50 protein-coding genes and 2 tRNA genes (2 of these 52 running past the window's edge) are annotated in these 57,429 nt (G+C 70.5%); 21 read left to right on the top strand and 31 right to left on the bottom strand.

Annotation, left to right across the window (positions count from 1 at the left end; genetic code table 11):
* The 11 genes from AC1P0E_RS14990 to AC1P0E_RS15040 form a co-directional block, all read right to left on the bottom strand.
* Window positions 1-25 (bottom strand) — tRNA-Thr (locus tag AC1P0E_RS14990); it reaches 49 nt to the left of the window's first position.
* Window positions 26-123: 98 nt separating this feature from the next.
* Complete coding sequence (locus AC1P0E_RS14995; RefSeq protein ID WP_482742660.1) at window positions 124-1,659, bottom strand: alpha/beta hydrolase; 1,536 nt, start codon at window positions 1,657-1,659, stop codon at window positions 124-126.
* Window positions 1,660-1,864: 205 nt separating this feature from the next.
* On the bottom strand, window positions 1,865-3,079 hold the full coding sequence (locus AC1P0E_RS15000; protein ID WP_482742661.1) for a DNA polymerase III subunit delta': 1,215 nt from the start codon (window positions 3,077-3,079) through the stop codon (window positions 1,865-1,867).
* A 600-nt stretch (window positions 3,080-3,679) separates the two neighbouring features.
* Window positions 3,680-6,865: a dTMP kinase gene (gene tmk, locus AC1P0E_RS15005; protein ID WP_482742662.1), complete on the bottom strand. Its 3,186-nt coding sequence runs from the start codon at window positions 6,863-6,865 to the stop codon at window positions 3,680-3,682.
* 168 nt (window positions 6,866-7,033) lie between these two features.
* Window positions 7,034-9,910, bottom strand: a complete 2,877-nt coding sequence (gene topA, locus AC1P0E_RS15010) for a type I DNA topoisomerase (RefSeq protein ID WP_482742663.1) — start codon at window positions 9,908-9,910, stop codon at window positions 7,034-7,036.
* A gap of 212 nt (window positions 9,911-10,122) precedes the next feature.
* Window positions 10,123-10,320, bottom strand: coding sequence for a hypothetical protein (locus tag AC1P0E_RS15015; RefSeq protein ID WP_482742664.1), 198 nt, complete (start codon window positions 10,318-10,320; stop codon window positions 10,123-10,125).
* A 155-nt stretch (window positions 10,321-10,475) separates the two neighbouring features.
* The gene (locus AC1P0E_RS15020; protein WP_482742665.1) at window positions 10,476-11,996 is read right to left on the bottom strand and encodes a DUF7059 domain-containing protein; all 1,521 of its coding nucleotides are present in this window, start codon (window positions 11,994-11,996) and stop codon (window positions 10,476-10,478) included.
* Between the two features lie 181 nt (window positions 11,997-12,177).
* Window positions 12,178-12,759 (bottom strand): small secreted protein, encoded by a 582-nt coding sequence (locus AC1P0E_RS15025; RefSeq protein WP_482742666.1) that lies wholly within the window; start codon window positions 12,757-12,759, stop codon window positions 12,178-12,180.
* 214 nt (window positions 12,760-12,973) lie between these two features.
* A complete protein-coding gene (locus AC1P0E_RS15030) occupies window positions 12,974-15,388 on the bottom strand; it encodes a sodium-translocating pyrophosphatase (protein ID WP_482742667.1) in 2,415 nt (804 codons plus the stop codon).
* Between the two features lie 272 nt (window positions 15,389-15,660).
* Entirely contained in the window at window positions 15,661-16,146 is a 486-nt protein-coding gene (locus AC1P0E_RS15035; protein ID WP_482742668.1) for an ATP-binding protein, read from the bottom strand.
* A 93-nt stretch (window positions 16,147-16,239) separates the two neighbouring features.
* A complete protein-coding gene (locus tag AC1P0E_RS15040; RefSeq protein WP_028810414.1) occupies window positions 16,240-16,593 on the bottom strand; it encodes an STAS domain-containing protein in 354 nt (117 codons plus the stop codon).
* Window positions 16,594-16,674: 81 nt separating this feature from the next.
* On the opposite strand from AC1P0E_RS15040, the gene AC1P0E_RS15045 reads away from it, so the two are divergent.
* Window positions 16,675-19,200: a DEAD/DEAH box helicase gene (locus tag AC1P0E_RS15045; protein WP_482742669.1), complete on the top strand. Its 2,526-nt coding sequence runs from the start codon at window positions 16,675-16,677 to the stop codon at window positions 19,198-19,200.
* Here AC1P0E_RS15045 and AC1P0E_RS15050 read toward each other — a convergent pair.
* The 7 genes from AC1P0E_RS15050 to ssd are packed head-to-tail and all read right to left on the bottom strand — an operon-like array spanning window position 19,115 to window position 24,180.
* Window positions 19,115-19,696, bottom strand: a complete 582-nt coding sequence (locus AC1P0E_RS15050; protein WP_482745761.1) for an Rv3654c family TadE-like protein — start codon at window positions 19,694-19,696, stop codon at window positions 19,115-19,117. The two genes, AC1P0E_RS15045 and AC1P0E_RS15050, sit on opposite strands and share 86 nt — an antisense overlap.
* Window positions 19,696-20,067 (bottom strand): TadE family type IV pilus minor pilin, encoded by a 372-nt coding sequence (locus AC1P0E_RS15055; protein ID WP_482742670.1) that lies wholly within the window; start codon window positions 20,065-20,067, stop codon window positions 19,696-19,698. The genes AC1P0E_RS15050 and AC1P0E_RS15055 overlap by 1 nt, the downstream gene beginning before the upstream one ends.
* Complete coding sequence (locus AC1P0E_RS15060; RefSeq protein WP_482745762.1) at window positions 20,054-20,260, bottom strand: DUF4244 domain-containing protein; 207 nt, start codon at window positions 20,258-20,260, stop codon at window positions 20,054-20,056. The genes AC1P0E_RS15055 and AC1P0E_RS15060 overlap by 14 nt, the downstream gene beginning before the upstream one ends.
* A 14-nt stretch (window positions 20,261-20,274) precedes the next feature.
* The gene (locus AC1P0E_RS15065) at window positions 20,275-21,057 is read right to left on the bottom strand and encodes a type II secretion system F family protein (protein ID WP_482742671.1); all 783 of its coding nucleotides are present in this window, start codon (window positions 21,055-21,057) and stop codon (window positions 20,275-20,277) included.
* A complete protein-coding gene (locus AC1P0E_RS15070) occupies window positions 21,054-21,893 on the bottom strand; it encodes a type II secretion system F family protein (RefSeq protein WP_482745763.1) in 840 nt (279 codons plus the stop codon). The genes AC1P0E_RS15065 and AC1P0E_RS15070 overlap by 4 nt, the downstream gene beginning before the upstream one ends.
* A 20-nt stretch (window positions 21,894-21,913) precedes the next feature.
* Entirely contained in the window at window positions 21,914-23,062 is a 1,149-nt protein-coding gene (locus AC1P0E_RS15075) for a TadA family conjugal transfer-associated ATPase (protein WP_482742672.1), read from the bottom strand.
* Window positions 23,059-24,180, bottom strand: coding sequence for a septum site-determining protein Ssd (ssd, locus tag AC1P0E_RS15080; RefSeq protein ID WP_482742673.1), 1,122 nt, complete (start codon window positions 24,178-24,180; stop codon window positions 23,059-23,061). Before ssd ends, AC1P0E_RS15075 begins: the two co-directional genes overlap by 4 nt.
* Window positions 24,181-24,611: 431 nt before the next feature.
* On the opposite strand from ssd, the gene AC1P0E_RS15085 reads away from it, so the two are divergent.
* On the top strand, window positions 24,612-25,487 hold the full coding sequence (locus AC1P0E_RS15085; protein WP_482742674.1) for an HAD family hydrolase: 876 nt from the start codon (window positions 24,612-24,614) through the stop codon (window positions 25,485-25,487).
* Between the two features lie 354 nt (window positions 25,488-25,841).
* On the opposite strand, the gene AC1P0E_RS15090 is transcribed toward AC1P0E_RS15085, so the two are convergent.
* Window positions 25,842-26,666 carry a Fic family protein gene (locus tag AC1P0E_RS15090; RefSeq protein ID WP_482742675.1) on the bottom strand — a complete coding sequence of 275 codons (825 nt, stop codon included), beginning with the start codon at window positions 26,664-26,666 and terminating at the stop codon, window positions 25,842-25,844.
* 102 nt (window positions 26,667-26,768) lie between these two features.
* Between AC1P0E_RS15090 and AC1P0E_RS15095 the strand changes: the two genes are divergently transcribed.
* The gene (locus AC1P0E_RS15095; protein WP_482742676.1) at window positions 26,769-27,755 is read left to right on the top strand and encodes an ATP-binding protein; all 987 of its coding nucleotides are present in this window, start codon (window positions 26,769-26,771) and stop codon (window positions 27,753-27,755) included.
* 36 nt (window positions 27,756-27,791) lie between these two features.
* On the opposite strand, the gene AC1P0E_RS15100 is transcribed toward AC1P0E_RS15095, so the two are convergent.
* Window positions 27,792-29,141, bottom strand: coding sequence for a polysaccharide deacetylase family protein (locus AC1P0E_RS15100; protein ID WP_482742677.1), 1,350 nt, complete (start codon window positions 29,139-29,141; stop codon window positions 27,792-27,794).
* Window positions 29,142-29,418: 277 nt separating this feature from the next.
* Between AC1P0E_RS15100 and AC1P0E_RS15105 the strand changes: the two genes are divergently transcribed.
* From AC1P0E_RS15105 to AC1P0E_RS15130, 6 genes are all read left to right on the top strand, one after another.
* Window positions 29,419-31,914, top strand: coding sequence for a bifunctional SulP family inorganic anion transporter/carbonic anhydrase (locus AC1P0E_RS15105; protein WP_482742678.1), 2,496 nt, complete (start codon window positions 29,419-29,421; stop codon window positions 31,912-31,914).
* Between the two features lie 211 nt (window positions 31,915-32,125).
* The gene (gene acs / locus AC1P0E_RS15110) at window positions 32,126-34,081 is read left to right on the top strand and encodes an acetate--CoA ligase (protein ID WP_482742679.1); all 1,956 of its coding nucleotides are present in this window, start codon (window positions 32,126-32,128) and stop codon (window positions 34,079-34,081) included.
* Between the two features lie 214 nt (window positions 34,082-34,295).
* Window positions 34,296-35,735 (top strand): Na+/H+ antiporter NhaA, encoded by a 1,440-nt coding sequence (nhaA, locus tag AC1P0E_RS15115; RefSeq protein WP_482742680.1) that lies wholly within the window; start codon window positions 34,296-34,298, stop codon window positions 35,733-35,735.
* A 47-nt stretch (window positions 35,736-35,782) separates the two neighbouring features.
* Entirely contained in the window at window positions 35,783-36,247 is a 465-nt protein-coding gene (locus AC1P0E_RS15120) for a phage holin family protein (protein WP_482742681.1), read from the top strand.
* Window positions 36,244-37,200 carry an alpha/beta fold hydrolase gene (locus tag AC1P0E_RS15125; protein WP_482742682.1) on the top strand — a complete coding sequence of 319 codons (957 nt, stop codon included), beginning with the start codon at window positions 36,244-36,246 and terminating at the stop codon, window positions 37,198-37,200. Before AC1P0E_RS15120 ends, AC1P0E_RS15125 begins: the two co-directional genes overlap by 4 nt.
* Before the next feature lie 123 nt (window positions 37,201-37,323).
* Window positions 37,324-37,512 carry a hypothetical protein gene (locus tag AC1P0E_RS15130; protein WP_482742683.1) on the top strand — a complete coding sequence of 63 codons (189 nt, stop codon included), beginning with the start codon at window positions 37,324-37,326 and terminating at the stop codon, window positions 37,510-37,512.
* A 20-nt stretch (window positions 37,513-37,532) separates the two neighbouring features.
* Here the strand turns inward: AC1P0E_RS15130 and AC1P0E_RS15135 are convergent, their stop codons facing one another.
* The 4 genes from AC1P0E_RS15135 to nth form a co-directional block, all read right to left on the bottom strand.
* Entirely contained in the window at window positions 37,533-38,921 is a 1,389-nt protein-coding gene (locus AC1P0E_RS15135) for a 6-phospho-beta-glucosidase (RefSeq protein ID WP_482742684.1), read from the bottom strand.
* A 19-nt stretch (window positions 38,922-38,940) separates the two neighbouring features.
* Window positions 38,941-40,146, bottom strand: coding sequence for a MarP family serine protease (locus tag AC1P0E_RS15140; protein ID WP_482742685.1), 1,206 nt, complete (start codon window positions 40,144-40,146; stop codon window positions 38,941-38,943).
* A 12-nt stretch (window positions 40,147-40,158) separates the two neighbouring features.
* Window positions 40,159-40,908, bottom strand: a complete 750-nt coding sequence (locus AC1P0E_RS15145) for an NUDIX hydrolase (protein WP_482742686.1) — start codon at window positions 40,906-40,908, stop codon at window positions 40,159-40,161.
* Window positions 40,909-40,981: 73 nt separating this feature from the next.
* Window positions 40,982-41,731, bottom strand: a complete 750-nt coding sequence (gene nth / locus AC1P0E_RS15150; protein WP_482745764.1) for an endonuclease III — start codon at window positions 41,729-41,731, stop codon at window positions 40,982-40,984.
* Window positions 41,732-42,126: 395 nt separating this feature from the next.
* Between nth and AC1P0E_RS15155 the strand changes: the two genes are divergently transcribed.
* Window positions 42,127-42,801 (top strand): Crp/Fnr family transcriptional regulator, encoded by a 675-nt coding sequence (locus tag AC1P0E_RS15155; protein WP_123460131.1) that lies wholly within the window; start codon window positions 42,127-42,129, stop codon window positions 42,799-42,801.
* 141 nt (window positions 42,802-42,942) lie between these two features.
* Window positions 42,943-43,488 (top strand): Uma2 family endonuclease, encoded by a 546-nt coding sequence (locus tag AC1P0E_RS15160; protein WP_482742687.1) that lies wholly within the window; start codon window positions 42,943-42,945, stop codon window positions 43,486-43,488.
* A gap of 11 nt (window positions 43,489-43,499) precedes the next feature.
* On the opposite strand, the gene AC1P0E_RS15165 is transcribed toward AC1P0E_RS15160, so the two are convergent.
* From AC1P0E_RS15165 to sp36, 4 genes are all read right to left on the bottom strand, one after another.
* A complete protein-coding gene (locus AC1P0E_RS15165) occupies window positions 43,500-44,330 on the bottom strand; it encodes an MBL fold metallo-hydrolase (protein WP_482742688.1) in 831 nt (276 codons plus the stop codon).
* The gene (locus tag AC1P0E_RS15170) at window positions 44,323-45,201 is read right to left on the bottom strand and encodes an NUDIX hydrolase (RefSeq protein ID WP_482742689.1); all 879 of its coding nucleotides are present in this window, start codon (window positions 45,199-45,201) and stop codon (window positions 44,323-44,325) included. Before AC1P0E_RS15170 ends, AC1P0E_RS15165 begins: the two co-directional genes overlap by 8 nt.
* Before the next feature lie 65 nt (window positions 45,202-45,266).
* Entirely contained in the window at window positions 45,267-45,746 is a 480-nt protein-coding gene (locus AC1P0E_RS15175; RefSeq protein ID WP_482742690.1) for a RidA family protein, read from the bottom strand.
* Window positions 45,743-45,904, bottom strand: a complete 162-nt coding sequence (sp36, locus tag AC1P0E_RS15180) for a Sp36 family protein (protein WP_019355547.1) — start codon at window positions 45,902-45,904, stop codon at window positions 45,743-45,745. Before sp36 ends, AC1P0E_RS15175 begins: the two co-directional genes overlap by 4 nt.
* Window positions 45,905-45,974: 70 nt before the next feature.
* Between sp36 and bagA the strand changes: the two genes are divergently transcribed.
* Both bagA and bagB read left to right on the top strand, forming a co-directional pair.
* Window positions 45,975-46,964, top strand: a complete 990-nt coding sequence (bagA, locus tag AC1P0E_RS15185; RefSeq protein WP_482742691.1) for an ATPase BagA — start codon at window positions 45,975-45,977, stop codon at window positions 46,962-46,964.
* A 47-nt stretch (window positions 46,965-47,011) separates the two neighbouring features.
* A complete protein-coding gene (bagB, locus tag AC1P0E_RS15190; RefSeq protein WP_482745765.1) occupies window positions 47,012-48,340 on the top strand; it encodes an ATPase BagB in 1,329 nt (442 codons plus the stop codon).
* A gap of 56 nt (window positions 48,341-48,396) precedes the next feature.
* Here bagB and AC1P0E_RS15195 read toward each other — a convergent pair whose 3' ends face one another.
* Window positions 48,397-48,738, bottom strand: coding sequence for a WhiB family transcriptional regulator (locus AC1P0E_RS15195; protein ID WP_482742692.1), 342 nt, complete (start codon window positions 48,736-48,738; stop codon window positions 48,397-48,399).
* A 416-nt stretch (window positions 48,739-49,154) separates the two neighbouring features.
* On the opposite strand from AC1P0E_RS15195, the gene AC1P0E_RS15200 reads away from it, so the two are divergent.
* A complete protein-coding gene (locus AC1P0E_RS15200) occupies window positions 49,155-51,416 on the top strand; it encodes a transglycosylase domain-containing protein (protein ID WP_482742693.1) in 2,262 nt (753 codons plus the stop codon).
* Window positions 51,417-51,603: 187 nt separating this feature from the next.
* Here the strand turns inward: AC1P0E_RS15200 and AC1P0E_RS15205 are convergent, their stop codons facing one another.
* Window positions 51,604-52,068, bottom strand: a complete 465-nt coding sequence (locus AC1P0E_RS15205) for a GatB/YqeY domain-containing protein (protein ID WP_482742694.1) — start codon at window positions 52,066-52,068, stop codon at window positions 51,604-51,606.
* A 76-nt stretch (window positions 52,069-52,144) separates the two neighbouring features.
* Between AC1P0E_RS15205 and AC1P0E_RS15210 the strand changes: the two genes are divergently transcribed.
* From AC1P0E_RS15210 to AC1P0E_RS15240, 7 genes are all read left to right on the top strand, one after another.
* The gene (locus tag AC1P0E_RS15210; RefSeq protein ID WP_482742695.1) at window positions 52,145-53,092 is read left to right on the top strand and encodes a metallophosphoesterase; all 948 of its coding nucleotides are present in this window, start codon (window positions 52,145-52,147) and stop codon (window positions 53,090-53,092) included.
* A 32-nt stretch (window positions 53,093-53,124) separates the two neighbouring features.
* Window positions 53,125-53,874: a Pr6Pr family membrane protein gene (locus AC1P0E_RS15215; protein ID WP_482742696.1), complete on the top strand. Its 750-nt coding sequence runs from the start codon at window positions 53,125-53,127 to the stop codon at window positions 53,872-53,874.
* A 28-nt stretch (window positions 53,875-53,902) separates the two neighbouring features.
* A tRNA-Pro gene (locus AC1P0E_RS15220) sits at window positions 53,903-53,976 on the top strand.
* Window positions 53,977-54,181: 205 nt separating this feature from the next.
* Window positions 54,182-54,841, top strand: coding sequence for a response regulator (locus AC1P0E_RS15225; protein ID WP_482745766.1), 660 nt, complete (start codon window positions 54,182-54,184; stop codon window positions 54,839-54,841).
* Window positions 54,838-55,989, top strand: a complete 1,152-nt coding sequence (locus AC1P0E_RS15230; protein WP_482742697.1) for a sensor histidine kinase — start codon at window positions 54,838-54,840, stop codon at window positions 55,987-55,989. The genes AC1P0E_RS15225 and AC1P0E_RS15230 overlap by 4 nt, the downstream gene beginning before the upstream one ends.
* A 331-nt stretch (window positions 55,990-56,320) precedes the next feature.
* Window positions 56,321-56,845 (top strand): LuxR C-terminal-related transcriptional regulator, encoded by a 525-nt coding sequence (locus AC1P0E_RS15235; protein WP_482742698.1) that lies wholly within the window; start codon window positions 56,321-56,323, stop codon window positions 56,843-56,845.
* Between the two features lie 40 nt (window positions 56,846-56,885).
* Entirely contained in the window at window positions 56,886-57,071 is a 186-nt protein-coding gene (locus AC1P0E_RS15240) for a hypothetical protein (RefSeq protein ID WP_482742699.1), read from the top strand.
* Between the two features lie 41 nt (window positions 57,072-57,112).
* On the opposite strand, the gene AC1P0E_RS15245 is transcribed toward AC1P0E_RS15240, so the two are convergent.
* Window positions 57,113-57,429 carry the 3' portion of an ABC transporter permease gene (locus tag AC1P0E_RS15245; protein WP_482742700.1) on the bottom strand. 469 nt of this gene lie beyond the right edge of the window, so only the last 317 of its 786 coding nucleotides appear in the window; its start codon lies off the right edge, out of view; the stop codon is at window positions 57,113-57,115.

Consider the following 57,429-nt stretch of genomic DNA (forward strand, 5'->3'; position numbering starts at 1 on the left):
CTCTGGCCAACTGAGCTAAGGCGGCGCCGCTGCCGACACCATGGTGCGATCAGCAGCGGGCCCAAGTCTACACAGTTTCGCAGGGTGCTCCGCACAGCCCTTTGCGGTGGGCATCCGCGCAGGTCAGGAGCACTTCTTACCGGTCTTCGGAGGTGTGCCCTCCAGCAGGTAGGTGTTGATCGCCGTGTCGATGCAGTCGCTCCCGCGGCCGTACGCCGTGTGGCCGTCGCCGTCGTACGTCAGAAGGGTGCCGGAGGCCAGCTGCCCGGCCAGCGACCTGGCCCACTTGTACGGCGTCGCCGGGTCGCGGGTGGTGCCGACCACGACGATCGGCGCCGCGCCCTTCGCCTCGATGCGGTGCGGGGTGCCGGTGGCCTTCGTCGGCCAGTAGCCGCAGCTCAAGGAGGCCCAGGCGAGGCCCTCGCCGAAGACCGGGGACGCCTTCTCGAAGGTGGGCAGCTCGCTGCGGACCTCGTCGGGGCCGGTGAAGGCCGGGGGGAGATCCAGGCAGTTCACGGCGGCGTTGGCGTACATGAGGTTCTCGTAGCTGCCGTCCTCGGAGCGCTCGTAGTACGTGTCGGCCAGCGACAGCAGGGCCGCGCCGTCGCCGCCCATCGCGCGGGTGAGGCCGCTGCGCAGCTCCGTCCAGGCGGACTCGTCGTACATCGCGGCGATCACGCCCATGGTCGCGAGGGACTCGCCGAGCGGACGGCTCTTGCCGGTGGGTACGGGCTTGGCGTCGAGCTTGTCGAAGAAGCCCTTCATGCGCTTGCCCGCCTCGTTCGGCGTGCCGGTGCCCAGCGGGCAGTCCTTGCGCTTGACGCAGTCCGCGGCGAACGACTGGAAGGCGGTCTCGAAGCCGGCCGTCTGGTCGCGGCTCATGTCGCGAGCGGGGAGGGACGGGTCCATCGCGCCGTCGAGTACGAGACGGCCTGCGCGGGCGGGGAAGAGTTCGGCGTACGTCGCACCCAGGAAGGTGCCGTACGACGCCCCGACGTAGCTCAGCTTCTCGTCACCCAGGACCGCGCGCAGGATGTCCATGTCGCGGGCCGCCTCGACGGTGGAGACGTGCGGCAGGATCGTGGCCGAGCGCTTCTCGCAGCCGGCCGCGAAGTCCTTGAAGGATGTGACCAGGCCTCCGGTCTCTGCCTGGTCGTCCGGGGTCTGGTCCACCTGTGTGTACGCGTCCATCTCCTTGCCCGTCAGGCACTGGACGGGCTCGCTGCGGGCCACGCCGCGCGGGTCGACGGCCACCATGTCGTACCGCGCGCGGACCGGCGCGGGGTATCCGATCGCGGCGTACGCCTGGAGGTAGCCGATCGCGGAGCCGCCGGGCCCGCCCGGATTTACCAGCAGCGAGCCGAGGCGCTTGCCGGGGCCGGTGGCCTTCTTCCGGGAAACGGCCACCTTGATGTCGGCCCTCTCCGGCTTCTTGTAGTCGAGCGGGGCCTTCATCGTGGCGCACTGGAAGCCGGGGGCACCGCAGTCGCGCCAGCTCAGCTTCTGCGCGTAGTACGTCGCGAGGGCGGCCGGAACCCCTTGCTGCGGCGCGGACGCCGAGGCACTCGGCGACGAACCCCCCGACGAGCAGCCGGAGATGAGCAGCCCGGCTGTCGCGAGGGCGGTGGCAGAGATCCGGATCAGATGCCTGGTGTCCATCCTCGGAGCGTAGTGCGGCGGTGACGGATTGTGCGGAGAGAGGCTCGTACGAGTGATCCGGTCAACCGCGATGCGAGGCGGTTGAGCGGGCGGGCTCAGTGGCGCGGTGGGCTCGGTGAGCGGCATGGCGGCACGCTCGGTGGGCGGCATGGCGGCACGTCGCCAGTGCTGCAGGCTCGGCCGCGAGGCCGAGCCGGCCGTCGGGTCAGCCGGCGCGCAGTGCCACCGTCATGGCCTCCACCGCGAGCAGCGGCGCGACGTTGCGGTCCAGTGCCTGACGGCAGGCGATGATCGCCTCTATCCGGCGCAGGGTGCGCTCCGGGGTCGAACTCTGCGCGATGCGGTCGAGGGAGTCCCGCACGTCCTCGTTGGCGAGGGCGACCCGCGAACCCAGCTGCAGAGCCAGTACGTCGCGGTAGAAGCCGGTCAGGTCGGTCAGCGCCAGGTCGAGACTGTCCCGCTGCGTACGGGTCGAGCGTCGCTTCTGGCGGTCGGCCAGCTCCTTCATCGCGCCCGCCGTGCCGCGCGGCATGCGGCCGCCGGACGCCGCGCCGAGCGCCGCCTTGAGGTCGTCCGTCTCCTTGACGTCGATCTCCTCGGCGACCTGCTTGGCGTCCTCACCGGCCGCGTCGACCAGCTCCTGGGCCGCCTTCAGGCAACCGCCGATGTCGGCGACGCGCAGTGGAAGCTTGAGGACGACGGCGCGTCGAGCGCGTGCACGCTCGTCGGTGGCGAGCCGCCGGGCCCGGCCGATGTGCCCCTGCGTGGCACGAGCGGCGGTCGCGGCGGTGTCCGGATCGATTCCGTCACGCCGTACGAGCACATCGGCGACGGCCTCGACGGAAGGCGTGCTGAGGGTGAGGTGCCGGCAGCGGGACCGAATGGTCGGAAGGACATCCTCCAAGGACGGTGCGCACAGGAGCCAGACCGTACGGGGAGCGGGCTCTTCGATGGCCTTCAGCAATACGTTCCCGGCGCCTTCGGTGAGCCGGTCGGCGTCCTCTAGTGCGATGACCTGCCAGCGGCCGCCCGCCGGGGACAACTGGGCGCGCCGGACGAGTTCGCGGGTGTCCTTCACGCCGATGGAGAGCTGGTCGGTGCGCACGATCTCGACGTCGGCGTGCGTGCCGACCAGGGACGTATGGCACCCGTCGCAGAACCCGCAGCCCGGGGCGCCGCCCAGGGCCCGGTCAGGGCTGGTGCACTGCAGGGCGGCGGCGAACGCGCGGGCTGCGGTGGACCGCCCGGAGCCGGGCGGCCCGGTGAAGAGCCAGGCGTGCGTCATCTTGGACGCGGCGGGGGCGAGGGTGGCCCCGGACCGGTCGGCGACGGCGGTCACGAGCGCGTCGGCGTCCCGGGCGGCGGCGGCCAGCTGCGCCTGAACCCGCCCCTGCCCGACCAGGTCGTCCCATACGGCCATGGTGCTACCGCCTTCGCCGTGCGCTTGCGTTGCTTGCGTTCTTGCGTTCCTGAACCCCGACCGTCCCTATTGTGGTCGACCCCACTGACATCCATGGCCACAAGTCCCGACCGACCGCCGGGTGAGGTGCTCAGTGCGGGGCCAGTGCGGGGCTCTGCCGGGTGGCGGGCGTTGGTTTTCCTCCCCACCCCACCCCTTCCCGAAGTCCTCAATCGCCGGACGGACTCGGTTGTCCCCGGCAGGAAGGACCGGTACCGGAAAGCAGGCCGGACGTTTCAGTCGCCCGGGAAGGGAGCCTGATCACGAAGGCTCCGCCTGGCGGAAGGTCCCCGAGGTACCGGCCCCGCCCGGAAGGGCCAGTCCTGGCCGGAAAGCCGGCCCCGGGCCACCGGGAAGGAACCCGGGCCGGGGCCTCATGCCTGGCCGCCGCGCCCGAGCCTTCCGGCCGGGGCCCGAGGCTGTCAGCCCGGACCGGAAAAACTCAGCCCGTCCGGCGTTCGAGTACCGGGTCGGGCCGCGCGGACCGACCGGCTCGCGCCGGCACCGGGCCGCCAGGCCTCGGCCGCGCCGGGCCACACCGGGCGCCCGGCCCCCGCACGCCTAGCGGCGCCCGCCCCGTCCCCGACGATCGCCGTCGTCCTCGTCCTCGTCACGGCCGCCCAGCAGCTCGTCCGCGAGCGACGGCAGATCGTCGAGCGGCGTCTCCTCCGCCCAGTCGGATCGCCGGCGCGACGCACGCGCGTTCTGACCCGCGGTCGGATGCGCGGCTTCCGGATCCAGCCATGGCAGCTCGCGCGTACGGTCATTGCCGCCGTCACCCTCGTCGCCGGCCCCGGCCCGTTCGTCCCGGAAGAAGCCCGGCGGCACTCGGTCCGAAGGCTCGTCCCGTACGGGCGGCAACACGGCCGTCTCATCCGCCGGCGCCACATCCCGCACCGGTGGCAACACCGCCGTCTCATCCGCCGGCCCCGGCCCCGCATCCCGCACCGGCCGCAACACCGCCGTCTCATCCGCGGCGCGGGCCGGAGAAGCCGGCGGCGGCTCCTCCTTGTCCATGTCGACGCGCGGCCTCTCCACCGTCTGCGTCACCTCGTCCGGACGCACAACCGGCGTAGGCACGGTCAGCTCAGCATCGGAAGCGGAACTCGAAGCGGAAGCCGAAGGAGACGGGGGCGAGACCTCATCCGCCGCCACCGCCGCCGCGGAAGCCGCCGCCGCCGACTCCGCGAGCCGGCGCGCCTCCTCCGCCCGCAGCAGCGCTTCCTCCGCCCTGCGCTGCTTCTCGCGGCGGCGTTCCTCCGCCTCCGCCCGCAGCCTGGCCTCCTCCGCGGCCTGCCTGCGCAGCCGCTCCTGCTCGGCGGCCCGCGCCTTCTCCTCGGCCTCCCGGCGCTGCCGCTCCTCCTCGGCGAGCCGGCGCGCCTCCTCGGCCCGTCGACGGGCCTCCTCCGCCTGCCGTTCGGCCTCGCGCTGCCGCGCCTCTTCGATCTCGCGGCGCTTGCGCTCCTCCTCCTCGGCGCGGAGCTTCGCGAGCTGTTCCTGCCGCTCACGCTCCAGACGCTCCTCCTCCACCTTGCGCGCGGCCTCCTCCTCGGCCAGCCGACGCGCCTCTTCCTCAGCTGCCTTGCGCGCGTCCTCCTGCGCCTTCACCTCGGCGTCGGAGAGGGGCAGCATCCGGTCCAGACGGTGGCGTACGACCGTGGTGACCGATTCCGGGTCCTGGCCGGCGTCCACCACCAGGTATCGCCCGGGATCGGCGGCGGCCAGCGTCAGGAAACCGTGCCGCACGCGCGCGTGGAACTCCGGCGGCTCCGACTCCAGCCGGTCCGGCGCCTCCGTGAACCGCTCGCGCGCCGTCTCCGGCGAGACGTCGAGCAGAACCGTCAGATGCGGTACGAGCCCGTCCGTCGCCCAGCGCGAGATACGGGCGATCTCGGTCGGCGACAGATCGCGGCCCGCGCCCTGGTAGGCCACGGACGAGTCGACGTACCGGTCCGTGATGACGACAGCGCCGCGCTCCAGCGCCGGACGTACGACGGAATCGACGTGCTCCGCGCGGTCGGCGGCGTACAGCAGCGCCTCAGCGCGGTTCGACAGACCCGCGCTCGACACGTCCAGCAGGATCGAACGCAGCCGCTTGCCGATCGGCGTGGCGCCCGGCTCGCGCGTGACGACGACCTCGTGGCCCTTGTTGCGGATCCACTCGGCGAGCGCCTCGACCTGGGTGGACTTGCCCGCCCCGTCGCCGCCCTCCATCGCGATGAAGAACCCGGTCGCGGCGGGCGCCTGGTCGGGCTCGCCGCCCCGCAGCGCCTCGCGCAGGTCGCGGCGCAGCGAAACACCCTGCCGGTCGTCCGCCTTGGCGAGTACGAGCGCGGCCACCGGCAGCAGCAGCGCGCCGACCAGCATCAGCGTGAACGCCGCGCCGCCGTGGGCGAAGACGAAGCTGCCGTTGGCCAGGCGGTGCGGGCCGATCGCCGCGGCGAGCACCGGGGCCACGACCGCACCGAGGGCCATGCAGACCCGTACGACGGCCTGGAGGTGCTCCGTCGTACGCGCGCGCCGGTAGTCCTCGGTCTCCTGGTCGAGCAGGGTGTGCCCGGTGTTGGCGGCGACTCCTGCGGAGAAACCGGCCAACAACGTGATCATGATGACGGTCGCCGTGTCGGGCACCAGCCCCATGGTGAGCAGCGCGACCCCGGTGACGGCGATCGCGAGCGACAGCAGGCGGCGCCGCGACAGCGTGGGCAGCACCTTCTGTGCGCTGCGGATGCCGATTACCGTGCCGCCGGTCAGGGCGAGGAAGAGCAGGGCGAAGGTGACGGGGCCACCGCCGAGGTCCTTCGCGTGCAGTACGGCGACGGCCGCAGCGGCGGCGATCGCTCCGGCGACCGCGGCGCAGGCCACGACGATGAGCCGGAGCGCGCCCGTGCGTCCCTTGTCGACACCCGCGCCGGTCTTGGGCCGGCGCAGGCCCTCAAGGGGGGAGCGCGCGCGGGGTGTCTGCGCGCCGGGAAGCTCCAGGAAGTACAGCGTGGATACGGACGCGGCGAACAGGCCTGCGGCGACGTACGACCCGAGGGCCGCCTGGTGCTGCGAGAACCAGGCGATGCCGGAGCCGAGCAGGTTGCCCACCAGCGTCGCCGCCAGCAGCACGGCGGCAGCCGCGGGCAGGGCGACGAAGCTCGTACGCAGCGACAGCCGGCGCAGCGCGTCCAAATGGTCCGGCAGCGGCCGTATCGTCGCGCCCTCCGGCGGCGGCGCGGGCAGCAGCGCGGGGGCGGCGCCCTCCTTGGCGACCGTCCAGAAGCGCTCGGCCACACCGGCGACGAAGACCGTGATCAGGAGTACTGCCTGGGCCTTGTCCGGGGTCCAGTCGATCCACAGCGGTGCGACGACGAGGAGGCCGAGCCGCAGCCCGTCCGCACCGATCATCGTCCAGCGGCGGTCGAGGGGCCCCGATGGCGCGGTCAGCGTGGAGACCGGGCCCAGGAGCAGGGCTCCGAAGATGAAGGTGGCAAGGATCCGAGCCCCGAACACCGTGGCGACCGCGAAGGCCGCACCGCGATAACCACCGCCGAACGCCCCTTCAGAAATCGCCGCCTGAAGTGACAGCAACAGCAGCACGAGAAGGGCGAGGGCGTCGCCGGTATTGCCGACGAGCTGTGCGCTCCACAACCGCCTGAGCGGAGGAAGGCGCAGCAGGGCTCGTACGGCTCGCTCGCGTGAGTCTGCGGCTAGTGCGTCGGAGGTGGGGCTCACGACCGTTGGCTGCTCGGCTCGCGTCATCCGCCCAGCCTATCCGGACCCCACCGGTCCCCGGAGGCCCCGCCCGAACAAACGTCTGCTCGCGGCCTCGCTCCGACCCCTCACAAGGGAACAGCCCCCGGCGCCACAAGGGCACCAGGGGCTGTAAACCCTGTAGGGGAACTTCCGCTGTGACTCCGCTGTGACTACTTACTCTTCCGACGGCGCACTGGAGGCCGACGCCTTCTTGGCCGGGGCCTTCTTGGCGGCGGTCTTCGCCGTCGTCGTCTTCTTGGCCGCCGTCTTCTTGGCCGCGGCGGTCTTCGCCGTGGTCGTCTTCTTGGCGGCGGTCTTCTTCGCCGGAGCCTTCTTCGCCGGGGCCTTCTTGACTGTCTTCTTCTTCGCCGGGCCCTTGGCGCGCTTCTCCGCGAGGAGCTCATAACCCCGCTCCGGGGTGATGTCCTCCACGCTGTCGTCCGTCCGCAGCGTCGCGTTCGTCTCGCCGTCCGTGACGTACGGGCCGAAGCGCCCGTCCTTCACGACCACCGGACGCTCGCTGACCGGGTCCGTGCCCAGTTCCTTCAGCGGCGGCTTGGCGGCGGCGCGGCCCCGCTGCTTGGGCTGGGCGTAGATCGCCAGCGCCTCTTCGAGCGTGATCGAGAAGAGCTGGTCCTCGGTCTCCAGGGAGCGCGAGTCCGTGCCCTTCTTGAGGTACGGGCCGTACCGGCCGTTCTGCGCGGTGATCTCGACGCCCTCGGCGTCCGTACCGACGACGCGCGGCAGCGACATCAGCTTGAGCGCGTCCGCCAGCGTCACCGTGTCCAGCGACATCGACTTGAAGAGCGACGCCGTACGCGGCTTGACCGCGTTCTTGCCGGTCTTCGGAGTGCCCTCGGGAAGGATCTCCGTGACGTACGGGCCGTACCGGCCGTCCTTCGCCACGATCTGGCGGCCCGTCTCCGGCTCGGCGCCCAGCTCGAAGTCGCCGCTCGGCTTGGCCAGCAGCTCCTCGGCGTACTCGACGGTCAGCTCGTCGGGCGGCAGATCGTCCTGCACGTCGGCGCGCTGATGGCCTTCCGCGTCCTTCTCACCGCGCTCCACGTACGGGCCGTAGCGGCCGACGCGCAGCACGATGCCTTCGCCGACGGGGAACGAGGAGATCTCGCGGGCGTCGATCGCACCGAGGTCGGTGACGAGCTCCTTGAGACCGCCGAGGTGGTCGCCGTCGCCGTTCCCGGCGTCAGCCGCGCCTCCCGGAGCGACAGCCGCGGCACCGGCGGCATCACCTTCACCACCCTCACCGAAGTAGAAGCGCCGCAGCCAGGGCACGGCCTGCGCCTCGCCCCGGGCGATGCGGTCGAGGTCGTCCTCCATCCTCGCCGTGAAGTCGTAGTCGACGAGCCGGCCGAAGTGCTTCTCCAGCAGGTTGACCACGGCGAAGCTCAGGAAGGACGGCACGAGCGCCGTGCCCTTCTTGAAGACGTACCCGCGGTCGAGGATCGTGCCGATGATCGAGGCGTACGTCGACGGGCGGCCGATCTCGCGCTCTTCGAGCTCCTTGACCAGCGAGGCCTCGGTGTAGCGGGCCGGCGGCTTGGTGGCGTGCCCGTCGACCGAGATCTCCTCGGACGAGAGCGCGTCACCCTGGGCGACCTGCGGGAGCCTGCGCTCGCGGTCGTCGAGCTCGGCGTTCGGGTCGTCGGCGCCTTCGACGTACGCCTTCATGAAGCCGTGGAAGGTGATCGTCTTGCCGGAGGCGGAGAACTCGGCGTCCCGGCCGTCGCTCGCCCGGCCGCCGATCTTCACCGTCACGCTGTTTCCGACGGCGTCCTTCATCTGCGAGGCGACGGTGCGCTTCCAGATCAGCTCGTAGAGCCGGAACTGGTCGCCGCTCAGGGCCGTCTCGGCAGGGGTGCGGAAGCGGTCGCCGGAGGGGCGGATCGCCTCGTGCGCCTCCTGCGCGTTCTTGACCTTCCCGGCGTACGTGCGCGGCTTGTCCGGCAGGTACTCGGCTCCGTACAGCTGCGTCACCTGGGCGCGGGCCGCCCGGACCGCGGTGTCGGAGAGCGTCGTGGAGTCCGTACGCATGTAGGTGATGAAGCCGTTCTCGTACAGCTTCTGCGCGACCTGCATCGTGGACTTGGCGCCGAAGCCCAGCTTGCGCGAGGCCTCCTGCTGCAGCGTCGTCGTACGGAAGGGGGCGTACGGCGAGCGGCGGTACGGCTTCGACTCGACCGAGCGGACGGCGAACGTCGAGTCGGCGAGGGCGGCGGCCAGGGCGCGGGCGTTCGCCTCGTCGAGGTGAAGGACGTCACTCTTCAGTTGTCCCACGGAGCTGAAATCGCGTCCCTGGGCGATACGCCGGCCGTCGACCGTCGTCAGGCGGGCGACCAGAGAGGACGGGTCGGAGGCGTCACCGGTGCGTCCCGTGGAGAACGTGCCGGTCAGGTCCCAGTACTCAGCAGAACGAAAAGCGATGCGCTCGCGTTCCCGTACGACGACCAGACGCGTGGCGACGGACTGGACACGGCCGGCCGACAGCCGGGGCATGACCTTCTTCCACAGGACCGGCGAGACCTCGTAGCCGTAAAGGCGGTCGAGGATGCGGCGCGTCTCCTGGGCGTCGACCATGGGCTTGTTCAGCTCGCGCGGATTGGACACCGCCTCACGGATCGCGTCCTTGGTGATCTCGTGGAAGACCATCCGGTGGACCGGGACCTTGGGCTTCAGGACTTCGAGCAGGTGCCACGCGATGGCTTCGCCCTCGCGGTCCTCATCGGTGGCGAGGAAGAGTTCGTCGGACTCGGCGAGGAGTTCCTTCAGCTTCCTGACCTGCGACTTCTTGTCGGCATTGACGACATAGATGGGCTGGAAGTCGTTCTGTACGTCGACGCCGAGGCGGCGCACCTCACCCGTGTACTTGTCGGGCACCTCGGCGGCGCCGTTCGGGAGGTCGCGGATGTGCCCGACGCTCGCCTCGACGACATAACCAGGGCCGAGGTAGCCCTTGATCGTCTTCGCCTTGGCGGGCGACTCGACGATGACGAGTCGGCGGCCGCCGTGTGCGGTCTCGCTGGTCGGGGACAACTTGGCTCTTCTCTCCGGTCGACACTCAGTGGTCCGTACGTGACGCTGCGGAGTGTGACGGTACAACCCGTCCCCGTGTCAAACGGCAAAAGCCCGCAACGGCCACTCGAACGGTAACCCGACTCCCGGCATTCCTGCCGCCCGGACCGCCCGACCGCCTCTGCGGGACCCCTTTGAAGACCTCGTGCAGATGCCGTGTGGATCTCTTCCGATCAGATCCGGCCGAAACACCACACTCCGAGAACGACGAAGGCCGATCCGAAGGCGGTGGCCAGCGCGAAGGAGATCGCGGGGCTCGTTCCGTACGCCACCGGCGCACGGTGCAGGGCGCGCGCCCCCGTCCACCACAGCACCCCGGCCCCGAACAGTGTGAACGCCGCTCCCGCGAAGACCGCCGGCCCGCTCTCCATCAACGTACCCCTCACACTCACCGTCGGCCGACCTGGCTCCCCGGACGGTGAGGCTGGCATCCCTGGGACACGGCCCGGCGACCTGGCCACGAACTGCGGGTGAACTGCGTGTGGGCGGCAGGCGGGCACAGCCAAGGGGCCGAGGAGGGACGGGCTCAGTCCAGCGGCTCCAGGAACGCCTGCTCGACCAGCAGGCGGATCGCCTCGGGGGTCCGGTCCCGCAGCAGCACCGGGTCCTCACCCAGCAGTTGCGCGATGGCGTCGAGAATCCGGCCGGCGCTGAGCGACCCGTCGGACACCCCGGCGAAGCCCGCGCCGACCGTGTCGACCTTCGTCGCGCGCCGCATCCCGCGGTTCTGGCGGAGCACCACGTACTCCGGGTCCTCCGCGCCCGGCAGCCCGATCTGCTCCTGCACGACCTCGTCGGCCAGCTTGAAGTGACCGGCGAGCAGCGCCGCGTCGTCGTGCGCCCGCAGGTAGTCCTGGCGCTCGAAATGGGCCCGTACGACCGGACCGAGAGGCTGTTCGACGGGGTGCGGCCACTCCTCGATGGTGATCGAGGGATCGGCGGCGCCGGACTTGCGCAGCGCGATCCAGCCGAAGCCGACGCCCTTGGTCTTGCGGGCCTCGAACTCGTCCAGCCAGGCGTCGTAGCGCGCGGCGTACTCCGCGGGGTCGGTGCGGTGGTCACCGCTGTCGCGCAGCCAGAGTTCGGCGTACTGCGTGACGTCCTGCACCTCGCGCTGCACGATCCACGCGTCGCATCCGCGCGGCACCCAGGAGCGCAGCCGCTCCTGCCACTCCTCCCCCTCCATGTGCTGCCAGTTGGCGAGGAACTGCGCGTACCCCCCGTCGTTCAGCCGGGCCCCCGCTCCCTGGACGAGCGTGCGGCACAGATCGTCCCCGCCCATCCCGCCGTCGCGGTAGGTCAGCCGCGCACCGGGCGAGATGACGAAGGGCGGGTTGGACACGATCAGGTCGTACGTGTCCTCGCCCACCGGGTCGTAGAGCGACCCCTCCCGCAGATCCGCCTCGGGTGCCCCGGAGAGCCCGAGCGTCAGCCTCGTGAAGTGCAGGGCGCGCGGGTTCAGGTCGGTGGCGGTGACGTGCACGGCGTGCTGCGCGGCGTGCAGCGCCTGAATGCCGGATCCGGTGCCGAGGTCGAGAGCGCTGGAGACAGGCGTACGGACAGTGATTCCGGCGAGCGTGGTGGACGCGCCGCCGACTCCGAGGACGACCCCCTCGTCGCGGGTGCCCGCGCCACCGGCGCCGCCCACCGCGCGGCCGAGGTCGGAGACGATGAACCAGTCCTGGCCCTCCTCGCCGCCGTACGGCCGTACGTCCACAGTCGCCCGTACGCCGGCATCCGCGCCCTCGCCCCCGTCCGCCCGCTCGGGCGCCAGCCAGCCGTCGGCCAGGCACTGCTCCAGGGGCAGGGCGGCCCCGGCGCGGCCGGCCGGGACGGCCTCCTGGAGCAGGAAGAGGCGTACGAGCGTTTCGAGCGGGCTGCCGCCGCGGGTGGCCCGCAGCGCCGGCACGGTCTCGCTGCGGGCGAGCGCGGCGTACGCGGGCGCGCCGAGCAGCTCCAGCAGCCCGTCGGCGGTGAAGTCGGCGGCGAGGAGCGCGTCGCGCAGGCGGGCGGAGCTTTCGGGCGCGGGAAGGCTGGTCGTACTCACCCGGCCATTGTCACCGCTCGCACTGACAAAAGGCGCGCGGCCCGGCCCCTCTTCGGGAACCGGGCCGTACGGGCGGGCCGTACGAGCGGGCCGTACGAGCGGGCCGTACGAGCCGCGAAAGGGCGGCCCTTCGCGCGGCAACCGGGCCCTTCGCGCCGCAACCGGACTGTCCGCGCCGCGACTACGCCTTCGCGTCGGGTGAGGCGGCGGTGCTCGCCCCCGGCTTCTGGCAGCCGGGCTGCTTGGCCATCGCCGTGCCGACCTCGCCGGACTGAAGCTTCTGGAGCGCCCGGTCGCCGCTCTTGCTGATCTTGCTCAGTTCGTCCGCGACGCCCTTGAGGCCGTCCGCGAACTTCGCCTGGTCCTTGGTGTCGAGCCCGTCGACCTGCTTCTTCAGACCGGCGTACGCGACCGAGGAGTCGTTGAGCTCCTTGACGGCTTCCTTCTGAGTCGTCTCGCCGCCCTCGACCGGCGGGGCGCCCGCCTTGTCCACGGCGGTGCCCATCGCCTTGTAGGCGTCCGAGATCTGCTGGAAGGCCCGGGAGTCCGTCCGCTGGACGTCGACGGGCTTGCTGTTGTCCGCGGTCTGCTGCTGGATGGAGGCGTTGGCGTCCGAGATCTTCTTCAACTGGGGCTGCACCTGGTCGCAGACCGTCTTTGCCCAGTCGTTGACCTTGTTGTCACTGTCGTCGCTGCTGCAGCCGGACAGCGCCATTACCAGTACCGCGCCGCCGGACAGCGCGGCCGCAAACTTCTTGTTCACCGGATTGGTCCCTTCCAAGGCTCTCGGCCCCGGAACATACACGCCAAGTGGGGGACATCCGCATGCCATACGTCCGGTTCATAGGCTATTGCAGCCGTTTGCACCAAGGGAGAGACACCTCACGAAACAGCCGCGGAAACGGTGACGGCGGGCGGACGCCGCGTCAGTGCGCGTCGTCCGCCCGCCTCTTGATCAGGCGTTACGAGTAGTACGACTAGACGACCTTGGACGGCACCGCCGGATCCGCCGGCTTGGGCACGCGCCCGGAGACGCCTCCTGAGTTGTCTTCGTCACCCACTGCGATTCCGCGCCGCTTGGAGACGTACACCGCGCCGACGATGACGGCGATGGCGAGCGTCGCCACCACCGCCCGCGCCCAGGGGTTGGCGTCGTCGCCGTAACTGAACTGCACCACCGCGGGAGCGATGAGCAGCGCCACCAGGTTCATCACCTTCAGCAGCGGGTTGATCGCGGGACCCGCGGTGTCCTTGAACGGGTCGCCGACCGTGTCGCCGATGACGGTCGCGGCGTGGGCCTCGCTGCCCTTGCCGCCGTGATGGCCGTCCTCGACGAGTTTTTTGGCGTTGTCCCACGCGCCGCCGGAGTTGGCGAGGAAGACGGCCATCAGCGTGCCGGTGCCGATGGCGCCCGCGAGGAACGAGCCGAGCGCGCCCACCCCGAGCGAGAAGCCGACCGCGATCGGCGTCAGCACAGCGAGCAGACCGGGTGTGGTCAGCTCGCGCAGGGCGTCCTTGGTGCAGATGTCGACCACACGGCCGTACTCCGGCTTCTCCGTGTAGTCCATGATCCCGGGATGCTCGCGGAACTGCCGCCGCACCTCGAAGACCACCGCGCCCGCCGACCTGGACACCGCGTTGATCGCCAGCCCCGAGAAGAGGAAGACGACCGCGGCGCCGAGCATCAGGCCGACCAGGTTGTTGGGCTGCGAGATGTCCATCTGGAGGCCCAGCTCGCCGATTTTCGCCCCGACGTCGTCGCGCGCGGTCGCGATGGCGTCCTTGTACGAGCCGAAGAGCGCCGCCGCCGCGAGGACCGCGGTGGCGATGGCGATGCCCTTGGTGATGGCCTTGGTGGTGTTGCCGACGGCGTCCAGGTCGGTGAGGACCTGCGCGCCGGCGCCCGTGACGTCGCCGGACATCTCGGCGATGCCCTGGGCGTTGTCGGAGACGGGGCCGAAGGTGTCCATGGCGACGATGACGCCGACGGTGGTGAGCAGGCCCGTGCCGGCCAGGGCGACCGCGAAGAGGGCGAGCATGACCGACGTACCGCCGAGCAGGAACGCGCCGTACACGCCGAGGCCGATGAGCAGCGCGGTGTAGACGGCGGACTCCAGGCCGATGGCGATGCCGGCGAGGACGACAGTGGCGGGGCCCGTCAGCGAGGACTTGCCGATGTCCCTGACCGGGCGTCGGTTCGTCTCGGTGAAGTATCCCGTCAGTTGCTGGATCAGGGCGGCCAGGACGATGCCGATGGCGACGGCGACGAGCGCCAGCACGCGCGGGTCGCCGTCGTGTCCCTTGACGACGGAGTCGGTTACGCCGTCCAGGTCGGCGTACGAGGACGGCAGGTAGGCGAAGACCGCCACCGCCACCAGGACGAGGGAGATGGCCGCGGAGATGAAGAAACCGCGGTTGATGGCCGTCATTCCGCTGCGGTCGGCGCGCCGCGGGGCGACCGCGAAGATGCCGATCATCGCGGTGACCACGCCGATCGCCGGAACGATCAGCGGAAAGGCCAGGCCGGCGTCGCCGAAGGCGGCCTTCCCGAGGATGAGCGCCGCGACGAGCGTCACGGCGTACGACTCGAACAGGTCGGCGGCCATGCCCGCGCAGTCGCCGACGTTGTCGCCCACGTTGTCGGCGATGGTCGCGGCGTTGCGTGGGTCGTCCTCCGGGATGCCCTGTTCGACCTTGCCGACCAGGTCGGCGCCCACGTCGGCGGCCTTGGTGAAGATGCCGCCGCCGACTCGCATGAACATCGCGATGAGCGCGGCGCCGAGGCCGAAGCCCTCCAGCACCTTGGGCGCGTCGGCCGCGTACACGAGGACGACGCAGGAGGCACCGAGCAGGCCGAGGCCCACCGTGAACATGCCGACCACACCGCCGGTGCGAAAAGCGATCTTCATTGCCTTGTGCGAGACAACCGTAAGATCCTTTGCCGGCTCGCCTTCCGCCGGAGTGGCTTCACGCGCGGCGGCCGCCACGCGCACATTGCTGCGTACGGCCAGACGCATCCCGATGTAACCGGTCGCCGCCGAGAAAAGCGCGCCGACCAGGAAAAACACGGAACGTCCGGCTCGCTGCGACCAGTCGTCGGCCGGTAGCAGCAAGAGCAGGAAAAACACCACAACGGCGAAAACGCCGAGTGTGCGCAACTGCCGGGCGAGATAGGCATTCGCGCCTTCCTGCACGGCCGCCGCGATCTCTTTCATCTTTTCGGTGCCTTCGCCGGCTGCCAGTACCTGACGTACCAGCAACTGGGCGACGACCAGGGCCGCCAGTGCCACTACGGCGATGACGATCACGATGATCCGGTTCTCGTCGGTGAGTACCGCGGCCGCGAGAGTAGAGGGGTGGTCCAGCTGATCCGATGTGAAGAGCCCCGCCATTCGTCCTCCTTGACGCTCAGCGCTCAAGATGTGGACGGATTGTAGGGAGCGGAACCTGATCAAAATAGAGCGCCGCAAACCGAATTGACCTTCGGTTGCCACTCAGGAAATGATCGACTTCCCGCAATCTCCCCGAAAGGGGTAATGGGGCAAACGCATTCACGATTCCGGAATGATCTCCCGGCAAGATCCAGAAAGGAGCCGGAAAAAACGAAAGGCCCTGCTCAGCAGGGCCTCACGTGAATATCCGGTCCGCGAGGACCGGTAAAGGATCAGGGGGCAGCGGTCGTCGGTGTCGTCGGCCAGCTCATGCGGATGGTGCCGCCAAACGCCCCGTTGACGACTTCGACATCGTCGACGAGACCACTGATGACCGCCAGCCCCATCTCGTCCTCACCGTCGGAGTCGGCGTCGGAGTCGGCGCCGGAACCCACGGACTCGGGCCCGGCTCCGGGCCCCGTGGTGCTGCGCACCCCGGGAACCGATCCGGCCGCACCGCCACCCGAACCGGGCACCTCGTCCCCGACCTCGATGGAGAAAGACTTCTCCTCCTCGGTCAGTGCGACCCGGACCGGAGCCGAGATGCCGTTGCTGCGGTGGAGTCCCACCGCACGGGTGCACGCTTCGCCGACCGCCAGTCGGACTTCGTCCAGCACCGCCTCGTCCACCCCGGCCCGGCGTGCCACGGCGGCCGCCACGAGGCGGGCCGTCCTGACGTGCTCGGGCTGGGCGCTGAAGCGGAGTTCAACGGTGGCCATCTGCGGTCCCCCTCGGACGTACGGGCGTGCTTCTCAGGGGCCCAGGCCTGCGGCCCGGTGCCCCTGTTCCTTCTTCCGGTCTCCCGGAAGCCGTCAGTCGGTGGCGTTGACGGCTTCGTCGACCGAGGTGTGAATGGGGAACACCTTGGTCAGCCCGGTGATTCGGAAGATCTTGAGAATGCGCTCCTGGTTGCAGACCAGGCGCAGCGAGCCCTCATGGGCCCGGACACGCTTGAGTCCACCCACGAGCACGCCGAGTCCGGTGGAGTCGAGGAAGTCCACGCCCTCCATGTCGACAACCAGGTGGTAGCTGCCGTCGTTCACCAACTCGACCAACTGCTCGCGCAGCTTGGGCGCGGTATACACATCAATCTCGCCACCGACCTCGACGACCGTACGGTCGCCACCAGGTCCAGACACGTTGCGAGTCGACAGGGACAGGTCCACGGATCCTCCAGCACCTTGCTATCGAGCGGCCGCCCCCCTGAGGTCTCCCCGGCGGAGCCAGAGGACGGAACGCCAGCCGCGATGGCATTCAATCACTTACCTGCAGGCATGCACGATGCCTTGGAACCATTGTCCGTCACGCCAGTGACACACTCGGTGCCGATGGCCAAGAATCACCGTCCCAGCAGACCTACGGAGAACGCGGGCGCGCGCCCCTCTCCCAGTACGGTCCTCGACCGGCTCACCGCAGGCGGGAGCCGGTCCTCGCGCATCACTCATACGGAGCACTTGCCCCCACGTGCGGGTTCCCATGCAGTCTGGCCCGACCGCATCCGTGCGGAAGTGATCGCGGCGATTCAGGCCGCCGGAATCACGCATCCGTGGACCCACCAGGCGCAGGCGGCGGAGTACGCCCTGGACGGCGAGTCCGTCGTCATCGCCACCGGTACCGCTTCCGGGAAGTCGCTCGCCTATCTGGCCCCCGTCCTCACCACCCTCCTCGACGGCTCCGAGGCACCGAACGGGCGCGGCGCGACAGCCCTCTACCTCGCACCCACCAAGGCCCTCGCGGCCGACCAGCGCCGCGCGGTGAAGGCCCTCGCCGCTCCGCTGGGCAACGCCGTCAGGCCGGCGGTCTACGACGGCGACACGCCGGTCGAAGAACGCGAATGGGTACGTCAGTACGCCAACTACGTCCTCACCAATCCGGACATGCTGCACCTGGGGATACTCCCCTCCCACCCCCGCTGGGCCTCCTTCCTGCGCGCCCTGCGCTACGTCGTCATCGACGAGTGCCACACCTACCGCGGTGTCTTCGGCTCGCACGTCGCCCAGGTGGTCCGCCGTCTTCGCCGCCTGTGCGCCCGCTACGGCGCGAACCCCGTCTTCCTGCTCGCCTCCGCCACTTCCGCGGAACCCGCCGTGTCCGCGGGCCGCCTGACCGGCCTTCCCGTCCGAGAGGTCGCCGACGACGCCTCCCCGCGCGGTGAACTGGTGTTCGCCCTCTGGGAGCCGCCGCTCACCGAACTGCAGGGCGAGAAGGGTGCGCCCGTACGCCGAACCGCCACCGCGGAGACCGCGGACCTCCTCACCGACCTGACCGTGCAGGGCGTCCGCTCGGTCGCTTTCGTACGCTCCCGGCGCGGCGCGGAGCTGATCGCCCTCATCGCCCAGGAACGCCTGGCCAACGTGGACCGCTCCCTTCCGAAGCGTGTCGCGGCCTACCGGGGCGGCTACCTCCCGGAGGAACGCCGCGCCCTGGAACGCGCCCTTCACTCCGGCGAGCTGCTCGGCCTCGCCGCGACCACCGCACTCGAACTCGGTGTCGACGTGTCGGGCCTGGACGCCGTCGTCATCGCCGGATACCCCGGCACCCGGGCCTCCCTCTGGCAGCAGGCGGGGCGGGCGGGCCGTTCGGGCGAAGGTGCCCTGGCGATCCTGGTAGCCCGCGACGACCCCCTCGACACGTATCTCGTCCACCACCCCGACGCCCTGTTCCGCCAACCGGTGGAGTCGACCGTCCTCGACCCCGCCAATCCGTACGTCCTCGCCCCCCATCTGTGCGCAGCCGCCTCCGAGCACCCCCTCACCGACGCCGACATGGAACTCTTCGGCCCGGCCGCCGCCGAACTGATGCCGCAGCTGGAAGCCGCCAACCTGCTCCGCCGCCGGGGAAAGTCCTGGTACTGGACCCGCCGGGAACGGGCCGCCGACCTCACCGACATCCGGGGCGAGGGCGGGCGCCCCGTGCAGATCGTCGAGGCGGAGACCGGCCGGCTGCTCGGCACGGTCGACGCGTCGGCCGCCCACGCCTCCGTCCACGACGGCGCGGTCCACCTCCACCAGGGCCGTACGTACCTGGTGCGGCAGCTGGACCTGGACGACCCGCACGGCGCCGTCGCCCTGGTCGAGGAGGCGAACCCGCCGTACTCCACCACCGCCCGCGACACCACCACCATCTCCGTCCTGGAGACCGACACCGAAATCCCCTGGGGCGAGGGCCGCCTCTGCTTCGGCTCCGTCGAAGTCACCAACCAGGTCGTCTCCTTCCTCCGTCGCAAACTCATCACCGGCGAAGTGCTCGGCGAGACCAAACTCGACCTCCCTCCCCGTACGCTCCGGACCCGCGCCGTGTGGTGGACCGTCACCGAGGACCAGCTCGACGCCGCCCGCGTCAACCCCGAGCAACTGGGCGGCGCTCTGCACGCCGCCGAGCACGCGTCCATCGGGCTGCTCCCGCTCTTCGCCACCTGCGACCGCTGGGACATCGGCGGCGTATCGGTGCCGCTCCACCCGGACACTCTTCTCCCGACCGTCTTCGTGTACGACGGCCATCCGGGCGGCGCCGGCTTCGCCGAGCGGGCCTTCCACACGGCCCGCCAGTGGCTGACCGCCACCCGCGAGGCCATCGCCTCCTGCGAGTGCGAGGCGGGCTGCCCTTCATGCATCCAGTCGCCCAAGTGCGGCAACGGCAACGACCCCCTCAACAAACGAGCCGCCGTACGCCTCCTGACGGTCCTCCTCAAGGAAGCCCCGGACGCCCCGCCCGCCCTGGATGCTCCGGATACTGCGGAGCGCCCTGCTGCCCCTGAGCGCCCTTCGGAGTGAGCCCGGCGGCCACAGGTCCGGCGGGGCCGGCCCGAGCCCTCACAGACACGCTGTAGGGCCCGGTAGCGGCTTCCGCCGTCACGTCGGAGATCTCGCCGTACACGGAACACCTCACCAGGCGCACTCCCTGAGCCTCGGCCACTTCGGCCGCCTCACCGCAGGCGGTGGCCTCACCCCGCATCCAGTGCCCCGCCGCCGCGAGAGCCGCCAGATCCGCCGCCCCGCCGGCCCGGTGCCGCGCGACCACCGCCTGCCCCGCCGCCAACGCCCCCGCAAACACCACGCCGAGCACAACCACAGCCACGACGACCCACACCGTGGCCACCCCCTGATCACCCCACCCACGCCTGCGACCGGGGCCACCTCTCGCACGCCGGCCACCCCGGCAACCGGGGCCACCCCGCTCGCCCCCGCCGCCCCTGTGGCCGGGACCCGCCCGGTCGTCCCCGCCGTCCCCGTGGCCGGCCAGGGCACGTCCGCAGGTCCGCGCCCACATCACGCCGCCACCCCCACGCTCTCCTCGGCCAGCGCGACCGCCTCCGCCCGTAGCGTCAGCGACAGGGCGCCGAGGCCCGGGGCCGGGGCCTCGACGGCCACCCGCACCAGATCTCCCTGCCTGCCGATCGTCACGCGCGACCCGCGCGGCGCCGCCTGCCGGGCCGCCGCGACCGACGCGGCCTCCGGCTCCTGCCGCGCGGCGGCCCTGGCGCCGGCTCTCGCCGCGTCCACGCACTGGATTTGCGCGGAGGTGGCCATCAGCGCCCAGACCAGCGCCATCGTGAAGAGCACCAGCGCCGGCACCACCACGGCCGCCTCCGCCGTGACATAGCCCTGGTCCGCACACCTCCCGGCCTCAGAACGGCACATTGAGTGCCCTCCCCACGACCGCTTCCAGAGCCGACGAGACCATGTCGCTCGTGACCACCTTGTAGAGCGCCGCCGCGAAGGCGCAGGCCATGATCGTGCCCATCGCGTACTCGGACGTCGTCATCCCCGCGTCCCCGCCGCCGGCGACCCTGCCCAGCAGCCTGTGCGTCCGTACCCGCATCCACACCCACATGTCGACCCCCAAGGTCAGTTGCCGTTCATCAGTCCGCTCGCCAGTCCGATCACCACGGGCGCCACTCCGACCACCAGGAAGGCGGGCAGAAAGCACAGCCCGACCGGCCCGACCATCAGCACTCCCGCCCGCTGGGCCCGCGCCGAGGCCTCCCGCGCCCGTTCGGCTCTGAGGCCCTTTGCCAGCCGGGAAACGGGTTCGGCCGCCGGAGCCCCGGAGGCGCCCGCCCGTTCCAGGCAGCGGGCCAGCCCCGCGGCGCCCGGTATCGCGCCGAACCGGCCCCACGCGTCCACCGGTTCGCCTCCGAGCCGCAGCTCGGCCGCGGTCCGTGCCAGCCGCTCACCCACCGGGCCGCCGAGCGAATCCCCGACCGCCTCCGCCGCCTCGCGCGGACCGGCGCCGGCCGAGATGCAGGCCGCCAGGAGATCGGCGGCGAGCGGCAATTGGCTTGCGTCGACCGGGCCCTCTTCGCGCGGCTTGCGCCTCCGCTGCCACCTCGCGGTCCCGTACGCAGCGACCGCCCCGACCGCGCAGCCGATCAACCCGCCGACCAGCACATAGCCGGTGGCAGCGGCTACGAGCGGCGGCCCCCAGCTCAGGACCTTCACCCCGTACTCGGGCCGCCACCGCCACCGGCGCCCGAAGCCCGCCCTCGCCGCCTCCCTGGCCAGCAGCGCCTCCAGCCGCCTGCGCTGCAAGCGCTCCCGCCGCCGTCCGGCCAGCGCGAGCGCCAGCCACACCGCGGTGGCCGCGACCGACACCACCACCCCCAGCCTGTGAACAACTTCCCCGCTCATGAGCCCTCCCCCCGTCGTACGATCCGCCGGGCCCAGAAGAGACCCGCGCCCTCCAGCGCCCCGCCGACGAGCAGGCACCCGAGCCCGGCCGGGGTGTGCAGCAGCACCCGCAGCGGAGCGGCCCCCAGCGCGGCGCCGATCAGCAACCCCGCCAGCGGAAGCAGCGCCAGGAGCGCCACCGTCGCCCAGGCACCCGTCAACTGGGCCCGGAGGGTCTCCCGCTGGTCCCGCTCGGCCCGCAGCGCGCCCTCCAGCCGGTCGAGCCCGGCCGCGAGACCGGCACCCCCGTCCACCGCCACCCGCCAGCAAGCGGCGATCCCCACGAGCCCGTCCGCCCCCGGCTCCCGCGCCGCCCTCCGCAGCGCATCCGGTACGTCCCCGCCGAACCGCGCCGCCGCCATCACGTCGGCCTCCGCCCCGCCCAGCCCACCGGTGCCCGCAGCGGCGGCGAGCAGCGCCTGCCCCGGCTGCCTCCCCGCGCGCAGCTCACCCGCCACCGCCCCGCACAGCGCGATGACGGCGTCCGCCCGCCGCTCCCGCTCCCGGCGCCGCTCCCCTGCCCGCAGCCGGCGCCCCACCAGCGGCACGGCCACCGCTCCCGCGAGCAACGGCAGCACCGACTCGCCCAGGACGGCCACGAGCACCGCCACCGGCACACAGAGCCACTCCCGCCGCAGCCGCCCCCGCACCGGCGCCGACACCCGCTCCCACAGGGCGCCCGGCCCCCCGGGGTCCACCGCCGCGCCCGCAAGCATCAGCCGCGCCCGCCGCAGGTCCCGGTCCCGCCCGGCCAGCAGCCAAGCCGCCGCCCCCGCGCACACCGCAGCCGCGTACACGGGCCCCACGCCCGCCCCCGTCACAGCGCACCCCCGATCAGCGCACGCAGCCGGGGCCAGCCGCGTTCGTACGAGAAGGCCTGGGCACCCCACCGCAGCGCCGGCACGGTCACCACCAGCCCCGCCGCGTCCCGCTCCAGCACATGGACCTCGGCGACCCGCCGCAGCCCGCCCCGGTCCCGCGCGAGATGCACCACCACCGCCAGGGCCGCCGCCAACTGGCTGTGCAGCGCCGCCCTGTCGAGCCCCGCGGCCGCACCGAGCGCCTCGAGCCGCGCCGGGACATCCGTCGCCGCGTTGGCGTGCACGGTGCCGCACCCGCCCTCGTGCCCGGTGTTGAGCGCGGCCAGAAGCTCGGTCACCTCGGCCCCGCGGACCTCGCCGACCACCAGCCGGTCGGGCCGCATCCGCAGCGCCTGGCGCACCAGGTCCTGCAGCGCGACCTGGCCCGCACCCTCCTGGTTCGCGGGCCGCGACTCCAGGCGCACCACATGCGGGTGATCGGGCCTCAGCTCCGCCGAGTCCTCGGCGAGCACGATCCGCTCCCGCTCCCCGACCATCCCCAGGAGCGTCGAGAGGAGCGTGGTCTTCCCCGTGCCGGTGCCCCCGCTGATCAGGTACGAGAGCCGGGCTTCGACGATCGCCCGCAGCACAGCCTCCCCGCCGGGCGGCACCGTCCCGGCGTCGACCAGCTCGGCCAGCGAGAACGCCTTCGGCCGTACCACCCGCAACGACAGGCACGTGGAGCCGACGGCCACCGGCGGCAGCACCGCGTGCATCCGCGTCCCGTCGGGCAGCCTGGCGTCCACCCACGGCCTCGCGTCGTCCAGCCGCCGCCCCGCCGCCGCCGCGAGCCGCTGCGCGAGCCTGCGCACAGCGGCCGCGTCGGCGAAGGACACCCCGGTGAGCTCAAGGCCGCCACCCCGGTCCACCCACACCCGGTCGGGCGCGGACACCAGCACGTCCGTCACCGAGGGGTCGGCGAGCAGCGGTTCCAGCGTCCCCGTCCCCACCAGCTCGCAGCGCAGCTCCTCGGCCGCTCCCAGCACCTCCGCGTCCCCCAGCAGCCGCCCCTGGGCCCGCAGCGCGGCGGCCACCCGGGCCGGCGTCGGTTCCGCTCCGCTCTCAGCGAGCCGCTGCCTCACCGCGTCCAGCATTCGCGCGCTCATGAGACACCGCCCCCGGCGAGCGCCTGCTCCCAGAACGCCGTACAGAACCGGGCCAGCGGTCCGCGGACACTGCCGCCCGGCGGCATTCCACCGGCCTGTGCCTCGATCAGCCCCGCCTCCACCGGCAGTTCGCCGGCCAGCGGAAGACCCAGCAGCCTCGCCACCGATTCATCGTCCAGACCCGCGGCGTACGGCCCGCGCACCACCGCCCGCAGGTCGCGCAGCACCATGCCCACGGTCGACGCCACCCGGCTCGCCGCCGCGACGGCCCGCAGCTCCGCGGGCACCACCAGCAGCCCGAGGTCCAATTGGGCCAGTGCCTCCGCCACGGCCTCGTCGACCCGGCGCGGCAGGTCCACGACCACGACCCCGCCCCGCCTGCGCGCGGCGGCCAGCACCGCACGCATCGCTTCCGGCGGGATCACCACGCGGTCGCCGCGATCCCAGCTCAGCACGCGCAGCGCATGCAGCTCGGGCAGCGACTCCTCGAGCGCTCCGCTGCCGACCCGCCCGCGGGATTCGGCGAAATCCGGCCACCGCATGCCGTCCACGGCTTCGCCGCCGAGCAGTACGTCGAGCCCGCCGCCCAGCGGATCACCGTCGATGAGCATCGTCCGCTGCCCCGTCCGGGCCGCGGCCACCGCCAGCGCACACGCCAGAGTCGAAGCCCCTGCCCCGCCCCGCCCGCCGAGCACCCCCACGGTCAGGGCCTGCCGCCCCACGCCCTCCGCCACATCGGCGATGCGCTCGACGAGCCAGCTCTCCGCGTCGGGCAGCCGCAGCACATGGTCGGCGCCGATCTCCACCGCGCGCCGCCACACGTCGGGGTCGTCCTGGTCCTTGCCCACCAGCATCACGCCGCTTCTACGTGCTCCGCCGCGTCCGAGCACCGCCCCGCGCACCCGCTCGGCGGCGTCGTCGCCGACGAGGATCAGTGGCGCGCTCTCCCAGCTGCCCCTGCGCTCGGGCACCGCGTGGTGGACTTGCGGCTCGGCGCCGGCGGCGGCGCACAGCCGCAGCAGATCGTCGAGCAGGTCGACGTCCTCGGTGACGATCAGCGGTCCGCCCTGCCGCGCTTCTGCGGCCTGCGGCCGATCAGGTGTGATGGATCCGGCCACGATCTCCGCCCCCTCTCACTGCGATTCCTGCTGTCCACGAACTTCGTGGACGGAATCACCGTGAGGGGATCTGCGAAATCGTGTGGATCTTGCTGAAAAGCTGGGGACAACTCATCGGTTGTGAATATCCCGCTCACCTATACCAGTGACTTCCGGAGAGCGGCGGAACGATTACACAGCGTGACGCGTCCCATGAGTGGAGGGCCGCTGCGGCCACGGGCCGAGAGGGGGAGAAATGATCGGAACCGGAGGGCGAAAAAGCATCCGGACATGCGACGACCCCCGTCGGGGGGGAGAACGGGGGTCGTCTCCACGGCCGACTCGGGGGGGGAGGAGTCGGACCGGGGTAGCACGGTCGCGAACGATCCGTGACTTCCATGGTGTACCCGAGAGCCTTCTCAGGCAAACCCACGCGCCACAGCGTACGCCGAATGGTGGGCGCCTATGCTCACCTCGTGGAAAACCGCTCCTTGCCGCGAACAGCCGCCTTCTTCGACCTCGACAAGACCGTCATTGCGAAGTCGAGCACGCTGACCTTCAGCAAGTCCTTCTATCAAGGCGGACTGATCAGCCGCAGAGCTGCTCTCCGCACGGCGTACACCCAGTTCGTCTTCCTCGCCGGGGGCGCGGACCACGACCAGATGGAGCGCATGCGCGAATACCTCTCCGCGCTCTGCAAGGGCTGGAACGTCCAGCAGGTCAAGGAGATCGTCGCCGAGACCCTGCACGACCTGATCGACCCGATCATTTACGACGAGGCGGCCTCCCTCATCGAGGAGCATCACACCGCCGGCCGTGACGTCGTGATCGTCTCCACTTCGGGGGCGGAGGTGGTGGAGCCGATCGGTGAGCTTCTGGGAGCCGACCGCGTCGTGGCGACGCGCATGGTCGTCGGGGACGACGGCTGCTTCACGGGCGAGGTGGAGTACTACGCGTACGGCCCCACCAAGGCCGAGGCGATCAAGGAGCTCGCGGTGTCCGAGGGGTACGACCTGGCGCGCTGTTACGCGTACAGCGATTCGGCCACCGACGTGCCCATGCTGGAGTCCGTCGGCCACCCCTACGCGGTCAATCCGGACCGGGCACTGCGCCGCGAAGCAGTGGCGCGCGAATGGCCGGTTCTCGTCTTCAACCGACCGGTCCGCCTCAAGCAGCGGCTGCCCGCCTTCTCCATGCCGCCCCGGCCCGCGCTCGTCGCGGCGGCCGCGGTCGGAGCGGCCGCCGCGACCGCGGGACTGGTCTGGTACGTCAGCCGCAGGCCCGGTCGTAGGCGGCGCAGGCAACTCGAAAGCTTTGCCCGTATTTGAACCAAAAAGCAAAGAGGCACGTCCAGGGCTTTCGCTTCCCGGGCTTCAGGAGTACAAAGGATTTAACGGCCCGCGAGACCAGGGACATCCGAGAGGATGACCTAATAACGCAGTAAGGCCCCACGGACCGAGCATGGAAGTTGAGCACCCACGCGACGTCGACCCGTCGATTACGGGCCAGCCGCACCAGGTGACGGGCAAAGTTCCCGACCTGATGGGCATACATTCGAGGACGCATGGTAACTCGGCGGACATGCCAGCGGCGGTACCGGTCATCGGTACCGCCGCAACCCTTTGTCCGCCCGGGAAGGCCCGGACCGCGCGCAGGCCGGGGCCGGACTCGGGCAAAGTCCGTCAGGCAGCTCCGCGTTGAAGCGCCTCGCACACGGCCATCGACTCCCTGGCTCCCAGCTCCACCGCGCGCCCGCAGTGCGTGATCCACGCCGCCATGCCCTCCGGCGTCCCGGACGCGTAGCCGTCCAGCGCCGCCACGTAGGCCGCGCGCCCCAGTTCCCCGTGTCCGACATCCGCCGGACAGACCGACTTCGGGTCGAGACCGCTGCCGATCAGCACGATCCGCTCGGCGGTGCGCGCCACCAAGCCGTTGTACGAGCCGAACGGGCGCAGCGCCATCAGTTCGCCGTGCACCACGGCCGCCGCCACCAGCGCCGGCGCTGAACCTCCCGCGATGACGAGCTCCGAAAGCCCTTCGAGCCGGCCCGCCACCTCGTCGGCGCCCGGCACCGGCAGCTCGACCAACGGCTCGTCCACCGGCTCACCGGCCAGCCGTGGCCGGCCGACCAGTTCGTCGGACACACCCGCACCGCCCGCTGCCACCAGGTGCAGCCGGGCCAGCACCCGCAGCGGCGACTGGCGCCAGATGGAGAGCAGTTGCCCGGCCTCGGCGGTCAGGCGCAGCGCGGCGCCGACCGTCCGGGACTCCTCGTCGATGCTGAAGTCGGTACGCCGGCGCACCTCCTCCAGCGCCCAGTCCGCACCCGAGAGCGCCGCCGAGCCACGCGCGCCGCGCAGCGCCGCCTCCCCGGTGATCTCGTTGCTCCGGCGCCGCATTACGCGGTGTCCGTAGACCCGGTCGACGGCCTTGCGCACGGAGTCCACAGCCTCGGGCACGCCCGGCAGCGCGCCCAGCGCCGCGAGTGGATCAGCAGTCGTACTCATAAGTAAGAAGCCTACGCACCCACAGCACACGCCCCTCCTTGGAGTGGTCTTCTTCACTCAGGGTGCGTACGGCACGCAATCATGCGATTACCCTTGGTGAACATGAAGATCGCTTTCGTAGGGAAGGGCGGCAGCGGCAAGACGACGCTGTCCTCGCTCTTCATCCGCCACCTCACCGCCAACGAGGCCCCGGTCGTCGCCGTGGACGCCGACATCAACCAGCACTTGGGCGCCGCGCTCGGTCTCGACGAGGCGGAGGCCGCCGCGCTGCCGGCGATGGGCGCGCACCTGCCCCTCATCAAGGACTACCTGCGCGGCTCCAACCCCCGTATCGCCTCCGCCGAAACGATGATCAAGACAACACCACCTGGCGAGGGTTCACGCCTGCTGCGGGTGGCCGAGGACAACCCGGTGTACGACGCGTGCGCCCGTACCGTTTTGCTCGACGACGGCGGGATCCGGCTGATGGCCACGGGCCCGTTCACCGAGTCGGACCTGGGCGTCTCCTGCTACCACTCGAAGGTCGGGGCGGTCGAGCTGTGCCTCAACCACCTCGTCGACGGCCCGGAGGAATACGTCGTCGTCGACATGACGGCCGGATCCGACTCCTTCGCTTCGGGCATGTTCACCCGCTTCGACATGACCTTCCTGGTGGCCGAACCGACCCACAAGGGCGTGTCCGTATACCGCCAGTACAAGGAATACGCCCGGGACTACGGCGTATCGCTCAAGGTGGTCGGCAACAAGGTCCAGGGCCAGGACGACATCGACTTCCTCCGCGAGCAGGTGGGCGACGACCTTCTGGTCACCGTCCGCGCGTCCGACTGGGTCCGTGCGATGGAGAAGGGCCGTCCCTCCCGGTTCGAGCTGCTGGAGGCCGACAACCGCCTCGCCCTCCAGAGCCTGCAGAACGCCGCGGAGGACTCGTACGCGGAGCGCGACTGGGAGCGCTACACGCGTCAGATGGTGCACTTCCACCTGAAGAACGCGGAGAGCTGGGGCAACGCGAAGACGGGCGCCGACCTGGCTGCCCAGGTCGACCCCGCCTTCGTGCTCGGGGAGGCAGTGCCCGTCCCCCAGCCCACCTAGAGTCGCGGCTTCCCACCCCCCGGACCCTCCCAGGAGCTAGTGCCGCTCAGCCGGTTCGGCCGGGGACGCCTCCCCGGCGCTCGCCTGAGCGGCGTCGGGGTGCGTGGCGTCCTGGTGAGCGGCGTCCGGGCGCTTGGGGCTCGAGGCGGCCGTGGGCCGGGGGGCCAGGAACGATGCCCAGCCCTCCTTCGGGGCCTCTCCGACCTCCAAGGTGCGCATCTTCGCCAGCACCTGCGGGTCCTGCGCGTCCAGCCAGTCGGCGACCTGCTTGAAGGTCACGCAGCGCACGTCCCGCTTCACGCAGACCGTCTTGATCGTCTCCTCGACGGCCCGCATGTACGTGCCGCCGTTCCAGGACTCGAAGTGGTTGCCGATGATCAGCGGGGCGCGGTTTCCGTCGTACGAGCGGTCGAAGGCCTGCAGCAGGCCGTCGCGCATCTGGTTGCCCCAGAACTCGTGCTGGGAGGGATCACCCTTGACCGTTCCCGACTGGTTGACCATGAAGTTGTAGTCCATCGAGAGCGTTTCGAACGCTCGCCCCGGCACCGGCACCAGCTGGAGCGGAATGTCCCACATACCCTCGGTCTTCTTCGGCCACACCTGCTTGCCGACACCACTGGAGTCGTAGCGGAAGCCCAGCTCCTTTGCCGCCAGCATCATGTTCTTCTGCCCCTCCAGGCAGGGGGTGCGGGCGCCGACGAGCTCCTTGTCGTAGTCGAAGGGCAGCGGCTTGGCGTTCTTGAGACCCGAGTTGGTCTTCCACCGCTTCACGAATGCCTTGGCCTGCGCGATCTCGCTCTTCCACTCCTCCGGTGACCAGGTGCCGACGCCACCGTCCTTGCCGCAGAAGTGACCGTTGAAGTGGGTGCCGACCTCGTTGCCGTCCAGCCAGGCGCCGCGTAGCTGGTCCACGGTGTCACTGATTCCCGCGGCATCGTTGAACCCGATGTCGGAGCGGCCCGTGGAGTGCTGCGGCGGGTCGTAGAGGTGCCGCTTGTCCTCCGGCAGCAGGTAAACGGCGCTGAGGAAGTACGTCATCGTCGCGTTGTACTTCTTGCCGACCTCGCGGAAGTGGGAGAAGAGCCGCTGGCTGTCCTCCCCCGCCCCGTCCCACGAGAACACCACGAACTGCGGCGGCTTCTGACCGGGCTTCAGCCGCTGCGGCTTGGCCTGGTGCGGCTGAGTCCCGGTGTACGCCGTCGAGCCGTCGCCGATCAGACGTACCGCACTCTTGGGCGCCGCTTTGGGCGCGTCCTTCTTCGCTCCGTGGGCGCCTTCCTTGGCGCCGTGGGCGCCCGGCCCGGCCGGCCCCGAGCAGGCGGCGAGTGCGCCGGCCAAGGTCACGGCGGCGACACCGGAGGCGATCCTCTTCGTGGCGGCCATCATCCGCCCACCCTCTTCCGTCAGATTATGCGCTGAAATGCCGACACAGCGGGGCAAACCTCGCACGCCCTGAGGGAGGAATAGATATGACAAGCCGCTTAGATTCTTAATTCACCGGTACGGGTGAAAGCTTGGGCCATTTACACCCATTCACCCTCTACGTTCTTTACTCTGCATTACTATTCGTTTACCGAGAGTTGAAAATCCCGCCGCTGCACGCCGTGACCCACGGCCGCGCCCCACATTCCGCGACCGCGCTGCCCCGGAGGAGACGGGAACCATGTCTGCCTGCGTCCCCACCCGCCCCGACCACTCTTCGCCCGCCGCTGACGCACCCCGATTCCAGCGTCCGCACAGCCCCCCGCCCGGCGGTCGCCGCTTCCGTATCGCGGGAGCGGATCTGTCCGCCTCCATCTCCGTCTTCCTGATCGCACTGCCGCTCTCCCTGGGCATCGCGCTGGCCACCGGCTCACCGCTCCAGGCGGGCCTGGTCGCGGCCGCCGTGGGCGGCCTCGTCGCCGGCCGCTTCGGCGGGGCTCCGCTCCAGGTCAGCGGGCCGGCCGCGGGCCTCACGGTGGTCACGGCCGAGTTGATCCAGCAGTTCGGCTGGCGCACGACCTGCGCCATCACCGTCCTCGCCGGCCTCGCCCAACTCGCGCTGGCGACAGTGCGCGTGGCGCGTTCCGCTCTCGCCGTCAGCCCGGCGATCGTGCACGGGATGCTCGCCGGCATCGGCGTCACCATCGCGCTGGCTCAGCTGCACATCGTCCTCGGCGGCAACCCGGAGAGCTCAGCCGTCGACAATGTCCGTGATCTGCCGTCCCAGTTGGCCGACCTGCACCCGGTCGCCCTGTCCGTGAGCGGTCTGACCGTCGCGATTCTGATGCTCTGGCCACGCATCCCGGGGCGTGCGGGCCGGATCGTACGGAAGATCCCGGCCGCCCTGGCCGCGGTGGCCGCGGCCACCGCCGTAGCGGCGTTCGCGGGCCTGAGTCTGCCGCGCGTGGACCTGCCGTCGTGGCGCAGTCACGCCCTGCCCGAGCTGCCCGAAGGCCCGGTGCTCGGCATTCTCGCCGCCGTACTGACGGTCACTCTGGTCGCGAGCGTCGAGTCGCTGCTGTCCGCAGTCGCCGTCGACAAGCTGGTCGCCGCCCGTAAAGAACCGCAGGTCAGAATCGCGCGAGCGGAACTCGACCGCGAGCTGGCCGGGCAGGGCAAGGCGAACATCGTCTCCGGGGCACTCGGCGGGCTTCCCATCACCGGCGTCGCCGTCCGAAGCGCCGCCAATGTGTCGGCGGGCGCGATCAGCAGGCACTCCGCGATGCTGCACGGCCTGTGGATCGTGGTCGCGGCTCTCCTTCTCGTACCCGTGCTCGACCTCATTCCGCTCGCCGCGCTCGCCGCGCTGGTGATGGTCATCGGCATCCAACTGGTGAACATCACCCACCTCAGGACCGTGACGCGCCACCGGGAGATGCTGGTGTACGCCGTGACCATGGCCGGCGTCGTGTTCCTCGGCGTACTGGAGGGTGTGGCGATCGGGGTCGCGGTGGCGGTGGCGGTCGCGCTGCACCGGCTGGCCAAGACCCGCATCACCGTGGAGGCGACGGCCGGCGGTGCCCATCACATCCAGGTGCGCGGCCAGTTGACCTTCCTGGCGGTGCCCCGGCTGAGCCGGGCGCTGAACCAGGTGCCCGAAGGGGCGGACGTCGTCGTCGAGTTGGACGGCTCGTTCATGGACCACGCGGCGTACGAAACGCTCCAGGACTGGCAGAACGCACATGCCGCGCACGGCGGCCGGGTGGAGATCACCGGGCGCTCGGGCCACCGGTTCGCCGGTCCGGCCTCCGGCGCCGACGCAGACGCCGACGCCGCCTTCGCCGACTCCGCTGGGCCCGCTGGTTCCGACGACTGCGAGGGCTCCGCCGGCACCCCGCGCAACGCGCACTCCACCCACACCTGCTGCAGGCCGTGGACGCCCTGGCGCAATCACCACTGCGACAACCACGCCGCCGCCCCGCCGTCGGCCACGCCCGGCCGGACGAGCGGCCGCAGCGCGGGCCAACTCGCCACCGGGCTGAGCGCGTTCCAGCGGAATACAGCGCCACTGGTGCGCGAGGAGCTGGCCCGGCTCGCCCGCGAGGGGCAGACGCCGTCGCAGCTCTTCATCACCTGCGCCGACTCCCGCCTGGTCACGAGCATGATCACGTCCAGCGGCCCCGGCGACCTCTTCACCGTACGCAATGTGGGCAATCTGGTGCCCCCGCACGGTGCGGAGAGCGCGGACGACTCGGTCGGAGCGGCGATCGAGTACGCCGTGGACGTACTGAAGGTCCAGTCCATCACCGTTTGCGGGCACTCCGGCTGCGGTGCGATGCAGGCCCTGCTCAACACGCCACGCGATACGCCGGCAAAGGAGGGCGGGACGCCACTGCGACGCTGGCTGCGGCACGGCGCGCCCAGCCTGGAGCGGATGGGAAGCAGGAAACACTCCTGGGCGAGGATCTCGGGGCGGCTGCCGGCCGACGCGGTCGAGCAGCTCTGCCTGACCAATGTGGTCCAGCAGTTGGAGCACCTGCGTACGCACGAGGCGGTACGCCGACGGCTCGACGAGGGCACGCTCGAACTGCACGGCATGTACTTCCATGTCGGCGAGGCCCAGGCGTATCTGCTGAAGGACGGCACCCGGATCGGTGAGACCGGCGAGGTCTTCGACCGGATCGACCCAGTGGGCCCCTCGGACGCCGAAGGCTCACTGGAAGATTCTCGCGCCTGAACCGATCCGGCTCCGCGTCCGTGAGACCGTATGGCCCCTCCGCGCACCGCCCTGCGGGGAGGGGCCGTACGCCGCCACAAACACCGGCCCGGATGCGGCCCACCGCAGCTCACAGGTCTAAACCAATTCCCGGAAGGCTCTTGTCACCCGGGCACGGGACTGATGAGCTAGGGCACGGGACACATCGGACGCCCTGGGATTGGGAGATGTCGTGAGCAACGAAAGCCTGGCCAACCTCATGAAGGAGGAGCGCCGCTTCTCGCCGCCTGCCGAGCTGGCCGCGAACGCCAACGTCACGGCGCAGGCGTACGAGCAGGCCGAGGCAGACAGGCTGGGCTTCTGGGCCGAGCAGGCCCGGCGGCTCACCTGGGCCACCGAGCCGACCGAGACGCTCGACTGGTCGAACCCGCCGTTCGCGAAGTGGTTCGCCGACGGCAAGCTCAACGTCGCGTACAACTGCGTGGACCGCCACGTCGAGGCCGGCCACGGCGACCGCGTCGCCATCCACTTCGAGGGCGAGCCCGGCGACAGCCGCGCGATCACCTACGCCGAGCTGAAGGACGAGGTCTCCCGCGCCGCCAACGCCCTTACGGAGCTGGGCGTACGCAAGGGCGACCGGGTCGCCGTCTACCTGCCGATGATTCCCGAGGCCGCCGTGGCGATGCTGGCCTGCGCCCGCATCGGAGCCGCGCATTCGGTCGTCTTCGGCGGCTTCTCGGCCGACGCCGTCGCCTCCCGCATCCAGGACGCCGACGCCAAGCTCGTGATCACCGCGGACGGCGGTTACCGGCGCGCCAAGCCCACCGCCCTCAAGCCCGCCATCGACGAGGCCGTCGCCAAGTGCCCGCAGGTGGAGCACGTTCTGGTCGTACGCCGCACGGGCCAGGACACGGCCTGGGACGACAGCCGCGACGTGTGGTGGGACGAGATCGTCGCCCGCCAGTCCGCCGAGCACACCCCTGAGGCCTTCGACGCCGAGCACCCGCTCTTCATCCTCTACACGTCCGGTACGACGGGCAAGCCGAAGGGCATCCTGCACACCTCCGGCGGCTACCTCACCCAGACCGCGTACACCCACAACGCCGTCTTCGACCTCAAGCCGGAGACCGACGTCTACTGGTGCACGGCCGACATCGGCTGGGTGACCGGCCATTCGTACATCGTGTACGGGCCGCTCGCCAACGGCGCGACGCAGGTCATGTACGAGGGCACGCCCGACACCCCGCACCAGGGTCGCTTCTGGGAAATCATCCAGAAGTACGGCGTCACGATCCTCTACACCGCGCCGACCGCGATCCGCACGTTCATGAAGTGGGGGGACGACATCCCCGCCAAGTTCGACCTGAGCAGTCTGCGGATCCTCGGCTCGGTCGGCGAGCCCATCAACCCCGAGGCGTGGATCTGGTACCGCGAGCACATCGGCGCCGGCAAGACCCCCGTCGTGGACACCTGGTGGCAGACCGAGACCGGCGCGATGATGATTTCGCCGCTGCCCGGCGTCACCGCGACCAAGCCCGGCTCCGCCCAGCGCGCGCTGCCCGGCATCAGCGCGACCGTCGTCGACGACGAGGCGAACGAGGTGCCCGACGGAGGCGGCGGCTACCTCGTCCTGACCGAGCCGTGGCCCTCCATGCTCCGTACGATCTGGGGCGACGACCAGCGCTTCATCGACACCTACTGGTCCCGTTTCCCCGGCAGGTACTTCGCGGGCGACGGCGCCAAGAAGGACGACGACGGCGACATCTGGCTGCTCGGCCGGGTGGACGACGTGATGCTGGTGTCCGGTCACAACATCTCGACCACCGAGGTCGAGTCGGCGCTCGTCTCGCACCCGTCCGTCGCCGAGGCGGCGGTCGTCGGCGCGGTCGACGAGACGACCGGCCAGGCAATCGTCGCCTTCGTGATCCTGCGCGGTACGGCGACCGAGACGGACACCCTCGTGGCCGAACTCCGCAGCCACGTCGGCGCCACCCTCGGCCCGATCGCCAAGCCCAAGCGCATCCTCCCGGTCGCCGAGCTGCCCAAGACCCGCTCGGGCAAGATCATGCGGCGACTCCTGCGGGACGTCGCCGAGAACCGGCAGCTGGGCGATGTCACCACGCTCACCGACTCCTCGGTGATGGACCTGATCCAGACCAAGCTGCCGAGCGCGTCCAGCGAGGACTGACGTCCGAGCGCAGCGGCAAGCGTCCAGAACGGGCACCCGGCTCCCCGCGCCGGGTGCCCGTTCTGCTCGTAAAGTGACGATTCACCGGATTTCGCCCTTGCACGCCACCGGTAGAGTGGTTCCTCGCGTCAGGAACGCGTAAAAACTCACAGGTGTGCCGGGAAGTCTGGTCGGCAATGTGCTCCATGCTGCCCACCGACCGGAGGTTCCACCCGTGACCGCGCCCGACCCGACCACGCCGCCCAGCCCGCCGACGCCGCCGGCCCCGCCCAGCGTCCGCAAGTTCCTCGGACGGCTCTCACTCCCCGAGCGGACCTTCGTCGCCGACGCGCTGCGCACCGAAACCGTCGGCGGTGTACTGCTCCTCATAGCCGCGATCGTCGCCCTGATCTGGGCCAACACCGGCCTCAGCGACAGCTACGAGTCCGTACGCGGCTTCCACATCGGCCCCGCCTCCCTCGGCCTCGACCTCTCCATCCAGCACTGGGCCGCCGATGGCCTCCTCGCCGTCTTCTTCTTCGTCGCGGGCATCGAGCTCAAGCGCGAACTCGTCGCGGGCGAACTTCGCGACCCCAAGGCCGCCGCGCTCCCCGTCATAGCCGCCCTCAGCGGCATGGTGGCGCCGGCCCTCGTGTACGTCCTGGTCAACGTGGTCGGGGGTGGGTCCCTGGGCGGCTGGGCCGTACCGACCGCCACCGACATCGCCTTCGCGCTCGCCGTCCTCGCGGTCATCGGCACCTCGCTGCCGTCCGCGCTGCGTGCCTTCCTGCTCACCCTGGCCGTCGTCGACGACCTGTTCGCGATCCTGATCATCGCCGTCTTCTTCACCAGCGACCTCGACTTCCTCGCACTCGGCGGCGCGGTCGTGGGTCTGGGCGTCTTCTGGCTGCTGCTGCGCCGGCGCGTGCGCGGCTGGTACATCTACGTACCGCTCGCCCTGGTGATCTGGGGCCTGATGTACAACAGCGGCGTCCACGCCACCATCGCCGGTGTGGCGATGGGCCTGATGCTGCGCTGCACCCGGGACGAGAACGGCAACACGCACTCCCCCGGCGAGCACATCGAGCACCTCGTACGGCCCATTTCCGCGGGCATCGCCGTACCTCTGTTCGCGCTCTTCTCCGCCGGTGTCACCGTGTCCGGCGAGGCGGTCGGCGACGTGTTCACCCAGCCGGAGACCCTCGGTGTGGTCCTCGGCCTGGTCGTCGGCAAGGCCGTCGGCATCTTCGGCGGTACGTGGCTCGCGGCCCGCTTCACCAAGGCCGAGCTCAACGACGACCTGGCCTGGCCCGACGTCTTCGCGGTCGCATCCCTGGCCGGTATCGGCTTCACCGTCTCCCTGCTCATCGGCGAACTGGCCTTCACCGGGGACGCGGCGCTCACCGACCAGATCAAGGCGTCCGTACTCATCGGGTCGCTGATCGCCGCCGTACTGTCCGGGATTCTGCTCAAGCTGCGGGTACGCAAGTACCGCGCGATGGTCGAGGACGAGGAACGCGACGAGGACAACGACGGCATTCCGGACGTCTACGAGCTCGACCAGCCCGAGTACCACCTGCGGATGGCCGCGATCCACGAGAAGAAGGCCGCCGAGCACCGCAAGCTCGCGGAACTCGCGGGGGCTTCCAGCGGCAAGGACGACAGTCCGGCATGATTCGACATCAGATCCGGACGCACAAGACGTCGAAGAGGGAGAGAGCTATGAGCGACCCCGCCCGCACAGTGACAGCCGACAGCGTCGACCGCAGCCTCGGCCAGTTGGTCGCATCGGCGACCGCCGAGATGTCCGCACTCATGCACGACGAGATCGCGCTGGCCAAGGCCGAGCTGCGGCAGGACGCCAAGCGTGTCGGCATCGGCGGTACGGCGATCGGTGTCGCGGGGGTGTTCGCACTCTTTTCCCTGCCGGTGCTGAGCTTCGCCGCGGCGTACGGCATCCACAACCTGGGGCTCGGGCTCGCCTGGTCCTTCCTGATCGTCGGCGGAGCGTTTCTGCTGCTGGCGGGCCTGCTGGCGCTGATCGCCGTCGCGAAGTTCAAGAAGGTCAAGCCGCCGGAGAAGAGCATGGCCTCGGCCAAGCAGACGGCGGCCGTACTCCAGGGCGTCAAGCCTCATCCGCGCCAGGTCGGTGACAAGGCAGTGGCTGTGGCACGCTCGTCCACATGACCGCCCCCAATTCCGGCTCCGGCGCACCCGCGCCCGCTTCCCCTCCCACTGCTGTCGTACGTCCCGACGGCCCGTGGACCCACCGCGACGTCGCGGCCAACGGCGCGCGCTTCCACATCGCGGAAATGGGGGACGGGCCGCTCGTACTGCTGCTGCACGGCTTTCCGCAGTTCTGGTGGACGTGGCGGCACCAGATGACCGCGCTCGCGGACGCCGGATTCCGGGCCGTCGCGATGGACCTGCGGGGTGTGGGCGGCAGCGACCGTACGCCCCGGGGCTACGACCCGGCGAACCTCGCGCTCGACATCACCGGCGTGGTGCGCTCGCTCGGCGAGCCGGACGCGGCGCTCGTCGGGCACGACCTGGGCGGGTACCTGGCGTGGACGGCGGCTGTGATGCGGCCCAAGCTGGTACGCCGGCTCGCGGTCTCCTCGATGCCCCATCCGCGGCGCTGGCGTTCGGCGATGCTCTCCGACGTGTCGCAGTCGCGGGCCGGTTCGTACGTCTGGGGCTCCCAGCGGCCGTGTCTGCCGGAGCGTCAGCTGATGGCGGACGACTCGGCGTTGGTAGGCCGGCTGATCCGTGACTGGTCGGGTCCGCGGCTGCCGGAGGACGAGGACGTCGACGTGTACCGGCGGGCGATGTCGATTCCGTCGACGGCTCACTGCTCCCTCGAGCCGTACCGGTGGATGGTGCGGTCGATGGCGCGGCCGGACGGCATCCAGTTCAACCGGCGCATGAAGCGGCCCGTACGGGTGCCGACGTTGCACCTGCACGGATCGCTGGACCCGGTGATGCGCACGCGCAGCGCGGCGGGCTCCGGCGAGTACGTCGAAGCGCCGTACCGGTGGCGGCTGTTCGACGGTCTCGGGCACTTCCCGCACGAGGAGGACCCGGCGGCGTTCTCGACCGAGCTGGTCAACTGGCTGAAGGACCCCGAGCCCGACCGCTGACCGAGCACCGAGCACCCAGCACCCTGAACGCTTGTCCTACGAACAGCCAATTGCCTGACGCATAGGCCAATTGGCTGCCCCCGACGCGATTACGGACCTTGGGGCACGGGCAAACGTCGGGGTATGGGCTGGACGCACGACTACGGTGACGCAGCACGCAACCGCCGCTCGGCCACAACGCTGAGCACCCACGAAGGGGGCGGCCCGAAGGATCAGGGCCACGGCCCGCCTTCCCGCACGATCGGAATTCCACGCATCCTCCGCCGCCGGGCCCGCTGGGTCTCGGCGCGGCTACGTCACCCTCGCGACTGAAAACACCGCAGCTACTGAAGCTACCGAGCCCCGGACTTGAGGTAACCGAGTCCGGGGTGCGCGCTCCGGTAGCCGTCGAGCAGCCGTCGCGCCACGCCGACCGAGTCGACGAGCGGGTGCAGGGCGAACGCCTTCACCGCCGCTCGCGCCGACCCGCTCTCGCCCGCCTCCAGTACGCACCGCTCCACCGCCTTGACCGCGGCCACCAGGCCCGCCTCATGGCCGGTCAGCGGTGATACGGCGACCGGGCGGGCGCCGGTCGCGTCGACCAGGCACGGGACCTCGACGACGGCTGCCTCGTCGAGCAGTGGCAGGGTGCCCCGGTTGCGGACGTTGAGGATGAGCGTCGCGCGCTCGTCGCGGGCGATGGCCCGCATCAGCGCGAGCGCGACGTACTCGTACCCACCGGACTCCAGGTCGTCGGCGGCGCGCTCACCCGCGCCCGCCGCCTCCCGGTTCTCCGCCATGTACGTGGCTTCGCGCTCGGCGCGGGTACGGTCCCACGCGGCCAGGGCGCCCGCCGACGACGTACGGTCCGCCATGCCGTCGTAGAAGCGCGCCTGCTGGTCGCGCAGGAACGCGCCGCGGGTCTGCTTCGTCTCACGGTAGGCGGTGACCGTCTCGCGGTTGAAGTAGTAGTAGTGCAGGTACTCGTTGGGGACGGAGCCGAGCGAGCGCAGCCACTCGGCTCCGAAGAGCCTGCCCTCCTCGAAGGAGGTCAGCGCGCTCTCGTCGTCGAACAGGGCCGGGAGCAGATTGACCGCTTCGCCGGCCTGGGACTCTTCCTCGGCGTACACCCCGCGCAGCCAGCCGAGGTGGTTGAGGCCGACGTAGTCGAACCGCGCCCGCGCCGGATCCGCGACGCCGAGCACGCGGGCGACCCGGCGGCCGAGGCCCACGGGCGAGTCGCAGATGCCGATGACGCGGTCGCCGAGATGGCGGGACATTGCCTCGGTGACCAGGCCGGCCGGGTTGGTGAAGTTGATGACCCAGGCATCGGGAGCGAGCCGCGCCACGCGTCGGGCGATGTCGACGGCCACCGGGACCGTGCGCAGTCCGTACGCGATGCCGCCCGCCCCGACCGTCTCCTGACCCAGGACCCCCTCGGCCAGGGCGACGCGCTCGTCGGCGGCCCTGCCCTCCAGACCGCCGACCCGGATGGCGGAGAAGACGAAGTCGGCGCCGCGCAGGGCCTCGTCGAGGTCGGTGGTGACGGACACGGTCACGGGCGGCGCGCCCTCGACCCCGTCGGCCTGGTCGGTCAGGACCCGGGCGATGGCGGTCAGCCGGGACCGGTCCAGGTCGTGGAGGGTGACGTGGGTGACGCGGCCTTCGGCGCGGTCGCGCAGGAGCGCGCCGTACACGAGAGGGACGCGGAATCCGCCTCCCCCGAGGATCGTCAGACGCATCTGCTGTACCCGCCGCCTCTCAGAGCGCGCATGCCTCACTGTCGACCTGCTGGTTGGCGGCGCGGCCGAGGCGGATGTCCTCGCGGACCTCGTCGGCCGTCAGGGCGTACCCCGTGTCGGCGTCGTCGAGGGACTTGGCGAAGACGACGCCGTAGACCTTGCCGTCGGGCGTCAGCAGCGGGCCGCCCGAGTTGCCCTGACGCACCGTCGCGAAGAGCGAGTAGACATCGCGCTGAACCGTGCCGCGGTGGTAGATGTCCGGGCCGTTGGCGTTGATCCGGCCGCGGACCCGGGCGGAGCGGACGTCGTACGCGCCGTTCTCCGGGAAGCCCGCGATGATCGCGCTGTCCCCGCTGCGGGCGTCGGTGCCGGGGTCGGTGAACTGGAGCGCCGGCGCGTCGAGGTTCGGTACGTCCAGTACGGCGATGTCGCGCTCCCAGTCGTAGAGCACCACGGTGGCGTCGTACCGCCGGCCCTCACCGCCGATCTGCACGGTCGGCTCGTCCACGCCGCCGACCACATGCGCGTTGGTCATGACGCGGCGGTCGTCGAAGACGAAGCCGGTGCCTTCGAGGACCTTGCCGCAGCTCTGCGCCGTACCGACGACCTTGACGATGGACCTTTTGGCGCGGGCGGCGACGGGGCTGCCGGCGAGCGCCGGGTCCGGGGCCTTCACCTCGGTGATCGGCTCGTTGGAGAAGGGGCTGAAGACCTGGGGGAAGCCGTTCTGCGCGAGGACGGACCTGAAGTCCGTGAACCACATGTTCGCCTGATCGGGCAACACCCGCGAGACGCCCAGGAGCACCTTGGAGTTACGGACCTCCTTGCCCAGCGTGGGCAGCGAGGTCTGCGCGAGCATGGAGCCGATCAGCCAGGCGACCAGGAGCATCGCGACGACGTTGACCAGCGCACCGCCCGAGGCGTCCAGGACGCGGGCGGGCGACCAGGTGATGTATCTGCGGAGCTTGTTGCCGAGGTGGGTGGTGAAGGCCTGGCCCACCGAGGCGCACACGATCACGATGATGACCGCGACAACGGCGGCGGTCGAACTGACTTCCGATCCGTCAGTCAGCTGGTCCCACAGGAAGGGCAGCAGGTAGACCGCGACGAGACCACCGCCCAGGAAGCCGATCACCGACAGAATGCCGACGACGAATCCCTGTCGGTAGCCGACGATCGCGAACCACACCGCCGCGACCAGCAACAAGATGTCCAGGACGTTCACAGAGCCACCCTGTCACGCGTGCCAGTCGAGCGGGACCTGCCGGGAGCGGTCCCAGGGCCGCTCCCAGCCTGCGTAATGAAGAATCTTGTCGATCACGCCCGCCGTGAAACCCCAGACCAGCGCGGGTCCCACCAGGAATGCCGAGCCGCTGTGGCCGCGCGGATGCACGCTCGTGACGCGGTTGGCAGGATCCGTGAGATCCGCCACGGCGACCGTGAAGACGCTCGCTGTCTCGGCCGGGTCGACGACGCCGACCGGGCTCGGCTCGCGCCACCAGCCGAGGACGGGCGTCACGACGAAGTTGCTGACGGGGATGTAGAGACGCGGCAGTACGCCGAAGACCTGGACACCGGAGGGATCGAGTCCGGTCTCCTCCTCGGCCTCGCGGAGCGCGGCACGCAGCGGGCCCGTCGTCTCCGGATGACCGTCGGCGGGGTCCAGGGCGCCGCCGGGGAAGCTCAGCTGCCCCGCGTGCGAGCGGAGGCTTCCGGCCCGCTCCATGAGCAGCAGCTCAGGACCCTTCTCCCCCTCACCGAAGAGGATCAGTACGGCCGACTGGCGCCCTGAGCCGCTCTCCGGCGGCAGGAAACGGCTGAGCTGCTCGGGGCGTACGGACCGGGCGACGTCGGCCACCGGATCGAGCCACGCGGGCAGCCCCCGCCTCGTCACGGCGACCTCGGCCAGGCCGGCCGCCTCGGCGGTCCCGGCGGACCTGACCGCCCCGGCCGACCCGCCGTCGTATGTCTCGCTCCCACGCGTCATAGGCACCCCCGTCGTCACAACGCCCGAACCGGGCCCGTTCGTTCCGCGCGACCGCGGCGACCGCGCGCCCCCGTCACTCGGCGGCCCCCAGCGGGGGTGCCGGCTCCCCGGGATAGCCGGGCGGCGGCTTCAGCCGCTGTCCCGGATACCCGCCCATCTCGTACTTGAGGAGCTTCTTCGCCTTCTCCGGGTCCGTCTCGCCCTCGCCGTAGGACGGGCAGAGGTGCGCGATCGGGCAGGCGCCGCAGGCCGGCTTGCGGGAGTGGCAGACGCGGCGGCCGTGGAAGATGATCCGGTGCGAGAGCATCGTCCACTCGGTCTTGGGGAAGATCGCGGCGATGTCCGCCTCGACCTTCTCCGGCTCCTCGCTCTCGGTCCACTTCCAGCGCCGTACGAGCCGGCCGAAGTGGGTGTCGACGGTGAGCCCGGCGACCCCGAAAGCATTGCCGAGCACCACGTTGGCGGTCTTGCGGCCGACGCCGGGCAGCGTGACGAGGTCCTTCAGGCGGCCGGGGACCTCGCCGCCGAAGTTGTCCCTGAGAGCGATGGAGAGCCCGAGCAGCGAGCGGGCCTTGGCGCGGAAGAATCCCGTCGGCCGGATCAGCTGCTCCAGGTCCTCCGGGTCCGCAGCCGCCATGTCCTGGGGCGTCGGGTACTTGGCGAAGAGTGCCGGGGTGGTCTGGTTGACCCGCAGGTCGGTGGTCTGGGCGGAGAGGACCGTGGCGACCAGCAGCTCGAAGGGGTTCTCGAAGTCGAGCTCGGGATGGGCGTACGGATAGACCTCGGCCAGCTCGCGGTTCGTCCGGCGGGCACGGCGGACCATGGCCAGGCGCGACTCGGGCTTCGCGGCCTTGGCCGGCTCGGCGGCCTTCTCGGGCTTCGCGGCCTTCACCACCCTCGCGGACTTGGGCGGTTTTACCTCTTTTGCGGCATTCTTGGGCTGGCTTGGAACTTGTTCGCCCACGGCGGAATTATGGCCTTCGGTCACCTGTCCGGCCCCCTTGGACTGCGCTGTCACCGGCGATTTGGACACCCGGCCAGCCTAAAGCCCGGCACTGACATCCGCCCCGGTCACAGCCAATTGCCACCCCAATCGGCCCCCTGCCGCACGGTCGGGCACGCCGGTACGTCAAACTTGTGATTGATCGCACTGTTTTACCGTCCGGCATCATGGTGACCACGGTCCCCGTGATGAGCAGGTCGACAAGGAGAGAACTCGTGGACGACGTTCTGCGGCGCGCCCCGCTCTTCGCGGCGCTCGATGACGAGCAGGCCGCGGAGCTCCGCGCCTCGATGAGTGAGGTGACGCTCGCTCGCGGCGACGCCCTCTTCCACGAGGGCGACCCCGGCGACCGCCTGTACGTGGTGACCGAGGGCAAGGTGAAGCTGCACCGCACCTCCCCCGACGGCCGCGAGAACATGCTGGCCGTGCTCGGACCCGGCGAGCTGATCGGTGAGCTCTCGCTCTTCGACCCGGGCCCGCGCACCGCCACCGCAACCGCCCTGACGGAGGTCAAGCTGCTCGGCCTCGGCCACGGCGACCTCCAGCCCTGGCTGAACGTTCGCCCGGAGGTGGCCACGGCCCTTCTCCGCGCGGTCGCCCGCCGCCTGCGCAAGACCAACGACCAGATGTCCGACCTGGTCTTCTCCGACGTGCCGGGCCGTGTCGCCCGCGCGCTCCTCGACCTGTCGCGCCGCTTCGGCGTGCAGTCCGAGGAGGGCATCCACGTCGTGCACGACCTGACGCAGGAGGAGCTGGCCCAGCTGGTCGGCGCGTCCCGCGAGACGGTCAACAAGGCCCTCGCCGACTTCGCGGGCCGCGGCTGGCTGCGCCTGGAGGCGCGGGCCGTGATCCTGCTGGACGTGGAGCGCCTGGCGAAGCGCTCGCGCTAGCCGCTAGCCGCTAGCCGCTACCAAGCCGTACGACGCGGAAGGGCCGCGCCTGCCAGGGGCGGCCCTTCCGCGTTCCCGGGCCTCGTGTCAGTGGTCCGGGCTATTCTGCGAATACGGTCGGTGACGAGCGAGGAGGCAGCGATGAGCGTCATGGACGACGTGCTGCGGCACGCGGCTGAGCAGATCGCCAAGGAGCACGAAGGCTTCAAGGTCGAAGTCGTGGGGGGCCGCGTCGTGATGACACCGCAGAGCAACGTGCAGAGCTGGACGATCAGGCGCGTACAGAACGCCGCCGATGCCGCGGGGATCAATGAGGAGCGGCTCATCTCCGACGTGCTGATCAAGTTCCCCGGCGACCCCGACCGTGTACCCGACGTGACGATCCTGGCCGAGGGCGCGAAGGAGCCTTACACGTACGAGGACATACTGGCCGCCGTCGAGATCGTGTCCACCAAGGACGACGTGAACGACTACGAGATCAAGGTCCGGCAGTACGCCCGCTACGACGTCCCCATCTCCTTGATCATTGACCCGTTCCGGGGCGAATGCACCCTGCTCACAGGGCCCAGGGGCAATGATTACGAGGCACGTGAGTACTACACGTACGGCGAGACCGTCACTCTCCGCCTCGAAGACGGGTCCACCGTCCCCATCCCCACCGATGAGTTCAAGCGCAAGGACGCGTGACCAGCGCCGTACTAGATCAGGCCGTGCTCCCGCAGGTACTCCAGCTGCGCCCGCACCGAGAGCTCGGCCGCCGGCCACAGTGAGCGGTCCACGTCCGCGTACACATGGGCGACGACCTCGGACGCGCTGACATACCCGTTCTCGACGGCCGTCTCGACCTGCGCCAGCCGGTTCGCCCGGTGGGCCAGGTAGTACTCGACCACGCCCTGCGCGTCCTCCAGCACGGGTCCGTGTCCCGGCAGCACGGTGTGCACCCCGTCGTCGACCGCCAGCGAACGCAGCCGCCGCAGCGAGTCCAGGTAGTCGCCGAGCCGCCCGTCCGGGTGCGCCACGACCGTCGTGCCGCGTCCGAGAACGGTGTCGCCCGTCAGTACCGCCCGGTCCGCCGGCAGATGGAAGCAGAGCGAGTCGGCGGTGTGCCCGGGCGTGGGCACGACCCGCATCTCCAGCCCCCCGGTGGTGATGACGTTCCCCGCCGCGAGCCCCTCGTCCCCGAGCCGCAGCGCGGGGTCCAGGGCCCGTACGGACGTGCGCGTCAGCTCGGCGAACCGTCCCGCGCCCTCCGCGTGGTCGGGGTGCCCGTGCGTGAGGAGGGTCAGCGCGACGCGCTTGCCCGCCTTCCGGGCGGTGTCGATCACCGCACGCAGGTGTACGTCGTCGAGCGGCCCCGGGTCGATGACCACCGCCAGCTCCGAGTCCGGCTCGGAGACGATCCAGGTGTTGGTGCCGTCGAGGGTCATCGCGGAGGCGTTGGGCGCCAGTACATTGACCGCCCGCGTGGTGGCCGGCCCGGAAAGGACCCCGCCACGAGGCTGCCCGGGCAGTGCGGCCGCGTCAGTCATTCGGCACCTCCGGTCCCGTCGTCCCGATCCGCTTCGTGAACTCATCGTGGCCCGGCCAGCTCAGAACCACCTCGTCGCCGACCAGGCGCGCCTGCGCGAGTACCGGCGTCATGTCCTGATCCGCAGCGCCCGCGAGGGCCTCGGCGGCCGTGGCGTACGGCTGAAGCGTACGCAGCGTCGAGATCGTCGGCGGCATCATCAGCAGCTCGCCCCTGTCGTAGCCCGCGGCGGCCTCCGCCGGGCTGATCCACACCGTGCGGTCCGCCTCCGTCGAGGCGTTACGGGTCCGCTGGCCGGCCGGCAGCGAGGCGACGAAGAACCAGGTGTCGTACCGCTTCGGCTCGAACTCGGGGGTGATCCAGTGCGCCCATGCGCCCAGCAGGTCCGAGCGCAGCACCAGCGACCGCCGCTGCAGGAAGTCCGCGAACGACAACTCGCGGGCCACCAGCGCCCGGCGATCCGCCTCCCAGTCGTCGCCCGTCGTATCACCGACCACAGTGCCGGCCGTCGGACCCGCGAGCAGCACGCCGGCCTCCTCGTACGTCTCACGCACCGCCGCGCACACGATGGCCTGCGCCGACGCCGGGTCCACACCAAGCCGCCCGGCCCAGACGTCGAGCGACGGGCCCGCCCAGCCCACCTGATGGTCGTCGTCACGCGGGTCCACTCCGCCGCCCGGGTACGCGTACGCGCCTCCGGCGAAAGCCATGGAGGCGCGTCTGCGCAGCATGTGCACGGCGGGGCCGCCGGCCGCGTCCCGCAGCAGCATGACGGTGGCGGCCCGCTTGGGGGGCGCGGCGGTGAGCTCACCGTTGGCGAGGGCGCGGATCCGGTCCGGCCACTCGGGCGGGTACCACTGACCATTGGACATGGCCGGAGGCTATCCGCTCCCGGTTGGATGTTCGAGAGGACCGGCGACCTGGGCGAACCCAGCCGTCAGGCGGACACCAGCTCGACCTGGATCTCGATCTCGACCGGCGCGTCGAGCGGCAGCACCGTCACGCCCACCGCGCTGCGCGCGTGCACGCCCTTGTCGCCGAGGACCGCGCCCAGCAGCTCACTCGCGCCGTTGATCACGGCCGGCTGGCCGGTGAAGTCCGCGGCGGAGGCGACAAAGCCGACGACCTTCACGACGCGCGCGATGCGGTCCAGGTCGCCGGTGACCGACTTGACGGCGGCCAAGGCGTTCAGCGCGCACGTACGCGCCAGGTTCTTCGCCTCTTCCGGCGTGACCTCCGCACCGACCTTGCCGGTGCACGGAAGCTTGCCCTCCACCATCGGGAGCTGGCCCGAGGTGTAGACGTACACGCCCGACTGCACGGCCGGCTGGTAAGTGGCGATCGGCGGAACGACCTCCGGAAGTGTCAGGCCGAGCTCGGCGAGCTTCGCCTCGACCGCACCGGGCGTTGCTGTCATGCCTGCTTCTCCCGCTTCAGGTAGGCCACCAACTGCTCGGGGTTGTTCGGCCCGGGCACGACCTGGACGAGCTCCCAGCCGTCCTCGCCCCAGGTGTCCAGAATCTGCTTGGTCGCGTGCACGAGAAGAGGCACGGTCGAGTATTCCCACTTGGTCATACGGCGACTGTAGTACCTGCCACAGACACCTCCTGCGTAGCCCGGGCGTCGACTGGTTAGGCTCAAAGACGTGAGCAGGCTCCAGGTCGTCAGCGGCAAGGGCGGTACCGGAAAGACCACGGTGGCCGCGGCACTCGCGCTCGCCCTCGCGAGGGAGGGCAAACGCGCCCTCCTCGTGGAGGTCGAGGGCAGGCAGGGGATCGCGCAGCTCTTCGAGACGGAAGCACTTCCGTACGAGGAGCGAAAGATCGCTGTCGCACCGGGCGGCGGGGAGGTGTACGCCCTCGCGATAGACGCCGAACGCGCCCTCCTCGACTACCTCCAGATGTTCTACAAACTCGGAGGGGCCGGCCGGGCGCTCAAGAAGCTCGGCGCGATCGACTTCGCGACCACCATCGCGCCCGGTCTCAGAGACGTGCTGCTGACCGGCAAGGCCTGCGAAGCGGTCCGCCGCCGGGACAAGCAGAACCGTTACGCGTACGACTACGTCGTGATGGACGCCCCGCCCACCGGCCGGATCACGCGCTTTCTGAACGTGAACGACGAGGTGGCGGGCCTGGCCAAGTTCGGCCCGATACACAATCAGGCCCAGGCCGTCATGCGCGTACTCAAGTCGCCCGAGACGGCCGTCCACCTGGTGACGCTGCTGGAGGAGATGCCGGTCCAGGAGACGGCCGACGGCATCGCCGAGCTGCGCGCCGCCGAGCTGCCCGTCGGCAACGTCATCGTGAACATGGTCCGCCCGCACCTCCTCGACGAGGACTCCCTGCGCACCGCCGCGGGCGAGCAGCGCACCTCCGTCGCCAAGGCGCTCTCCCAGGCGGGCCTGGGCGGCGCGCGCCGCGGCGGCCTCGCCGAGCGCCTCGTGGACCCGCTGCTCGAACAGGCCGCTGAGCACACGCAGCGGGTCGAGCTGGAGCGCGAGCAGCGCGCCGTACTGGCCCAGCTGGATCTGGCGACGTACGAACTGCCGCTGCTCGGCGAGGGCATGGACCTCGCCGGGCTCTACCGGCTGGCCAAGGAACTGCGGACCCGTATCGCCCATGGGGGAACTTCATGACCACGGAGACCACGGAGACCAAAGAGACCGCGGACACCACCGGCGCCATGGACACGGTGCCCGTACTGGACATCGACCCGCTCCTCGACGATCCGGCCACCCGCATCATCGTGTGCTGCGGCGCGGGCGGTGTCGGCAAGACGACGACCGCGGCAGCTCTGGGGGTACGGGCGGCCGAGCGCGGCCGCAAGGTCGTCGTCCTCACCATCGACCCGGCCCGCAGGCTCGCCCAGTCCATGGGCATCGACGAACTCGACAACACCCCGCGCCGGGTGAAGGGCATAGACGAGTCGGCCGGCGGCGAGCTGTCCGCGATGATGCTCGACATGAAGCGGACCTTCGACGAGATCGTCGAGGCGCACGCGGACGGCGAGCGGGCCCGCGCGATCCTGGAGAACCCCTTCTACCAGTCCCTGTCGGCCGGTTTCGCGGGCACGCAGGAGTACATGGCGATGGAGAAGCTGGGCCAGCTGCGCGCCCGCGAAGAGTGGGACCTGATCGTCGTCGACACCCCGCCGAGCCGGTCCGCGCTGGACTTCCTGGACGCGCCGAAGCGGCTCGGGTCGTTCCTGGACGGCAAGTTCATCCGGGTGCTGATGGCGCCGGCGAAGGTGGGCGGCCGGGCGGGGATGAAGTTCCTCAACGTCGGCATGTCGATGATGACGGGCACGCTGAGCAAGCTGATGGGGGGCCAGCTGCTGCGCGACGTACAGACGTTCGTGGCGGCGATGGACACCATGTTCGGCGGCTTCCGCACGCGTGCGGACGCGACGTACCGGCTGCTCCAGGCGCCCGGTACGGCGTTCCTGGTGGTCGCCGCACCGGAGCGGGACGCCCTGCGTGAGGCGGCGTACTTCGTCGAGCGGCTGGCGGCGGAGGAGATGCCGTTCGCCGGGCTCGTACTCAACCGGGTCCACGGCAGCGGCGCCCCTCAGCTCTCGGCCGAGCGGGCACTTGCCGCCGCAGAAAATCTTGACGAGGGCGGCATTGTGGATCAGGGGGCCGGGAATGCTGGAGTTCGTGACTCCTCGGCCACCTCTCCCGAAGCCGAAGCCGGATCCACACCGGACCAGACCCCGGACCAGAACCCCGAGAGCCAGAGCGGCACCCAGACCAGCGGCAGCCACACCAGCCGCACCCGCACCGTCGAGCAGTTGACCGCGGGTCTGCTGCGCCTGCACGCCGAACGCATGCACGTACTCGCGCGTGAACAGCGAACGCGCGACCGCTTCACCGCACTCCACCCCGAGGTGGCAGTGACCGAAGTAGCCGCCCTGCCGGGCGACGTACACGACCTCGCGGGGCTTCGGGCCATCGCTGACCGGCTCGCCGCCACTGAGGCCGTCGAGCCCGCTGAGTCCGTCCGGTCGGACTAGCTCCGGCCGGAACAGTTCCGGTCGGACCAGCGTCCGTCGAACCAGCTCCCGTCGGCCTAGCCCACAGCCGCGAACTCGATGTACGCCCCGCTCTCGTCGTCCTCGGACAGGATGCCCGTGCTGCGCTCGTACTCAGTACGGGCGGTCTCAAGGAGCCGGCGCCAGGAGGTGACGGTGGGGCGCCTGCGCAGAAGTGCGCGCCGCTCCCGCTCCGTCATGCCGCCCCACACGCCGAACTCGACGCGATTGTCCAGCGCGTCGGCCAGGCACTCGGTCCGCACCGGACATCCCGTGCACACCGCCTTCGCCCTGTTCTGCGCTGCTCCTTGTACGAACAGTTCGTCCGGATCGGTAGTGCGGCAGGCTGCCTGCGCACTCCAGTCGGTTACCCAGCCCATACCGGCGCCGTCCTCTCCCGAATCGAGGCTCCCCCACGGCGACAGCGGCATATTCACCGCTGCCAGTTGAGGACGTTACGGAAGGTGGGCACAGCGCAACACCCCCTTCGGGCCCAATCTTGAATGGCCCGAACGGACTATGCGTAAGCGACAGATCACCCGACGGAGTGAGGCGAGGGCATACGTAACCAACCCGGCAAAGCGGGGCAGTTCGGCAAGGTCACAACGGAAACCCGGTGACGCATGAGGCGGATTCGGACATGCCTCTGCCAGATATTCGGGACGGGAGGGTTTGACACCAGTGGTGCCGGGAGTGCCAGGGGGCTTGATGCGAAACCGCACTGCTGTGACAGTTGGGAGCAGCTTAGGCCAAGGCATATACGCGTGTCCGGCGAATGAGAACGTAGGCTGCCCCCATGCCAAAGAAGCGCTCGGGCGGGGGTCTCACCAAGGCCCAGCAGGCCGCCAAATTCCTCGGTGTCGCCGCGCTCTCCGGAGCTGTGCTGGCGGGCATCGCACTGCCGGCAGCCGGAGCGCTGGGGCTCGCGGCCAAGGGGACGGTCGAGGGATTCGACGAAATCCCCGCGAACCTCAAGACGCCGCCGCTGAGCCAGCGCACCACCATCCTCGACGCGCAGAGCGAGCCCATCGCCACGGTCTACTCGCGTGACCGCACCGTCGTGGACCTGAAGGAAATCTCCCCGTACATGCAGAAGGCGATCGTCGCGATCGAGGACGCGCGCTTCTACGACCACGGGGCGATCGACCTCAAGGGTGTGCTGCGCGCGGCCAACCGCAACGCTCAGACGGGCGGCGTCACGCAAGGCGCGTCCACCCTCACGCAGCAGTACGTCAAGAACGTCTTCGTCGAGGAGGCCGGCGACGACCCCACCAAGGTCGCCGAGGCCACCCAGCAGACGCTCGGCCGCAAGGTCCGCGAGCTCAAGTACGCGATCCAGGTCGAGGAGGAGCTGGGCAAGAAGAAGATCCTCGAGAACTACCTCAACATCACCTTCTTCGGGCAGCAGGCGTACGGCATCGAGTCCGCGTCCAAGCGGTACTTCAGCAAGTCCGCCAAGGACCTCAAGCTGGAGGAGGCCGCGCTGCTGGCCGGCATCGTGCAGTCGCCGAGCCGTTACGACCCGGTCAACGACGCCGAAGAGGCGACCAAGCGACGCAACACCGTGCTCCAGCGCATGGCCGACGTCCGCGACGTCTCGCAGGCCGAGGCGGACCGGGCAAAGGCGACGCCGATCGAACTGAACGTCAGCAGGCCGAAGAACGGCTGCATCACGGCCGTCAGCGGTGCGGGCTTCTTCTGCGACTACGTGCGCGAGGTCTTCCTGTCCGACCCGGTCTTCGGGAAGACGAAGGAGGAGCGGGCCAAGGTCTGGAACCAGGGCGGCCTGAAGATCCGTACGACGCTCGACCCGCAGGCACAGGAGTCGGTGCAGGCGTCGATCAAGGACCACGTCTACCAGTCCGACAAGGTCGCGACGGCGGTCACGCTGGTCGAGCCCGGCACCGGCAAGGTCCTCGGAATGGGCCAGTCCAGGCCGTACGGCTTCAAGAGCAACGAGACGACGATCAACTTCTCCGCCAACAAGAACATGGGCGGATCGGCCTACGGCTTCCCGACCGGCTCGACCTTCAAGCCGTTCGTGGCGGCCGCGGCCATAGAGCAGGGCATTCCGGCGACGAAGACCTACTCGGCGCCGTACGACATGGAGTACCCGAGCCCCGTACAGACCTGTGGAAAGCCCTGGGTCAACATGGGCGACACGGTCGAGAACGAGAACGAGGCGGAGGTCGGGCCGTACGCGATGAAGGAGGCCATGGCGAAGTCGGTCAACACCTACTTCGTCCAGATGATCTCCGACATCGGCATCTGTCCGGTGACGCAGATGGCCGGCAAGCTCGGCGTGATCCAGGCCGACGGGCAGAAGCTGAAGGAAGTGCCCGCGATCTCGCTGGGTACGGAGGGCATGTCGCCGCTGACGATGGCGAACGCGTACGCGACCTTCGCCAACCGCGGTACGTACTGCACGCCGGTCTTCATCGAGTCGGTCGTCACCGCGCAGGGCAAGAGCCTGCCGGTGCCCAAGTCGACTTGCTCGCGCGCGATGTCCGAGAAGACGGCCGACACCATCAATACGCTGCTCAAGGGCGTGGTCGACTCCGGTACGGGTCAGCAGGCGGGGCTCACGAGCCGCGACAACGCCGGTAAGACGGGTACGACGGACGGGCGCCACAATGCCTGGTTCGTCGGGTACACGCCGAACCTGGCCGGCGCGGTCTGGGTCGGCGCGGCGGGCGCCAAGCAGATCCCCATGGTGGACATCACCATCGGCGGGGTCTACCACGACAAGGTCTTCGGTGGTCAGGTCCCGGGTCCGATCTGGAAGGACGCGATGAGCGGCGCGCTGGACGGCAAGCCGGCGCCCGGCTTCAACACCGTGCACATCCCGGAGCCCGACAAGGACAAGGGCAAGCGCGACCGCGACAAGGGTGACGACGACGGGGAGAGCGACGACAACAAGCCGGGCGACGACGGCAAGCCCGGCGACGGCGGCAACGACGGCGGCAGTCCCTGGCCCGACTTCTCCATCCCGCCGGACCTGATCGGCGGCGGCAACGGAAACGGCAACGGCGGTGGCCGCGGCGGGAACGGGCGGTAACGCGACGCGTCAGCGGTGCGACCGCCTACGACGGAGGGGCGCCCGGTGGGAAATCCACCGGACGCCCCTCCGTCGTACTACGGCCGTCGTACTACCACCGTCGCGCGAGCCCGCCGTCGTACTACGACCCTCGCACGTGCCGCCGTCGTACTACGCCCGCCGTACGTACTGCCGACATAGGTACCGCTCAGCCCGCCAAGAGCTGCTTTACCGCGGCGGCCACGCGGCCGCCCTCGGCGCGGCCCGCCACCTTCGGGTTCACGATCTTCATGACGGCGCCCATCGCGCGCGGCCCCTCGGCGCCCCCGGCCTTCGCCTCTTCAACGGCCTGCCCGACGATGGCGTGCAGCTCGTCGTCGCTCAGCTGCTGGGGCAGATACGCGTCGAGGATCTTGCCCTCCAACAGCTCACGCTCGGCCGACTCGGTCCGGCCGCCCTGGGTGAAGGCCTCGGCCGCCTCGCGGCGCTTCTTCGCCTCCTTGGCGATCACCTTCTGCACCTCGTCGTCGGAGAGCTCGCGCGCCGTCTTGCCGCCGACCTCCTCCTTGGTGATCGCGGTGAGGGTCAGCCGCAGCGTGGACGAGGTCAGCTCGTCACGCGCCCTGATGGCGGTGGTGAGGTCTTCCTTGAGCTTGGACTTGAGCGTGGTCATGGCCCAAGTGTGGCAGGTACGCACCCACTGACGCCCGCCGATTTCGTGCGCCGTCGCTGTCTGCGACGATGGGCGCATGCGCGCACGTTACGGGGTACCCCTGAAAGTCACCGCGGGAATCACGGCCGTTGGCGCGGCCGGCCTGGCCTACGCCGCCGGCTTCGAGGCCCGGTCGTTCCGGCTCCGGCGGGTGACCGTGCCCGTACTGCCACCGGGGGCACGCCCCCTGCGCGTACTGCAGGTCTCGGACATCCACATGGTCGGCGGGCAGCGCAAGAAGCAGCGCTGGCTCCAGTCGCTGGCCGGCCTGCGCCCCGACTTCGTGGTCAATACGGGCGACAACCTCTCCGACCCGGACGGTGTGCCGGAGGTGCTGGACGCGCTCGGCCCGCTGATGGAGTTCCCGGGCGTCTATGTCTTCGGCTCGAACGACTACTACGGCCCGAAGCTGCGCAACCCCGCCCGCTACCTCCTCGAAAAGGCCCAGGGCAAGTACGGCCTCAACGGCAACCCGCCGGCCGTCGGCGCCGTACACAACCCGTGGGAGTTGCTGCGCGACGGCTTCGACGCGGCGGGCTGGGTGAACCTCACCAATACCCGGGGCCGGCTCAAGCTGGGCGGGCTCGACAACATGGAGATCGCCTTCACCGGGCTCGACGACCCGCACATCAAGCGGGACAGGTACGCCGAGGTCGCGGGCGGCCCGGACAACTCGGCCGACTTCTCGATCGGCGTGGTCCACGCCCCGTACCTGCGCTCGCTCGACGCCTTCACCTCGGACGGCTACCCGCTGATCCTGGCCGGCCACACGCACGGCGGCCAGCTCTGCGTCCCCTTCTACGGGGCGCTCGTCACCAACTGCGACATCGACAAGGACCGTGCCAAGGGCCTCTCTGCCCACTCGGCCGACGGCCGACGCGCCTACCTCCACGTCTCGGCAGGCTGCGGCACGAACCGCTACACCCCGGTGCGCTTCGCGTGCCCCCCGGAAGCGACACTGCTGACGCTGGTGGCGCGCCCCTGAGCGAGCGGAACGGCGGGGCCTACCGTGGGGTGATGATCGCGCCAGTATCCACGGGTGCCCCCGCGTCCGCCGTCGTCCCGCCGCGCCGCCGTCCGTACACCGCCGTCTTCCGCGCACTGGTCTGCGCGGCAGCGGTGACCGGCCTCGTCATCGACCTGACACTCGGCAGTCCGCTCCGCGTCCTGAGCTACTTCACAATCCAGTCCAATGTCCTGGTCGCCCTGGCCTTCGCCGCCTCGGCGGCCCGCGCCTGGAGGGGCCGACCGGCGCTGTCTCCCCGCCTCACCGGTGGCGTACTGCTCTTCATCTCGATCACCGGGCTCGTCTACCACCTGGTGCTGGCCAACAGCTCCAGCGGCTTCTCGATGACGGACGACGCCGCGCACGCGATCAGCGGGTGGCGTTCGGTCTCCAACCAGCTCCTGCACACGGTCACCCCGCTCGCGGCGGCCCTGGACTGGCTCGTCCTCACCACCCCCGGCGGCCTGCTGCTGCGCCACGCGGCCCAGTGGATGCTCTACCCCCTGGCCTACCTCCTCTTCGCCCTGGCCCGCGGAGCCCTGCTCTCCCCAGGCGCCGAGGCCCGCTACCCGTACCCCTTCCTCGACGTCGAGGCCCACGGGTACGCGGGGGTGGTGGGCAACGCGGTCTTCCTCGGGCCGGCCTTCTACGCGCTGGGCCTCGCGATCGTCGGCCTGGACCGGATCCGCCCCAGCCTGCGCCCCGGCCTGCGGCGCCGCGAAAACCGGATTTCGCCTCCGGCCGCGAGTCGGCTAAAGTAATCGATGTCGCCGCGACGCGCGCGACAATCGGGGTGTAGCGCAGCTTGGCAGCGCGCTTCGTTCGGGACGAAGAGGTCGTGGGTTCAAATCCCGCCACCCCGACAGAGAAGTACCAGCTCAAGGGCCTGATCCGCTTAGCGGATCAGGCCCTTGAGTGGTTTCTGGGGCGGCCTCGGAGCCGTTGGGGAGTCGACTGGTCTCGACCCCTGCACCAGAACAGCTGGCCGTAGGGCCTGCAACCTGGCTGCCGTACTCTTCCGTCTGCCAGTGGTGCCAGCGAGGAGTGGTGCCAGCGAGGGGGTGCATGGTGATTCGGGTCGCCGTCGTGGACGACGAGCAGCTGGTCCGCACCGGGCTACAGTTGATCTTGAATTCCGCCGGCGGCATCGAGGTGGTGGCCGACTGCGGCGGCGCCGGGGCCGTCGAGGCCGTCAGGACCCACCGGCCGGACGTGCTGCTGCTCGACATCCGGATGCCGGATGTGGATGGTCTGACGGTGCTTCGGCAGGTCACTGCCCTGGCGTCGGCGCCGGGCGTGGCGATGCTGACCACCTTTGACGCGAGTGAGTACGTCGACGAAGCGCTGCGGGCGGGGGCGGCGGGTTTACTGATGAAGAACACCGCCCCTGAGCAATTGGTCCATGCGGTACGGGTGCTGGCCGCCGGCGGCAAGATCTTGGCGCCCGAGGCCGCGAGCACCCTGATCGGCGGCTACCTGACCACCCGCCGCGAGAGCGAGGCGAGGCGGCGCGTGGAGGCGCTGACCGAACGTGAGCGTCAAGTGCTCGCCCTGGTCGGTGAGGGCCTGTCCAACTGGGAGATCGCCCGTCGGCTGCGCCTCTCCCACGGCACGGTCAAGGACCATGTCAGCTCGCTGCTCGCCAAGCTCGGCGGAATCAACCGTATCCAGGCAGCCGTGGTCGCGGACCGCGCAGGCATGATCGACGCACCGGCGGGCAGGCTGTGAGCCTGGGCTCGGCGACCGAGAGCGCCCGCTCCACAGACCGCCCACGCGGCCGCGACAGACGGCTGCGGCGGGCCTGCGCAGCCGCGCTCCCCGTGGGCATCGCCGTCGTCGACGGAGTCGTGGTCAACGGCCTCGACCCCGGCCCCGGGATCTGGATCGCTCTGGTCGCCGCCACCGCGTTGGTGCTGCGGCGGCGCTTGCCCGAGGTGGCACTGGTCGCCGGGCTGCCCGGGGTGTACGTCGGCTATATCTTCTTTGCGCCGTTGATCGCCCTGTACTGCCTCGCGGACCGGCGCCGCAGCGCCGTCGCCGGCGGTGCGGGCGCGGCACTGGTCGCGCTCGCGCAGTTCCTTCCTTACCCGATCGACGACTTCTCCTCGCTCGCGCCGGACCGAGCGACCGTGCTCGCGGCGCTGGACTCCTGCGTGCTCGCCGCGGGTGCCGTCGTGCTCGGCCGGTCGGCTCGGCTGCGGCGCGAGCGGCTGCTGGAGGTCACGGAGAGCCGGGAGCGGGAGCACCGGCTGCTCGCCGAACGCACGCTGTCCACCGAACGGGCGCGCCTGGCCCGGGAGATGCACGATGTCGTCGCCCACAAGGTCAGCCTCATCAGTCTGCAGGCCGGGGCACTCCAGGTCAGCGCTGCGGACGCCGCCACCGTCCGGGAGAGCGCGGGGGCAATCCGCGAGCTCTCGGTACAGACCACCACCGAACTCCAGCACATGGTGGGGGTACTGCGCGCCGCCGGGGGCGCCGCCTGCGAACTCACGCCGCAGCCGTGCCTTGCCGACATACCCGCACTGACCCGGGACAGCGGGCTGCGGGTCAGTCTCGACACCCCGGGCGCCATCGGCAGCTGGCCCGCGGCCGTGGAGCGGGCCGCGTACCGCACGGTCCAGGAGGCGCTCACCAACGTGCGCAAGCACGCACCGGGTGCCGATGTCCAGGTACGCATCCGGCCCGCCGACGGCGCGCTGCGCGTCGAGGTCCACAACACCGCCGCCGACCGGTCCACCATGCCCCTGGATCTGCCCGACGGTGGACACGGTCTGGTCGGCCTGCGGGAGCGCACGCACCTGCTCGGCGGTACGTTCCGCTCGGGGCCCGTGCCCGGAGGCGGGTTCCAGATCCGGGCCGTTTTCCCTGTCTGACGGTTATTCGGCAGGACGGAAATCAATTCCCGCTCATTCCCCGGAAGGAGATCTGTCGCGCCGCCCCCCGCCGAGTGGCGGGGGTATCCCCCGTCGAATGACTGAGTATCTCCACCAGCCCCCTTGAAGTTACCTGCCAGTTGCGGCCACTTCCCTGCGAAAGCTAGGATCGCCGTGCGCGTTGACTTGCGTACGCCAACAGGCGTCTGTGCGGGGGAAGCAGGGCATGAGAGATACCGAAGACAGCTCTATAGTCATTGGGCTAATTGTCGCGAGAATGTCGCTGCGGCGAAGACTGAAGCGCCTTTTCGCCAGTAGAGGGTGGCATTCAGTGGAGGTGGAGGGCCGTCAGACCCTTACGCCCTGCGATGTCCTGGTCGTGGACATCGACCGGCTCGACGAGGTACATGACCCGGTGCCGGTCGCGGCGCTGACTTACGGCGCCGAGATGCAGCATCCCGGCCTCCTGGGGGCCGATGTACGCGCCATCGTGGACCGGGACGACTTGGACGACGCCTTTCTGGAGGCCGTTCACGAGGTCGCCGCGGGAAACGGGTGGATCTCACCCACGCTCGTACGTCCGCTGCTGCGCGGCCCGCACACCGCGGAAGCCACGCACCGCCCCGCGCACACCGCAGCGCGTATCCGGCGCCGCGATCCGGCGCTCACCGCCCGCGAGTACGAGGTCGTGTCACTGGTGACCCAGGGCATGAACAACAGTGAAATCGCCGGAGCCCTCTACATCGCCGAGAGCACGGTGAAGTTCCATATGTCGAACATCCTGCAGAAGACTGGGTTCCGGGACCGGAGCCAACTCGCGGCACGTGTGCCCGCACGCCTTTCCGCCGCCCGATAAGCGACAAAGTAAATACACGAGACACGAGAAAGAGACTGTGATGGGGAAGAAGAAGGAAACTCTCCGCTGGGCGCCGGTGGCGATTCTGCTGGTCCTGGCGCTCATCGCCCCGTTCTTCGGGGACAGCCCCACCGCCGTGGTGGTTCCGCTGTTGATCGCCATGATCCTGGCCTGTGTCAATGCCATGCAGCTGAAGCGGGAGCGGGCCACCCACGACGCGGGCTGAGAAGCCGGCCGGCCGCCGGCGCGGGAGCGCCGGCGGCCGGGTCAGGAGACCTCGTAGCGCGCGAAGCGCAGGCCCCCCAGCGCGCCCATCACGACCGTGTACAGGGCCAGGACCAGGAATCCGAGCGCCTGTGCCGCGCCCTCGGCGCCGGCCGCCGCGGTCATGATCGTGCCGCCGCCGGCGATGTCCCCGGCCCCACCGGGCAGCAGGTTGCCAAGGCCCGGGCTGCCCAGCTGGGAGGAGAGAATCCGCAGCGTCGGCTCCAGGAACTGGGTGACCAGCAGGATGCCGACGATCGCGACGACCTGGTTGCGTACGAGCGCGCCGACAGCCACACCGATCGCACCCCACAGCGTCA

It is taken from the genome of Streptomyces sp. TRD_SC_5, assembly GCF_056836825.1.

Excerpts from the sequence above, each read along its gene's own strand:
- AC1P0E_RS15210 (WP_482742695.1), top strand. The coding sequence starts at position 52,145 with ATGCGCGCACGTTACGGGGTACCCCTGAAAGTCACCGCGGGAATCACG.
- AC1P0E_RS15015 (WP_482742664.1), bottom strand. The coding sequence starts at position 10,320 with ATGGAGAGCGGGCCGGCGGTCTTCGCGGGAGCGGCGTTCACACTGTTC.
- AC1P0E_RS15240 (WP_482742699.1), top strand. The coding sequence starts at position 56,886 with ATGGGGAAGAAGAAGGAAACTCTCCGCTGGGCGCCGGTGGCGATTCTG.
- AC1P0E_RS15000 (WP_482742661.1), bottom strand. The coding sequence starts at position 3,079 with ATGGCCGTATGGGACGACCTGGTCGGGCAGGGGCGGGTTCAGGCGCAG.
- AC1P0E_RS15100 (WP_482742677.1), bottom strand. The coding sequence starts at position 29,141 with ATGATGGCCGCCACGAAGAGGATCGCCTCCGGTGTCGCCGCCGTGACC.
- bagB (WP_482745765.1), top strand. The coding sequence starts at position 47,012 with ATGGACACGGTGCCCGTACTGGACATCGACCCGCTCCTCGACGATCCG.
- AC1P0E_RS15130 (WP_482742683.1), top strand. The coding sequence starts at position 37,324 with ATGGGCTGGACGCACGACTACGGTGACGCAGCACGCAACCGCCGCTCG.
- AC1P0E_RS15200 (WP_482742693.1), top strand. The coding sequence starts at position 49,155 with ATGCCAAAGAAGCGCTCGGGCGGGGGTCTCACCAAGGCCCAGCAGGCC.
- AC1P0E_RS15055 (WP_482742670.1), bottom strand. The coding sequence starts at position 20,067 with ATGTGCCGTTCTGAGGCCGGGAGGTGTGCGGACCAGGGCTATGTCACG.
- AC1P0E_RS15105 (WP_482742678.1), top strand. The coding sequence starts at position 29,419 with ATGTCTGCCTGCGTCCCCACCCGCCCCGACCACTCTTCGCCCGCCGCT.
- sp36 (WP_019355547.1), bottom strand. The coding sequence starts at position 45,904 with ATGACCAAGTGGGAATACTCGACCGTGCCTCTTCTCGTGCACGCGACC.
- AC1P0E_RS15035 (WP_482742668.1), bottom strand. The coding sequence starts at position 16,146 with ATGGCCACCGTTGAACTCCGCTTCAGCGCCCAGCCCGAGCACGTCAGG.
- AC1P0E_RS15170 (WP_482742689.1), bottom strand. The coding sequence starts at position 45,201 with ATGTCCAATGGTCAGTGGTACCCGCCCGAGTGGCCGGACCGGATCCGC.
- AC1P0E_RS15030 (WP_482742667.1), bottom strand. The coding sequence starts at position 15,388 with ATGGCGGGGCTCTTCACATCGGATCAGCTGGACCACCCCTCTACTCTC.
- AC1P0E_RS15045 (WP_482742669.1), top strand. The coding sequence starts at position 16,675 with ATGGCATTCAATCACTTACCTGCAGGCATGCACGATGCCTTGGAACCA.
- AC1P0E_RS15205 (WP_482742694.1), bottom strand. The coding sequence starts at position 52,068 with ATGACCACGCTCAAGTCCAAGCTCAAGGAAGACCTCACCACCGCCATC.
- AC1P0E_RS15165 (WP_482742688.1), bottom strand. The coding sequence starts at position 44,330 with ATGACTGACGCGGCCGCACTGCCCGGGCAGCCTCGTGGCGGGGTCCTT.
- AC1P0E_RS15215 (WP_482742696.1), top strand. The coding sequence starts at position 53,125 with ATGATCGCGCCAGTATCCACGGGTGCCCCCGCGTCCGCCGTCGTCCCG.
- AC1P0E_RS15145 (WP_482742686.1), bottom strand. The coding sequence starts at position 40,908 with ATGACGCGTGGGAGCGAGACATACGACGGCGGGTCGGCCGGGGCGGTC.
- AC1P0E_RS15125 (WP_482742682.1), top strand. The coding sequence starts at position 36,244 with ATGACCGCCCCCAATTCCGGCTCCGGCGCACCCGCGCCCGCTTCCCCT.
- AC1P0E_RS15095 (WP_482742676.1), top strand. The coding sequence starts at position 26,769 with ATGAAGATCGCTTTCGTAGGGAAGGGCGGCAGCGGCAAGACGACGCTG.
- AC1P0E_RS15060 (WP_482745762.1), bottom strand. The coding sequence starts at position 20,260 with ATGTGGGTGTGGATGCGGGTACGGACGCACAGGCTGCTGGGCAGGGTC.
- AC1P0E_RS15065 (WP_482742671.1), bottom strand. The coding sequence starts at position 21,057 with ATGAGCGGGGAAGTTGTTCACAGGCTGGGGGTGGTGGTGTCGGTCGCG.
- AC1P0E_RS15075 (WP_482742672.1), bottom strand. The coding sequence starts at position 23,062 with ATGAGCGCGCGAATGCTGGACGCGGTGAGGCAGCGGCTCGCTGAGAGC.
- AC1P0E_RS15050 (WP_482745761.1), bottom strand. The coding sequence starts at position 19,696 with ATGTGGGCGCGGACCTGCGGACGTGCCCTGGCCGGCCACGGGGACGGC.
- nth (WP_482745764.1), bottom strand. The coding sequence starts at position 41,731 with ATGGTCCGCCGTGCCCGCCGGACGAACCGCGAGCTGGCCGAGGTCTAT.
- AC1P0E_RS15195 (WP_482742692.1), bottom strand. The coding sequence starts at position 48,738 with ATGGGCTGGGTAACCGACTGGAGTGCGCAGGCAGCCTGCCGCACTACC.
- AC1P0E_RS15160 (WP_482742687.1), top strand. The coding sequence starts at position 42,943 with ATGAGCGTCATGGACGACGTGCTGCGGCACGCGGCTGAGCAGATCGCC.
- AC1P0E_RS15090 (WP_482742675.1), bottom strand. The coding sequence starts at position 26,666 with ATGAGTACGACTGCTGATCCACTCGCGGCGCTGGGCGCGCTGCCGGGC.
- tmk (WP_482742662.1), bottom strand. The coding sequence starts at position 6,865 with ATGACGCGAGCCGAGCAGCCAACGGTCGTGAGCCCCACCTCCGACGCA.
- AC1P0E_RS15085 (WP_482742674.1), top strand. The coding sequence starts at position 24,612 with ATGGTGGGCGCCTATGCTCACCTCGTGGAAAACCGCTCCTTGCCGCGA.
- AC1P0E_RS15135 (WP_482742684.1), bottom strand. The coding sequence starts at position 38,921 with ATGCGTCTGACGATCCTCGGGGGAGGCGGATTCCGCGTCCCTCTCGTG.
- AC1P0E_RS15175 (WP_482742690.1), bottom strand. The coding sequence starts at position 45,746 with ATGACAGCAACGCCCGGTGCGGTCGAGGCGAAGCTCGCCGAGCTCGGC.
- AC1P0E_RS14995 (WP_482742660.1), bottom strand. The coding sequence starts at position 1,659 with ATGGACACCAGGCATCTGATCCGGATCTCTGCCACCGCCCTCGCGACA.
- AC1P0E_RS15120 (WP_482742681.1), top strand. The coding sequence starts at position 35,783 with ATGAGCGACCCCGCCCGCACAGTGACAGCCGACAGCGTCGACCGCAGC.